Origin of the sequence: Enterococcus sp. DIV0421 (genome assembly GCF_051713745.1) — a bacterium.
In the GTDB taxonomy this organism is placed as follows: domain Bacteria; phylum Bacillota; class Bacilli; order Lactobacillales; family Enterococcaceae; genus Enterococcus_D; species Enterococcus_D casseliflavus.
This window is the reverse complement of sequence record NZ_JBIOQM010000002.1, coordinates 1,265,001-1,322,671: the sequence shown is the minus strand read 5'-3', so window position 1 is coordinate 1,322,671 and position 57,671 is coordinate 1,265,001. Positions and strand designations below refer to the sequence as shown.

The following is a 57,671-nucleotide window of genomic DNA, read 5'->3' as shown; positions in this document are numbered from 1 at the left end:
CCATCTGCAAAAAGGATCTGTCACTGTCTCCGTAGGACAAAACATCACCAAAGGGATGGTGATCGGAAACGTTGGCCATTCAGGAAATTCGACTTCGCCTCATCTGCATTTTCAAGTGATGGACACAAGTGATATCGCTCATGCGAAAGGTCTTCCTTGCCGCTTTGAAGAATATGAAGTGTACCAAGCAGGGGGATGGACAAAGGTGCAGAATCGGATACCAGGTAGTACGGATCGGATACGATTGTTGAAGGAAGACTAAGGACCAGATTTGAAACATTCGCATCAGGACTTGTAGGTCGCTCAAAAGAAAAAACGTTTAAAAGTCTTTGGACTTCTTTTAAGTACGTGAAATAATCTTAGGTTTTCAAAATTTGTGAAGAAAATGAAATGCAGGGAGAACAAATGAATCATTTACCCAATATCCTTACCACTTCTCGACTGATTCTCGCACCACTTTTACTATTCCTTCAGCCAATGTCTGGCTGGTTTTGGCTGCTCTATTCCTATTGTTTTTTAAGCGACCTCGTCGATGGGCTGCTTGCAAGAAGGATGAATCTTACGAGTGAGGTGGGTGCCTTACTAGATAGTTTCGCAGATGTAAGCTTTTTTCTCGCAGTTTTTCTTTCTTTTCTACCACAGCTGTTGGCGGTACATACGCTTTGGGTCTGGCTACTAGTGATTGCTATGATTCGTTTTGTCAGTTATCTGATTGGCTATGTAAAATATCGGTCTTTTAGTAGTCTGCATACATGGCTCAACAAAGCAGTCGGTTTTCTTTTAGGTATTTACCCATTGCTGCTCATGGTGAGTCCTGCAAAAATTGTTGTCTTAATTTTGGGGACCATCGCCACTGTTTCCGCATTAGAAGAATTGCTGATAACGATCCTCTCAAAAAATCTGGATAGAAATCAAAAATCGATATTCGAAAGTTTTAAGTAAGGCGCCTCTATCATTGAGGGCTTTTTTTTGCGTATTCATCGCTAATAGACTTTTAAAAGACCCTTCAAAAACGATTTTAAAAATAACATTGAAAACAATTTTTAATGGTATTATGCTTATCTTTGAAGGGAGACTTCACAAATGAATAGACAAGAACTGCATGCATGTATCAGTAAAAACCAGCCTAATATTTGCCAAATTGCTGCCTACCAAAATGGAAAGGAAGTTTACTCGGATGAATGGCATGAGTATAAGCCAGAGGATACTTGCCACCTTATGTCCGCTACGAAAAGTATCGTTTCTCTACTAGTTGGGATAGCGATCGATCAAGGCCTCATCAGGAATGTCAATGACAAAGTCCTCGATTATTTTCCAGACTATCAAGTAAAACGGGGCGAAAAAACGATTCAGGATATTACGATCAAACACCTATTAACGATGCGAGCCCCGTATAAATGCAAAGGTGATCCATGGACAAAGGTTTGTTCGAGTGACGACTGGACCAGCGCCTCGCTTGATTTATTGGGAGGAAGAAAAGGGGTGACAAATGAATTCAATTATCAAACCGTTTGTCTGCAGATCCTCACTGGTTTGTTAGCGAAAGCTTCTGGAATGACGACCGTTGATTATGCGAACCATTATTTATTTCGACCTCTTGGTGTAGCCGAACTGACCAATTATTATGCGGAAACGGCACAAGAGCATAAGCACTTTACGATGAGCAAGGCACCAAAAAAACCGGTTTGGTTTTGCGATCCTTTAAATATTGGCACTGCAGGTTACGGGCTTTGTCTTTCAGCAAAAGATTTAGCCAAAATCGGTGAGCTATGCTTGAACCAAGGCATCCATCAAGGACAACAAGTGATTTCTTCACAATGGCTCACTGAAATGGTCAATCCGCTAGAGACAAACATAGAGAAATTTCAAAATATGAGTTATGGGTATTTATGGTGGATCTTGGATGCTGAGAAAAGCACCTATGCCGCCATCGGCAATAGTGGAAATGTCCTTTATATTGATCCCGAATCAGAGACTGTTATCGCCATTACGGCGTATTTTAAGCCAACTGTCTTTGATCGCATCGACTTTATCGAGACAGAGCTAAAACCGTTCCTTTTGCACTAATGAGCGTTAAGAAAAAGCAGTCTGCTGTCAAAAGTTGATTGCTTTTTTTGTAGGCGAAAGCTTAATGATCCCTTTTGTGACTATGGCAGGCAGGTGACCTACTGATAAAGCTCGGCTACTAGCCTTTTATGAAATTATAATTTAGCAATTTGATCCCGCAGGTAGGAGGCTAAATCAATAATAAACGGAAGATAAATGAGAAATGAATAAAATGACCAAACTATCAACGACGTAAACTTGGTATACTATAATTGAGAAGAAAATCACAAGTGAAAGGAGCGGTCGGGGTGTTTTCAGAAATCAGTATCTATCAAGTGAAACCCAGTAGTGTTGAGACCTTTGAAGCAGTCATGCAGGAAGCAACAGAGGCAATGAAGGCCATGGAGGGGGTTTTGTTCTTTCGATTAATGAAACGAACCCATTACATCAAAGAAATGAGGACCATCAAGGAAGGTCGCCTGCCAGATCCATTGACGAGAGTCATAAAATGTGTGAAATATGCTCACTATTGGGAGTTTGATAGCGAAGAAAATTATGGCAAAGCTCAAAAAAAGTTGTATGAAAGTTACTGGAAAGCAATGGAGAAATGTTTGATCGTTCCCCACGACAAACTATTGGGGGAAGTTCTTGAGTGCTCGCTTTAGTACCAAATGCTCTCCTGCTGAACGGACTTTTTGTTGCAACTGTTAAGAAAGGACAGGGTAGAAATACAACGGACGTTAAAAAAGTCATTTGAACGGTTGAATGGAGAACTGTTAGTTTTTTTTTAACGCTCTATTACTTGATGGAATCTAAAAGGAGGAAGCCCCGATGGCACAGGTTGCTTTTCATAATTCGTACAAATTAAAAAAAGGCGTTTCAACAGCGGAATTTGTTCGTGTCGTTGAACAATTAAACCGAGAATACATTTCCAAACAAAGAGGATACCTTTCTTTTGAATTATTAGTAGATGGAGAAACTTGGGCGGACATCACCAAGTTCGAAACGAAAGAAGATGCGGAAACATTTGCCCGATGCGGCACGCCTAATGCCTTTGCAAAAAAGTTTTATTCATTCATCAATCTAAACAGTTGCACCTCTCACCTATACACCATTAAAAAAACGTTCCAATAACTAGCCACTATGGAATGAACAGCTCAAAAAACAATTCATATGAAAAGAGGAACTTCTTATGACAAAACCAGCAGAATGGTATCAAGGAAAAGCCGGTCGGGCAGAACATTTGGTCTATTTAAATAAGGAAGCCAAAGAGCTTGAGAAACTGATTCACGGTGACAAAACAATGATCATTCGGGGGGCAGCCGGCAGAAAATCACCTTTAGGAGGAAGAGCCAAAATCAACGATCTTGTGTATTTTGTGGAGACCGGCGGCGATTTGACCATCACTCATCGGGGCAGCATTGCCAACGTGATTGAATCTGAAAAGATGACGAAAGAAGAATCCATAGATTTTGTAAAACGCTATGAAAAAGAGTTGAATTTATCGAAAAAACAAGTCGATCGATGGGCAGGGAAAAAGTATCTAGCGGTCTATGAAATCGCTGAATTAGAAGAAATAACACCATTTCAGTACAATCGTGAAAAAAATATGGATGATTGGGTCATCACAGATGATATCAACAAAATCAAATTGTAACGTAGCGAAAACCTTAAAAAACGAAGCGCAAAGGAGTTGAGTGGAAGGATGGAAGGCAAAAAGCGATTGTTTCGAGACAAAAACGTGAAACCAACAGAGCAGCTGATTGCAGAATCTCTGGGTGAAGGATATGTCATTTATCAACGTTTTATCGAAACCCTTGAAAACGAGGGCATCTCTCTTATGGATTGGCGCTATTACCAAGATGGAAAAGCGTGGTTGTCAAAAGGCGAATACAAATGGACAACGACTCGTGGAACGAATAAAGTGAAACCAATTTTTTGGCTCTCGATGTGGGAGGACTTCTTCAAAGTCTCCTTTCACTTTAGCGAGAAAGTCCGAACACAGTTATTGTCTTTACCAGTCAGCGATGAGACAAAGGAAACCATTCTTAAGGCGCCAACTAATGGCACGAAAATGAAGTTTTTTTCTGTGATTTTTGATGTCGCTAATCCATCACTCTTTGAAGATATCACCGAATTGATCGTGTTCAAAAAAAGTAAATAAAGTAAGAGTATGATTTATTTAACTTGGATAGTCTGATTTTATTACATCTATCAAAAAGGAATCTTTGTTATAGTTTACCCATTTTTTAGGTTAAGAAAAGTAAAAGTCAATCAGAAGACTCTAAGTTTATCGCCTTTCCTCTGATTGGGTTTTAATATAAGTAACTCTTGGGAAAACCAACGCTAATTTTGATTAGATTATCGGATAAAATTCACAATGAAATAAATTTTACTCGCTAAATATGCTATTATGGGTAAAATATGCTTTAATTACTTTTGAATTGATGGAAGACACATTGGAAAAGGAGAAAAGACAAATGACTATTCAACGAATCACAGCTTGCGTTCAAGTCAAAGGAGACTATCAGAAGTGTTATCATTTTTATACGGAAAAAGTTGGTTTGGTACCAACTTATGGCGATGAGTCAGGTCCTTATACAAGCTTTGCATCGAAGAAAGAGGAGGCGCCTTTTTTTGGTATGTTCCAAGTGGATGCCGTGATCGATCAAATGGAGGGCTATCCGATTTCGGATAATCGGATTTCATCTGATACGCTTTCGGCAACGTTTCACACCACGGATTTTGAAGAAGATTATACGAGAATGAACAATGCTGGTGTAGTGTTTGAAGTGAGTAAAACCGTTTTGGGGGAAGGGGACCAAGCTTTTCATATTGCCTATTTCCGCGATCCAGAAGGAAATTTGCTAAGCTTGGAGGATGGCGGTGTCTAAAGAGTTCACATTCAAAAAGAATCAGAAAAAAACGTAAAGAAAGATTTATCTCATAATTGTTTTGAGATAAATCTTTTTTTATTTGAAATCATTCCTCTATAAAGCGTTCCTTCATCTGCTCCAAGAAAAGTCCAGAGGCTTTTGAAAAAACTTGGGTGTTTTTCCAAATGACTGCAAGATCTGATTCAAGAGTGGGACTCAATTTTCTAAAGCATAAAGGACTGTCAGGGGTGAAGTTGATTAATTTGTCGAGGGTCAATGCATAGCCGACGCCTTCTTCAACCAACTTTGACGCATTGTACACGAGATTATACGTGGCAACGACAGTCAATTTGTTCATGTCTTTTTTCAACCATTTAGAAAGCTCACTGCTGACCAGACTTTGTCGTGAAGTAATCAAGGGAACCTCCCAGAGATCCTTTGGTGTGATGACTTTGTTACTAGCAAGGGGACTGTCTTTTCGCATCAAGACGCCCCAGGTGTCTCTGGCAGGTAAGCGCAAGGAATGGTATTTTTTGACGTCGACGGGGCTGATCACGACGCCAAAATCCAACAATCCTTTGTCCAACCGTTCTTTGACCTCGTCAGCATTGCCGCTAAATAAATGAAATTTGACGTTAGGGTACTCAACTTGAATCTCCTTGATGATTTTTCCCAACATCTGGATCACGTAGGTTTCTCCAGCACCGATCGACACGTTACCGGTAATCGTATCTCGAGGCGACAAAAATTCAGAACGGGTCTTTTCTAACAATTCTACAATTTCTTCCGCCCGCTTACGAAACAAGAGGCCATCTTCCGTCAGCGTAATTTTGCGATTGCCTCTGGTGAACAGCGTGACACCTAATTCTTTTTCTAACTCCATTAACTGTCGTGACAGGGATGGTTGCGAGAGATGCAGATGTTTTGCGGCAGCTGAAATCGTTTCTTTTTCTGCAACTGTTAGAAAGGTGGTTAAACTTTTTAATTCCATAGGTCTATACTCCTTTTTCTATGCTATATATGAATAGTTGGGTATTTGATATTAGTATTTTACATAGAAAGATGCGGCAAGTACAATAGGTTTATCCAAAAATAGCTCAAGCGATCAAGAAAAAACGATCATCCACACCTTGATCAGTTGAGAAACATTGGAGAATCGCCCTAAGGTACAGGATAGTTGACCGAGAAAGAAGGCGAATGAAATGAAAAACTGGCAAAAGAAGGCCCTTGTGTCTTTAGTTGTGCTGGCACCGCTGGTTTTAGGTGCTTGTAGCAGCAATAATGAGGAGACGAATGAAGAGCCGCAAGCCAGCTCAGGAGGAGAAACGATGACAGAAAATGTTTCATTGACAGATGAATGGGATAAAGTTTTCCCAGAAAGTGACACGGTGAATCACCGAAAAGTGACTTTCCAGAATCGTTACGGGATCACTTTAGTTGCGGATCTTTATGAACCAATTGATGCGCAAGGACCACTTCCAGCAATCGCCGTTAGCGGACCTTTTGGAGCAGTCAAAGAGCAGACATCTGGTCTATATGCGCAAACGATGGCAGAGCGTGGTTTTGTTACGATCGCTTTTGATCCGTCCTATACAGGTGAAAGCGGTGGCGAACCACGCTATGTGGCTTCCCCAGACATTAATACAGAAGATTTTCAAGCAGCCGTCGATTTTCTATCTGTCCAAGAAAACGTAGATGAAGAAAGAATCGGTTTGATCGGGATTTGTGGCTGGGGTGGTCTAGCTTTGAATGCCGCAGCCATCGATACCCGTGTGAAAGCGACTGTTTCTGCCACCATGTATGACATGTCGCGAGTCAATGCTCAAGGGTATTTTGATGAAATGGGGGCTGAAGGACGCCATGAATTGCGCCAGCAGCTGAACGCCCAACGTACAGTTGATTTTGCCAATGGCAGCTACGAACGAGCAGGTGGGGTACCAGATACACTGCCAGAAGATGCGCCGGTCTTTATGCAGGATTACTTTGATTATTACAAAACAGAACGAGGCTACCACGAACGTTCCTTGAACTCTAATGATGGTTGGAATGTCACGTCTTCGCTGTCATTCTTAAATATGCCACTTTTGTCTTACATTGATGAGATCCAAAGCGCCGTTTTATTGCTTCATGGAGAAGAAGCCCACTCACTTTACTTCAGTCAAGACGCTTTTGAGCAATTGCAAGGTGATAACAAAGAGCTGACAATTATTCCTAATGCTTCGCATGTTGATCTATACGACCAAACAGAGGTGATTCCTTTTGACCAAATGACCGAATTCTTCCAAGAGCATTTGAATTAAACAGCAACAACCAGCTGCACGACTGTTCAGTCCCATATCTTCTGCTGAGCAGTCGTGTTTTAGAAAATAAGCATTCCGTTGCCCGCCGCTACATCGAATCATCAGCAGAAAGGAGCGAAGCCATGTTGATAAAACTCATCCCTGCTGTCTTGCTGTTCCTACTAAGTGCCTGTGGGACAAGTGGAACAGAGGAGAGGCATGCGCTGTCTGCCAGCGAAACTTCCTCTGAGGCAAGTCAGGATCATGATCAACCGACGATTGAATCAGCAACAGCTGTCGTCATTACGGTTGGTCAACAGGATTTTATAGCGAAGTTTTATGAAAATGAGGCGTCTGAATACCTAATGAATCAAATGCCCTTCACGTTGACAATGAGTGACTTGAACAACAACGAGAAATATTATCGTTTTTCTGAGAATTTGCCAGAAATGACTACAGAACGGCCGGAGATCATTCACGAAGGAGAAATCATGAGCTGGAATAGTCATACGTTGGTGCTGTTTTATCAGACCTTTACCAATTCTTATGGTGGCTATAGTCGTATCGGCGTTATTGAAGATCCAGCAGGATTAAGAGAAGCGTTGGGGGGAGAAGACGTGGAGGTTGTCTTTTCGCTAGAAAATACTCGTGAGTAACGAATGATTAGGAGAAAAACAAATGACGATCGATCAATTAAACAAACTTATGGCAAGTGGTGAACCCTTACTTGCCGGTTCGCAAGCTTCAAAACAAATGATGGCTTTGAGTGCTGAGGCGAGAAAATTGACCATGAAAATCAATACGGTTTATCATGAACCTCATGAATTACAAGAACTTTTTGCTCAATTGACTGGGAAAGCAGTTGAACCGACATTTTCGCTTTTTCCGCCTTTTTATACAGATTATGGCAAAAACATCCAAATTGGCAAAGGGGTGTTTCTTAACGCCGGTTGTCATTTTCAAGACCAAGGAGGGATCACGATCGGTGATGATACCCTAATTGGGCATAACGTTGTTCTAGCTACCTTGAATCATGGCCTTCACCCTGAAGATCGTAGCACGCTTTATCCAGCCCCCATTACGATTGGGAAGAATGTCTGGATTGGCTCAAATGCAACGATCGTGGCTGGTGTGAACATCGGTGACCATGCAATCATTGCTGCTGGGGCAGTGGTGACCAAAGATGTCGCTGAGCGCACGATCGTGGCTGGTGTACCTGCAAACTATGTCAAAGAGGTCACTGAGTAAGCACAATAGCAATGAGTAAGAAAAAAACTGCTGTTCGCCTTGTCGCTTTTGAAGCGATGAAGACGAACAGCGGTTTTCTTATTCTTGATGCGGCTCGCTCGTATTGGAACCGGCGAAGTTTTCGATTAACGATTTCACATCCAGACCGAGGGTTTCTTTCAAAGTTTCTTGTGTGGTCGATAAGAGATTGGTGGCGTAATTGGTGACACGATTGGCACCGCCGCCTTCACCTGATCCTGTATCAACGACCGAAATTTTATCGATATTGCCTAATGGGGCGGCAGCCTCTTTGACTAATTGCGGCATGATCTCAACGATCATGCTAAGGATCGCTGCTTCATCATATTTCTTGAAGGCTTCAGCGATTTTTTCCTTCGTTTCAGCTTCCGCCGTTCCTTTCGCCAAGGTCGTCTCGGCTTCTGCCAAACCAATCAGACGAATCTTATCGGCTTCAGCTTTTGCCAACGACTCTGTTCGAAACTGCTCAGCTTCAGTGGTTGCTAACGCAGACGCTTTTTTCGCTAATGCTTCTTGTTCAAGCGCATAACGATCGGCATCGGCTTTTTTCTTGATCTCAGAATCAAATTGGCGTTCACGACGCAAGATTTCTTTTTCTTCCAATTCGATTTGTTTTTGTCGTTCAACGACTTCAACTTCAATCTCTTGTTCTCGGACTTTTTGTTTCATGATGGCACTTTGCAGATGATAGGCTTGATCGGCATCGGCTTTGGCGATGTCTTGTTCTTTCTTATAAAGCGCCAACTTCAATTCTTTTTCCTTCAATGCTTCAGCGATTTCGGTCATGCGTTTTGATTCCGCTGTTTGCGATTCTTGTTCCGATTGGGCTTTTTTGATGCGGGTTTCTTTCAGCGCTTCAGCTTCCGCAATTTCAGCATCCCGTTTGACTTGAGCGATTCTAGGTTTTCCAAGAGAATCTAAATAGCCATTTTTGTCTCGTACTTCTTTGATCGTAAAGGAGACAATAATCAAGCCCATTTTCGCTAGATCGACAGAGGCCACTTCTTGCACGCTTTGGCTGAATTTGTCGCGATTTTGATAGATTTCTTCGACGGTCATCGAACCAAGGATCGAACGCAGGTGACCTTCCAAGACTTCTCGTGCCTCATTTTCTAATTCTTCACGGGTTTTTCCTAGAAACTGTTCCGCTGCCGTTGCGATTTCTTCTACGGATGAGCCGATCTTGATAATGGAAGTTCCATCACACATAACGGGAACTCCTTGTTCTGTATACACTTCTGGTGTTGAAACATCCAGCTTGCTGGAAAGTAAGCTGATTCGGTTTGATCGTTGGAACACTGGCAAAACAAAGGCTCCGCCACCACGCACGATTTTGATTTTGTTATTGCTCTCATCCGCATGAACATTTTTGTTGCCAAGGTAACTTCCGCTGATAATCAACGCTTCATCGGGCTTGGCTGTTTGATATTTCGTGACAAAGATGATCAAAAGCATCAGTAAAATGAACGCCACGATTGCGATCGGAAAGACAATTGGTGATAAGAAAATATCCATAGATGCACCTCTTTAGTGATTTATTTTAGTTGTCCAAAAATTTTTCTGTATAGGGAACGACATAGCAAATACGCTCTTTGACTTCAATAATCAACACTTTTGATCCTGCTGCTAATGGTTCATCGATTGGTTGAAAAGCCGAGGCTGGACGATTACTTGAACCAGTGACACTTGTGAGTTGAATTTCACCCATTCCTTCACAAGGAATCGGCGTCAGCACCGTTGCGATTCGACCTTCAAAGTCTTTCTCGGAACTCGAAAGCGTCGCTTCAGCATTCCTCATGGGAATCAGCACGTAAAAATTCAAGAGAAAAACGAGCCCTGTAGAAAGACAAGCGCTACCAATGAAAAGCATCATCGAATAGCCTGGGAAAATAGTTTCCCCTAAGTAACCGAAAAGACTCGTAAAGGCAAACCAGGGGATGATCAACATCGGATCAATTGGACCATCAAAATCGAAGATATCGCCAAACAGAAGCAGCAAAAAGGCTAAAATGGCACAGCCAATCAATACATACAAATAAATCTGATCAGGTGCGTAAGTGTGCAGCACGTATCCACCTCCTTTCAAATAGAGTGATTTGTAAGAACAATGAAAGCTAAGAAACAATCGAAAGAAGAACGAGGGAAGGAAAAGAACGGAATAGGTGTTCTGTTATAATTATACCAATAAATAATAAAAAAACTTAAATAAAATAGTAAAATTGAACAAATAGTACAACAAAGGGAGGTTTGTTTTTCTTGAAAGAGCCGATCAAAAATCAGCTTTTTTTCATCAGCCATTGACAAACCAGGAAAATCCAAGTAGATTAAATCAGGGTACTAGAAAAAGACAAAATCAGCTGCAGATGATTTGAATCGTAAGAGGCAGCTTTTATTTTCTATTACCATAGATCGAAGGTAGTTGTTCGCAAACATAAAAGAAGTCAGGAACACTTCTTTTCAACCGACAGTATTGCTAAGAAATAGAGGTGGAATCGATGGATCAAAAAGAAAAAATGTTAGAGCTAATCAAGAAAAAACAAGGCGGCGGCCGTTCAAAAAAAATGGAATCCCCAAAAAATGATCGAAAAAACATGCGTAAAGGCCCGAAAATCTATAATAAGTAAGGCGATGCATTAGAAACATGAAATGGTTGATGAAAAAAAAGAGAGAAGGACAGGATTTCTGTCTTTCTCTCTTTTTTATTTACTCTTGAGAATCCACGTACAACTCACTCAAAGCTGGCAGATCATGAACTTGGTATTTTGCTTTAAAAGCTGCGATTTCTTCAGCGCTGAAGCGGTTCGGATCAAGTTTCAGTTCTTCGACAGGAAGAGGTCGTTCGTTAGCAATCTTGACATCGATCACCACAGGTCCGTGGCTTTCTTTAGCTTGTGTAAAGACGGATGCTAATTCTTCTTCCTTCGTTACCGTAAAGCCTTTCGCACCTAATGCTTCCCCAACTTTACCAAAATCAGCACCGGCTAGTTGGACACCGAACTTGGTTTGCTCGGTATCTTCTTGCTCCGCTTCGATGAAGCCGAATGAGTCATTGGAAAAGACCACGTTGATGATTGGCAAATCATATTTCACTTGGGTGATGATGTCTTGCATTTGCATCGCAAAACCGCCATCCCCACTAAAGGTAAATACTTGGCGATTCGGATAGCTCAATTGAGCTGCGATCCCACCAGGTACACCATTACCCATTGTCGCAAACCAGCCAGACGTTGTAAAACGCTGTTCACCCGTCATTTCTAAATGACGGATACTGTGGATCGTCACATTACCGACATCCGTGACAAACAGAGCATCAGGAGCTGCAATCCGGTTGATTTCTCGATAGACAGGTTCAGGACGCAAAGGCTCTTGCGAATCATGGTAAAAACGATGGCGCCATTCATGCCAATTGCGACAGTTTTCTTGATTGGCTTTTAACCAAGCATCTGCAGGACGAGGGGCTGCCATCTCTGTCCATTTTCTAAGAGCAGTCGCACCATCTCCTAAAACGGAGACATCCGTCTGATGACGACGACCAAATTTCGAGGCGTCGATATCAACTTGGACAAAGTTGGCACCAGGATTGAAAAAGCGGCGGCCAAAAGGGAAGTCACTGCCGACAAAAACGATGAGATCGGCTTCTGCCAAAGCTTCATTGGCAGGTTTTGTCGCAACCCGTCCAGCAAATCCAAGAAAGTTTTCATAAAGATCAGGCACGATGCCTTTGGCTAAGACAGAAGCTGCGATAGGCATCGAGAAATGCTTAGAAAAAGCATCGATGGCATCAAAATGACCAAAGAGACCTTGTCCGATATAAAGGACGGGTTTTTTTGCTTGTTCAAAATAAGGAAGGGCAGCTTGTAAATCCTCTTCATCAGGCTGGAGAACACCTGTCTTATGATTTTTTGCGGTTGCAATCTCCTGTTCGTCGATTTCTGCAAACCCGTAATCGACCGGGATCGTTACCACAGCGACTCCTTTAAATTTGTAGGCTGCTTTAATGGCTTCGTCCACCACGTGGGGCAAACTTTCAGGGGACATGACCGTGCGATTGTAGATACTGACATCAGCGAACATCGGATTTTCATTCATTTCTTGAAAATCATTGTAGTTCATCGAGCTCGAAGCTACTTGTCCTAACAAGGCAACGACGGGCACGTTATCCATTTGAGCATCATATAAGCCATTGATCAAATGGGTGGCACCCGGACCAGCAGAACCAAAAACCGCACCGACTTTTCTCGTTAGCTTGGCATCAGCCGCTGCTGCCAGCGCACCTGCTTCTTCATGACGTACTTGAATATACTTGACCGATTGCCGTTCATGGTACAAAGCATCCATCGTTGAGTTGAAAGAGCCACCGGGGATTCCATAGATATGGTCGATGCCCCAAGCTTCAAAAACCTTGATCATTGCTGTACCAGCATTGATTTTTGTCATTTTCTTCACTCGCTTTCTCTGTTGTCATTCGTTCTCTTTTAAGTATAAACGTTTCTCAAAAAGTCAACAAAGAATGCGCCTTCTGTCACAAGGCGCAGTGAAAGACTTATTTTAGGAAATGAACGACTCAGTTGCGCAGCTCTTGCACGAATCGGCTGGCGATCTCTTTTGGTCGGGTGATGGCACCACCAACCACGATACCCGTCACACCCATATCTTGGATTTTCTTTGCTTGTTTCGGGGTGTGGATCTTGCCTTCGGCTATCACTGGAACCTTTGCCGCAACCAATTGCTGGATCAATTGATAATCTGGTTCGTCAATGGTGGGACTATTCGCCGTATAGCCGGACAAAGTTGTACCAACAAAATCGACGCCCGCTTCAAAGGCATTGATGCCTTCCTCATAGGTGGCGATATCTGCCATGAGTAGTTGATGGGGATAAAGAGTTTTGATTTGTTTGATAAAGGCATTGACCGTCAAGCCATCGTGACGTTTGCGCAAGGTGCAGTCCAAAGCGATCACCGCAATCTGTAAAGCTGCTAATTCGTGCACCTCTTTGATGGTCGCTGTGATAAATGGTTCTTCAGGTGGATAGTCTTTTTTGATGATTCCGATGATCGGCAGATCAACAGCGGCTTGGATTTCGCGAATATCGCGAACGGAATTGGCACGGATGCCAACAGCTCCAGCTTCTTGAGCTGCTTTTGCCAATAGGGGCATAACACCGCCGTTTTCGGTATACAAGGGTTCTCCAGGCAATGCTTGACAAGAAACAATCAACCCGCCCTTGATTTGTTGGGTAAAGACTTCTTTTTCCATTTATATGACACTTCCCATTCTACTAAAGGTTCGTTTCTCCCTTCGACTATATCATGAGGTTTTTTGCTTGTAAATGAATCAACACCTCTTTGAATCAAAGGCAAGACATTCAAAAAACGTGCAGCAAGCATCATTGTCATGGATACTTGCTGCACGTAACGAATAGGCTAGGCAGATTTTTTATTCTGCTTGTTTTGACGTGCATTGCTTGAACTTTTCAAAATCGATCGTTTGATTAGCAGGCAGCACTTCGTATTGCAATCGTTCTGTTTCTTCATCGTGAATGATATGGAGGATTTTTCCTTCGTCATCTACTGGTCCCAGACTGATGATCGTAAAGCGTTCATTGATGACTTCTAAATTTTGTAAAACCCCAGAAAACACTTTGCGAATATGATGGGCGGTTTTGATTTTTTTGTCCGCTTTTTCAACAGCCTTGGCCAACGTAAAGCCTTCATCTAAAAACGTTTTGATCATTTCCACTTTGACGACCGTGGGCAGTCGGTATTTTCGTGGGGCATTTTCTTCTTGTGGGACCGATTGAATAAATCCTTTTTGTTCCCAATAACGCAATTGGCGAGGGGAGATATCACACATTTGGCTAAGTTCGCTGATGCCGACCAACAAGTTTTCATTATCAACGAGTTTTCGAAAAAGATGAGACATACGGACTCCATTCTTGTAAAGGTATTTGTTAATATTGTAACTTGTTTTACTTTTATGTCAAGTAGGTTGACAAATGTTAGGGAAAGATTTAAAGTAAAGAAGGTTTTATGAAAAATATACTGAAAAGAGTGTGAAATATGTCAACGAGTCGTCCTTTAGATATCTACGGCAAACCTTATAACCGTTCTTTACTGGTCATGGTTTTGCTGATCGGTACGTTTTGTACTGTTTTGAACCAAACATTGTTAACAACGGCTTTTCCAACTTTGATGGATGCCTTTGACATCTCAGCATCTGATGTTCAATGGCTGACCACTGGTTTCTTGCTGGTCAATGGGATCATGATCCCGATCACCGCATGGCTGATCAACAAGTTCAGCTCGAGAAGTCTTTACTTAACGGCAATGAGCATCTTCCTTGCTGGAACGATCGCTTGTTTTGCTGCACCGAACTTTTCTACATTATTGATTGGCCGCTTAGTGCAAGCTGCCGGTGTAGGGATCTCGATGCCGCTTTTGCAAAATATCATGTTGTCGATCTTCCCACCAGAAAAACGCGGTTCAGCCATGGGCATGTCAGGAATCGTTATTGGGTTAGCACCAGCCTTAGGCCCAACGTTATCTGGTTGGATCATTGATCATTATGACTGGCGCTATTTGTTCGGAATGGTCATTCCGATCGTCGTTTTAGTCTTAGTCTTAGCGCTCTTTCTAATGAAGAGTGTGATTGAATTGTCGCATCCGAAAATCGATCTGTTCTCAGCGATTTTATCAACCCTTGGTTTTGGTACATTGCTCTATGGCTTTTCAAGCGTCGGCGACAAAGGGTGGGGCAGTATTGAAGTAATCGGTTTTCTAGCAGCCGGTGTCTTTTTCATTGCTTTCTTTGCATGGCGTCAATTGCACATTGAGCATCCGTTCTTAGAGTTGCGCGTGTTCAAATCAACGACCTTTACCTTGGCGTCGATCCTTTCAGGGGTCACGAATATGGCGATGATCGGTGCTGAAATGGTTCTCCCATTGTATATCCAAAACATTCGTGGTGAGTCAGCGTTTCATTCAGGATTGATGTTATTGCCAGGTGCGTTGATCATGGGGATCATGATGCCGATCACTGGTGCGATCTTTGATAAGTATGGTGCAAAACGTTTAGCTATCACCGGGATGTTTATCTTGACTGCCGCAACCTTACCATTTGCTTTCTTAACAAAAGATACACCGATTTTGCATATCATCATTCTTTATGGGATTCGGATGTTCGGGATCTCAATGGTGATGATGCCAGTAACGACTTCAGGAATGAATGCCTTACCTGGTCATTTGATCAGTCACGGTACCGCGGTAAACAATACGTTCCGTCAAGTAGCCAGCTCAATTGGTACGGCTATCTTGATCAGTGTCTTGACAAACGTCACCAAGGGCAACTTGCCAAGTGATTCTTTGCTGGATGCAACGCCTTTGGCATACAAAGAAAAAGCAATTGAAGCGACTTTATCTGGCTACCATGCCGCCTTTTATGTGGCAGCGGTCTTTAGCTTCTTAGGATTCTTGATCGCCTTCTCCTTAAAGAAAAAAGAACCACGATTGACGGTTCTTGAAGGAGGTGCGGACAAATGATCTTGCTTTTGATCGTTCTTAGCGTGTTAGGGTTTGCAGTACTGAATGTCTTTGCCAAAAACAAGCTGCAAACAGGTTTATCATTGGTCTTAGGTCTAGTCTTCGTGGCAAGTGTCGTCGCATTGATGGCCAATTTGACCTATCATTTTGGAATGGAAAAAGAAACGACTGCTAAAACAACCCCACTGGTTTCTAGTGCCGATAACGAGAATTTTGATTTGCTATTGTATCAGCCATTAGGAGATGGTACGGAAAAAATCTACCTGTATAAAACGGATGCTGATCAAGAGGAACCAAAACAAACTGGTACTGATAAAGTGACCAATGTCGTGGAAACAGGGGCTGATTCAGCTCAATTAGAAACAAAAACGACGCGCTGGGTTTATAAAAGTGACCTATCACGCTTCTTGTTCGGAATCGCTGATAACGATGGCCAATATGTCAGCCGTACCAATACGTTCTCATTACCAGATTCATGGGAAGTCTTGAGTGTGGATCAAGCAAAAAAACTGGCTTCTTTAGCGAAAGAACAAGCAGACACTATGAAAACACAAGGACAAGCCTATGTCCAAGAAAAAATGCAAGCTGCATTAATGGCTGATCCAACGATGGATGAGGCAGCCCAAAAAGCAAAAATCGCTGAATTGACAGAAGCTTATCAAAAAGAAGCGATGGCAAAACTGCTGGAAGAAGCAAAAAAGTAAAAACGAGCAGATAGTCAGGGGAGGGAAGAATCAAATCGGATTCTTCTGTCCCTTTTTATATGGAACGTGATACTTTTGAAAAACGGCTACCACCAAAAAAAATCCCACACACTAGAAGTGAGTGGGATTCTCTTTAATCAAATGAGCACGCGGCAATCCGGTCGAAAGCTTCTTTCAATAAGTCCAACGATTGGGTGGCAGCTAAGCGAACATAGCCATCGCCGGTCGTTTCTCCAAAGGCTTTCCCAGGAATCATCAGCACACTGGTTTCCTTTAATAATTTCTCGACAAAGCTGACAGAGTCCAACCCCGTTTGTTCAATGTTGATGAAGGCATACATGCTTCCTTTGACTGGGGATAGGGAAAGGAACGGGATCTCAGCAACCCGTTGTTCAATGTAAGTCAGTCGTTCCTTAAAGACAGCAACCACTTGCGGCACGAGGGTATCATAGTGATTCAATGCGTAAATACCTGCCCGTTGTGAAGGAGTTGGTGCCGAATAGGCGATCGCCTCATTTATCAGTTTTGCCGTAAGATTGATCGATTCAGGTGCGATCATGTAACCGATCCGCCAGCCTGTCATGGCAAAGGCTTTTGAGAAACTGCTGAATGTGATGGTGTTCTCAGGTGCGAAGGCTGCCATCGGTACAAAGGTGTCATCAAAGCAAAAGGCTTCATAGACTTCATCTGAGAGGATTAGTAAGTCATGGTCAATGGCAACTGCTGCGATTTTTTCAAAAGTTTCTGGAGAAAAAACAGCACCAGTAGGATTGTTGGGTGAATTGATAATGATTGCACGGGTTTTCTCAGTGATAGCGGCCTTTAAAACCTCGACGTCGATTTGAAAGCCATCTTTTTCAAAGGTCGGAATAAAGACTGGCACACCACCGACTAGTTCGACTTGTTGTTTGTAAGGCGAAAAGTACGGTTCGTGAATAATCACTTCATCACCGGGATCAATGATGGCAGCCAAAGCTAAGTACATGCCATGCAATGCACCGACAGTTCCTCGTACTTGGCTAGGAGAAAAAGTAAGCTGGTATTGCTTTTGATAAAAATCAACGACGGTTTGGATAAAATCAGCACTACCGTCTGAAGCGGTGTATTTTGTATGACCCGCTTTGACGTCAGCAAAAGCTGCATCAATGATTGTCGCATCTGTAATCAAATCAGGATCACCAATCGACAAATCAATCAAATTTGGGGTTTTCTTCGCAAGAGTGGCGATCTCCATTAAAAGATTTTCTTCTGGTTGTAAAAAACGTTCTGCAATCAACGGACGGTTCATTTTGTCATCTCCAATTTCTATAAAACTTTGCTTAAAAAATCCTGTGTCCGCGCATTTTGCGGATGCTCAAAGATTTGTTCTGGTGTTCCTTGTTCTTGAATGATACCGTCAGCCATAAAGATGACACGATCGGCAACTTCTTTAGCGAAGCCCATTTCGTGGGTAACGACGACCATCGTCATGCCTTTTTCTGCCAAAGCTTGCATGACCGTCAACACTTCTCCAACCATTTCTGGGTCCAATGCTGAGGTTGGTTCGTCAAAGAGCATTACATCAGGATCCATTGCCAATGCTCTAGCAATAGCCACCCGTTGCTGCTGCCCGCCAGAAAGGCTAGAGGGGTAACTATCCGCTTTTTCAGCTAAGCCAACCTGCTCCAGCAATCCTTTCGCTGTCTCTTCGGCAGCAGCTTGCTCTTGCTGTTTGACTTTGATCGGGCTGATAGTCAGATTTTCTAACACCGTTTTATGAGGGAATAAATTGAAGCTTTGAAAGACCATTCCCATTTTTTGACGAATCTGATCGATTTTCACCCCTTTTGCCAATAAATCATTGCCTTCGAAGGTAATTTTCCCGCCAGTCGGCTGTTCAAGAAGATTCAAGCAGCGTAAGAAAGTACTTTTCCCACTTCCTGAGGGTCCGATGATCACAACGACTTCACCAGGTGTCACTTCAAGATCGATTTCTTTTAAGACGGTATTCTCGCCAAATGTTTTCACTAATTTTTCAACTTTAATCACTAGTTTTCATTCTCCTTTCAGCAACACCCAATAGACGTGAGAGGGCGAAGGTCAATACAAAGTAGATCAATGATACGATAACGTATGGTAAAAATGGTTTGAAGCTGGCCCCTTGAACGTCGCCTGTTTGGAAAATCAGTTCAGACACACCGATTACCGATACGACCGAAGACTCTTTGATGACCGTGACAAATTCATTTCCTAAAGCAGGCAAGATGTTTTTGATGGCTTGCGGGAAAATGATGAAGCGCATCGCTTGGATCTGATTCATTCCTAATGAACGAGCGGCTTCCAGCTGTCCTTTATTGACGGCATTGATCCCAGCACGAATGATTTCTGCCACATAGGCGGCACTGTTTAGTGCTAAGGCAATACAGCCAGCAGCTAATTTCGAAAGCTCTAAGCCTAACACGCCTGTTCCAAAGTATACAATAAATATTTGTACTAACAAAGGTGTTCCCCGAACATATTCAATATAGACAGCGGCAATGACTTTCAGTGCTTTTGACTTAGAAAGCTTCATAAAGGCTAATAAGCTGCCACCGATAGAGCCGAATAATACCCCAACCAAGGCTAGGAAGATCGTATAGCCAGTTCCAGTGATGTAAAAAGGCAGATATTTTTCCCAAAAGCTTTGCTCTTCATCGATCGTGCCTTCTTCGGTAAACATCAATCGATAGGCATCTTCTTTGTATTGGCTTAAAAGATCATTACTAATGATAGTTTCAATGGAGGAATTGAGTTTTTCCAGTAAAACTGGCGCTTCTTTCGAGATGGCGATCGCGGTCTCCTTCACGCCGTTTTCAAACGTGACATTTTCGGCTAATGCCAAGGTATCATTCGCCGTCACATAAGCTTCGGCGACGGGACCTTCCATCACGATCGCATCGATCTTGCGTGATTTTAGATTGGTGATCAAATCAGGCACCCTTTGCAAAGAGGTGACGGTCGAGCCAGTCAATTCTGTATTTGCCAGCTCTTCTTGTGTGGTTTGTCGTTGTGCACCGACAGCTACACCATCAAAATCAGCCGTCGATTGGAAACGATCCGCGTCTTCTGCTCGAACCAGGACGGTCTGTTGGACTTCCATATAGGTGTCAGTGAAATTGACTTCTTTACGGCGCTCATCCGTAGCAGCCATCCCAGAGATGACGACATCGATTTTACCCGTTTTTAGAGCCCCTAACAGCGCGTCGAACCCAAGCTCCTCAATTTTCAGATCGACCCCTAAGTCATCTGCAATTTTTTGGGCAATCGAGATATCGATCCCCACGATTTCATTTTTTCCATCAACATTGGCACGGAATTCATATGGTGCATAATCGGCAGATAAACCCACGACCAATACACCATTTTCTTTGACTTTTTCATAGATTGGATCGGTTTCTTCTGCATGTGCTTGTCCGACAAAGAAAAACGGCAGCAACGCTGTGATGATCCCTAATAAAACAGTACCCTTACTAAACCTTTTCATGTAAACGCCCCTTTAACTTTTTCTGCGCATCTATTAAAAATGCAAATAATAACTAATAAATGTATAAAAATACATATAAGTGATAGAAACTATCATAGCATAACATCAGTTGAAGTCAATAAGTCAGAGAAAAAAAGTCAAAAATTGTTGTAGAGCGTAAAACCATTTATTCAAATTATTTGCAATCCAAGGAAGAAGAAAGTGGAAAAGGAGCAGCAGCCATTTTCTATACCCATCTATTTGAAAGGATGCTTAGAAAATAACGGATAATGAAGAAAGAAAGCAGCTTCGCTTAAACGAGAAACAGAATCTGCAATGACAAAATAAAAAGTTGTCTGAAAAAAAGCGGCAAAAACGAAACATAAGACATTTTTTGGATTTCTTGCGATAATAAAAGAGAAGAGGAGGCGATAGAATGAAGGTCGTATTGATTCGACATGGTGAAAGCGAAGCAAATTTTGAAAATTACTGGACAGGGTGGCTGGATGTTTCTCTGACCGAAAAAGGCCGACAACAAGCTTGGGCTGCGGGGGAACAGATCAAAGCATTGGGGATTTCCTTTGATTTTGCCTTTGCATCTGTGCTGCAGCGAACGATCATCACTTGCGATGCCGTTCTGGAAGCCAGCAATCAGCTTTGGGTTCCTGTGAAAAAAACATGGCGCCTAAATGAACGTCATTATGGCCAATTAGTAGGGGTCAATAAAGATGAGATGGTGGCAAAGTATGGAAAAGAACAGGTGCAAAAATGGCGACGTGGATATGATGAACCGCCTTTATATGTGGAGGAAAATGATTTAGACCGACGCTATGATTCTTTAGACCCTCGCTTGATACCTAAGGGAGAAAATCTGGGGATGGTGGTGGCGCGAGTAGTCCCATTTTGGCAAGACCAGGTGGTTCCGTTACTTAAAGATCATAAGAATATTCTCATTACTGGTCATGGGAACAGCTTGCGGGCGTTAGTCAAATACTTGGAAGACGTGCCAAAAGATGCCATGGATACGATCGATATTCCTAACGCACAGCCGATCATTTATGAGTTTGATAGCCAAGCAAACTTGATTGAACGGGCGTAATAACGAACATTTAAAGAATAAACCACATTTTCGTTTGATGTTACATCGAAAATGTGGTTTTGTTGTGCTATAATAAGAAAAATTTTATGAAAGGCGGGAGGATATGAAAGCCGTATTAACCGTTATTGGAAAAGACAAGGTTGGGATCATTGCTGGTGTTAGCCAGAAATTAGCAGAATTAGAAATCAATATTTTAGATGTGTCCCAAACGATCATGGAAGATTACTTCACGATGATGATGCTTTTAAACATGGATGCCAATCAAGATTTTGATGGTGTTCGTGAGGAGCTTCACCAAATTGGTCGTACATTAGGTGTAAAAATCAGTATTCAAAATCAAGAGATTTTTGATACCATGCACAAATTATAGGAGGCACTATGGAGACAAATCAAATACTTGAAACCATTCGCATGGTGGAAGAAGAAAACTTAGATATTCGTACCATCACAATGGGGATCTCATTATTGGATTGTATTGACGCCGACATTGATCGTACCTGTGAGAAAATTTTTCAAAAAATTACAACAAAAGCGAAAGATCTTGTCAAAGTCGGCGAAGAGATCGAAAGTGAATATGGCATTCCGATCATTAACAAGCGGATTTCGGTTACCCCTGTAGCGATTGTAGTGGCAGCTTGCCAGCCGACACCCGCAGACTGTATCAAAGTTGCGAAGACCTTGGATCGAGCGGCGCAAGAAGTCGGAGTCAATTTCATCGGCGGCTATAGCGCACTAGTAGAAAAAGGCTATCAAGGCGGCGACCTTGCATTGATCGAATCGATTCCAGAAGCCTTGGCTCAAACCAATTTTGTCTGTTCGTCGGTCAATATTGGATCAACGAAAGCTGGGATCAACATGGATGCAGTACGTCTGATGGGAGAAACAGTCAAGAAGACGGCTGAGGCATCAGATATGGGCTGTGCGAAGCTCGTCGTCTTTGCGAATGCAGTGGAAGACAATCCCTTTATGGCGGGGGCTTTTCATGGGGTCGGTGAAGCTGATGTGGAAATCAACGTTGGTGTCAGCGGACCTGGTGTCGTCAAACGTGCCTTGGAAAAAGTCAAAGGCGAGTCCTTTGATGTCGTGGCGGAAACAGTCAAAAAAACAGCTTTCAAGATCACGCGGATGGGGCAATTGGTCGGGCGCGTGGCTTCAGAGCGCTTGGGCGTTCCATTCGGGATCGTCGATCTTTCGCTGGCGCCAACTCCTGCAGTCGGCGATAGTGTGGCATTGATTTTAGAAGAAATGGGTCTAGAATCTGTCGGTACCCACGGAACGACAGCGGCTTTGGCCTTGTTAAATGATGCAGTAAAAAAAGGCGGCGTAATGGCATGTAATCATGTTGGGGGGCTGTCGGGTGCCTTTATCCCCGTTTCTGAAGACGCAGGGATGATCAAGGCTGTAGAAACTGGTTTATTGAATTTAGAAAAACTTGAAGCCATGACGGCGATCTGTTCTGTCGGTTTGGATATGATTGCGATTCCAGGAGATACTTCTGCTGAGACGATCGCCGCAATGATTGCGGATGAAGCAGCGATCGGCGTCATCAACCACAAGACGACAGCTGTCCGAATCATTCCAGCGAAAGACAAAAAAATCGGCGACCGCATTGAATTTGGTGGATTATTAGGGACGGCACCAGTGATGAAAACCAATCCTGCACAGTCTACTGATTTCATTTTACGTGGGGGACGTATTCCCGCTCCGATCCATTCATTCAAAAATTAATTTGTACTCCTTTACTAGGAAAATATGATAAAATGACCTTTAAAAGACCGACCAAAATGCTGTCTTTTAAAGGTTTTTTAGTCATCTAACTATTTTTTTCATGCTTAAGGCGGATGTTTTATCATTTGAAATCGAATACAATGAAAGATAACACGATGAAAAGGGGTGGTAAAATGAAGAAAATCTTCCAACTTGGGATGTTGGTTTTTGTTGGTTTGATGGGATTTTTTATCCTTCAACCATCAATTGCCTTTGGACAGACATTTGTTCGTGATGATGCCGGGGTCCTTTCACAAGAGACGATCAAACAGATCGATGCTTTGAATAAAGAGGGCTTCCAATCATTAACTGGAGCGCCAGAATATGCTGTGATCACGATCCCTTCTTTAGATGGGCAATCGATTGAAGAGCGTAATTTGGAACTGTTCAATGAGTATGGTTTAGGAAATCCAGAGGACAATAATGGACTATTGTTTCTCTTTGCCATTGACGATCGTGAATTTCGTCTGGGTTATGGCGATGGACTATCCTATGTCTTCAGTGAGCTATCGGAAGATGATTTAGTGGATGAAGATGCCAAAGACGCATTACGAGATGAAGATTATGATACAGCGATATTGGCAGCTTCTAATGAAGTCTATCAGCGAATGAAAGAAGCGGATGAAACGATTGGTTTAGGGACGATCTATCAAGATGGCAAGCAAATGTTAGCAGAAAAACAGGCACAAGAAGCAGAAGCCACTAAGCAGATGTGGTTCACTATTGGTAAAATCGTCAGTGGTGTCGTAGCGGCAGCAGCTGCAGGCCTTGTCGGGTTCATCAGTTTTCGCCATCTTAAAACCAAACGGCGTTTTGAAGAGCACCTGCCATTGCCGAAACATCTGTTAGAAGATAGTCACTTCCAACAGAAAGATTTCTTGAAATGGGCTAGCAATAGAAAGAACTATCAGCGTTACCATCAGTATCAGACAGCAAAAGATTGTCAACAAGCATTTACGCAGTATGTGACGAGGACTTATGTGCCAGCGAAATTGACTTCGGTCACTGGATTGTCGACAGCGGATAAACGAGTCATCCAACACGGCTTGACGAATCCAGCAATTGGCGCCTATTTTTCAAACTTGCTGATGAAGAAACAAACCACGGTCAAACATTTCGGTCAGGTGATCCTTACACAACATGACACCTTAAAAACCTATGAAGCCCAATTAGGCAGGGAAGTGTCTGAACGGATGGCAGACTACGATTTGACTGATGCGGTGTTACCCGAAAATCTGCCTTTAGCAGATGCTTATCGAGCAGAAATAGCCAAGCAAGCCAAAGAAGAGATCAGAAGACGCAATGAGCAAGGGCGATACTTAGCTCAACTTGTGACGGAAAAAGCGACCTATCCTGAGATGGTACAAGCCATTCCAAAAGAAGTTTCTAATGTTCTAGCGGAAGTGAAAACAGATGCTTTGTTCCAAGTTGACTTGAAACAGGTTTATCAAAATCACCCAGATTTAGCAAATAAATTATCCTCATTTGATGCTTCTGATCGAGCAGCCGTTTTGAATAATGCTCGCCAAGAGTATGACCCCCATGGTATGAATATGGCGTTGTTCTTTGTAATGATGAATAATCATGTGACCCATCAAGAACAAGTCATTGCCGATACGCAAAGTTCTTCGAATGATTTTGGCGGCTTCAGCGGAGGAAGCAGTAGCGGTGGCGGTGTTTCTGGTAGCTGGTAATTTTTCGTAGTGAGGAACGTTCATTGTTCTGCAATACATTCGCTTGCATGTAGTTTGTGCAAGCGGAAGGATTGTATGGTCAATGGCGTTTTTTCTTGTAGAGGAAATCCCTTGATAAATAAGACAAACCAAACAAAGTGTGGTAAACTTTTTAGAGTTACTGAAAATGAATGGAACTTTCATTCATTTGAAAAAGGGAGAAAACGAGGGATATCATGTACCAATCTTACATATGGGATTTTGACGGAACACTTTACGACAGCTACCCAATCATGTTAAAAGCTTTTATCAAGACATTGAAGGAGTATGGCTTCGATCCAGATCCAGCGGAGATTTATTATATATTGAAAGATTCATCTTCCAAAAAAGTTGCTGAAAAATACAACTTAGATTTTCAAGAGTTCACTAAAGCATTCAAAGCAAATGAAGCGCTGGATGATCGTTTGCCGCTTTCCTTTGCAGGAACCAAAGAAACATTAGAAGCCGTGGTTGCTGCTGGCGGAAAGAACTACATTTTGACCCACCGCGATGTCGTCTCAACGAAAGAACTGTTAGAAAAAGAACAGATGGCAGACCTGATCGTTGAGATCGTTGGCCCAGAAAACAACTTCCCCCGCAAACCGGATCCAACTTCCCTGATTTATCTTGTTGAAAAGTATCAACTAGACAAAGATCAGACTGTCATGATCGGTGATCGCACGATGGATGTTTTTGCAGGACAAGGAGCAGGTGTCAAGACGATATTTTATGATATAGAAGGTCTCTTAAAAGATGTATCTGCCGACCATACCGTCCAATCAATGGCTGAAATACAAGAAATCATTAAGTCTTGAGAAATCAAGGCTTTTTTTGTGCATAGAAAGTAAGTCATTCAGTACTCATGATGAACGGTATAAACGTAGTTCTCATTGATCTTCTAGTCTCGGCACAACAAACCAAAAACAAGTCACACCATTTTTCGACTCAGCACCATATTCGAAAGCATGAGAAGTCAAAATGGTTTTTACGATCGCTAAACCGATGCCGGTTCCTTCTTTATGTCCTGCTTGATGTTGGACGCGTTGGTATCTTTCCCAAATAAGTTCGAGTTGTTCTGGAGGGATATCTTTTCCAGTATTGATGACAGCAACTTTTGTTCCTGCAGATGTATTCGTTAATTTGATTAAGAGTCGTTCATTTTTAGGTGTATGGTTGATGCCGTTGTTTATTAAATTACGCAAAACTTGTTCCATTTTGATGCGATCAAAGAGAGCATTTCCATTCGTACGATCTGCTTCAAAATCGACAGTGATGTCATATTGATTGGCGATCCCTCTTGCGTAAGCAACGACGGAGGAAACGACCTCGTATGTATTCCAGATTTCATTTTTAAGTTGTGTGTAGCCTGCTTGCATGATAGAGAAATCCATGATGTCATCGACCATAGCACTCATGCGGTGGGCTTCGCTGATAATTAGGTCCATATGTTCTTTTCGAAGGCGTTCGTCGCTTCCAGATACATCACGTACCATCTCCCCATAGCCAGTGATCAACGCGAGGGGGGAGCGTAGTTCATGAGAAACATTGGCAATCACTTCTTTGCGCAAGACGTCTACTCGCTGAAGTTCTGTGCTTAAGTCCGCAACCGATTCAGAAAGTGTACCTAATTCATCACTACGGTTAAGTTTGGGTACGGAATAAAGCTCGCCGTTGGTTAAGCGGATGATGGCTTCTTTGATGGTTTTGATCGGGCGAATAAAATGCTGTGCTAAAAAAAAGGAGATCGTTGACGCAAAAATAGTTAATATGATGGTGAATAGAAAGAGTTGCTGTCGATTTAAGCTTTGAAGCGCTTCGATTTGAGTGATCGTATTGGAGAGCAAAAGGGCAGCTGGGCGTTGGAAAAGAGTGGTAGGAACGCCAATAAGAATGGCAGAAGACTTTTCAAAGTCTTCTACAGCACTCAGGCTCTCACCATCAAGGACAGTTGGTGCGTGAGATAACAACCAGTTGTATTCGTTGCTCAACCCATCTATGTTTAATTGTTGGCCATTGTTAAATGCCGCCAGAATTTCGCCATCCGCGTCGACTAAGAAAAGAGTCCCAACGATCGTTTTACTGAGGAAAAGTAATGGCTCTTCTGGTAAATCATCTGGATTTACTGCCATTTCTTCAATAGCGGCAGCTGTTTCCTGAACTGTTTCTAAAAGTGATTCTTTCGTTACATTGATATAATTTGGTTCAAAGAGCAAAATTTGAACAGTCCACAAAAAAGCGATGCCAATGATGACCAGCAGCATATTGGCGGACCAAAGCCGCACGAGTAATTTACTTTTGATGTAAGTAAAACCTAACCGACTAGTCTTCATAATCAAATTTATACCCAACTCCCCATACCGTTTGGATCAACTCACGGTAATCCCCTAGACGCTCTCGCAAGGACTTGATGTGTGTATCCACTGTTCTGGTATCTCCAAAATAATCAAAGCCCCAGACACCTTCTAAAATTGATTCTCGGCTCAAAGCGATATGATTATTTTTCGTCAAATAGACCAGCAGATCGAATTCTTTTGGCGTAAGCGGCAGAGGATTCCCATTGATCGTTACAGTATGAGAAAAAACATTGACTTCGAGATCACCAAAAACGATCTTTTCGAACTGAAACTGACTGCTTCGTTTCAACACAGCTTTGATGCGAGCCATCAGCTCTTTAGGGCTAAATGGCTTGGCAATATAATCATCGGCACCAAGATTGAAGCCAAAGAGTTTGTCATACTCTTCCTTTCGAGCGGTAATCATAATGACTGGCGTGTTACAGCTGCCTCTGATTTCCGAAAGCGTCTGAAAGCCATCTTTTCCCGGCATCATGACATCTAGGAGGATCAAATCGAATGAATGATTGGTTAATTTTTCCAAAGTTTCTTTTCCATCCGCTGCCTCAAAACATAGATACCCTTCGATCTCCGCATAAGTTTTCACTAAGGCACGCATATGAGTATCATCATCAACGATCAATATTTTTTGCAAATTTATTCACATCCTTAAAAATAATTTATATTTTTTAAAGTATATCACAGCATAATCGCTGATTTAATAGGAAAATGACTCTTTGAAAAATAATTGTTCTTTCCCTCACAAGATCATCACAAATACCCAATACTATAGAGGTATATTCAATCGAAAGGAGCGCTTTGGCGATGTATGACTATCATATGGTCAGAAAGAAAAAAGCAAAGAAAAATCGTAAGCTAGTCGGTCATTGGTTATACATAATCAGTCTTGCGCTTTTTATGGGGTTTTCTGCACGTTTGATTTACATTGTTCAAGTCGGCGTGATTGCAGGCGTCTCTTTGTCTGAAAGAATAGAAAATTTGTATTATAGTTCAAGATCGATCGAAACAAGTCGAGGGGCGATTTTTGATCGGCAGGGGACAGTGATCGCACAAGATATTCTTTCCTATACTGTTCGAGCGGTTCTTTCTGAAGATTACATTGACAATGGACGACCCATGTATCTAGACAGAGCGCGCTTTGAGGAGACCGCAACGATTCTTTTGGAGTATTTACCTATTTCTAACGAGCAAGTTTTGTCAATCTTGTCAGATGGTGCGAATCAAACAGATCCGCCTGTCTTTCAAGTGGAATTTGGCAATGTTGGCAGTGGTCTAAGTGTGACTACTCGAAATCAAATCGAAGCGGCGTTTGATGCAGCTGGAATCAACGGTATCTATTTCGATGCTCGTTCAAGTCGCAGTTATCCGAATGGTATCTTTTCTTCACATTTGATAGGGACAACGTCAGATGATGAAGAGATTCGAGTCGGTGTTTCTGGATTAGAATATGTACTGAACGACTTTTTGAAGAATCAAAATGGGCGAGAGTCCTTTCAAGTCAATGCTTCAGGGAATCCTGTTCCCGCAACCAATCAAACCGTAGAAGAAGGAGTAGATGGGAATGATGTTTGGACGACATTAGATGCTCATCTGCAGTTATTCACTGAATCAGTGATGGATGAAGTTATGGAACAAACACGACCAGAAAATCTAACGGCTTTATTGATGGATGCGAAAACTGGGGAGATTTTAACGATGGCTCAAAGACCTAGTTTTCATCCAGAGACCCAAGAAGGAATTGCGGATGAACACTTTATTTGGCGTAATCTTTTTACGGAAGAGATGTATGAACCTGGTTCGACCTTGAAGCTGGCAACCGTTGCGGCCGCTATTGATGAAGGCGTTTTTGATCCGACGGAACGCTACAATCCTGTGAGTATGCAGATTGAAGATCGAGTCATCAATGACCACGACTCAGGAGCAAATGGTGAGTTGACGATGCGGCAAGCGTTAGCTTGGTCAAGCAACACTGGGATGGTTCGACTTCAGCAACGGATCGGTTTTGATCATTGGGCACAGTATTTAACTGATTTTGGACTAGGGAAAGTTACAGGAAGTGAGCTTCCTGGGGAAGTGCCTGGGATCTTACCTTCAAGAAATCGGGTGGATTATGCCATGAGTTCCTATGGCCATGCGATCGGCGTCAATCAGATGCAGATGATGCAGCTATTTAGTGCATTTGCCAATGGTGGCGAGATGATACGTCCGCAATTGATTCGGCGAGTAGGGGAAGAGACCCAAGTTTTTCCAGAAGTCGTTTCCCAGCCTATTTCACAAGCAGCAGCTGATGCTGTTTTAGAATACATGACCGATGTAGTGACGGATGAACGTTATGGCACCGCTTATGATGTATACCAACTGACGAACCATGAGATTTCTGTCAAAACTGGGACTGCTCAGATCGCCAATGAGAATGGTCAAGGCTACATGACGGGAGAGTTTGATTATATTTATTCGGCGGTCTCCATCTACCCAACCGATGATCCACAGTTTATTCTTTACCTCACTATCAAGCGACCAGAAGAATACGATCGACATACATTAGCTAAAATCGCCAATCCCTTGATGGAGCGTTCGATGGCGCTGCAAAGTTTTCGTGAGTAAAAAAAGTTTCTTAACAGGAGCTTAAAAAGACCTAGATCATCTAAGAAATTTCATACTACAGCTGGTCAACTTCCCACAGGAATGATAGTCTTTAGAAAAGACAAGAAGGGTGCATCAGCGATCCAATCTAGGGATGAATGAATGGATAAACGATCGTGCTAAAGTTAACACATAAAGATTCATTGACGGAGGTGTCATATGAAAAAAATTAAATTTTTAATCAAAAGCATTTTTCTCATCGGGCTTCTTTATTTTGCAAGCCAGATGATCACATGGCAAGACGGGCGCTTGGCATTTCGTGATGCCCGACTCAACGAGATCACTCAATCTCTCTCGTCCCAATTTTCTCTTTCACAAGACACTTCAGCAAGGCCAGCGGCAGAAACGCCTGCCCAGACATATTTATATAATGAATCACGACAAGTGATCGAAGAAACCTTTGGGGAAGCGATCAATGAATCAGCGAATCGGTATGGACTGAACTGGACTTCCTATCACGATGATTTTCGTAACTTCATGATGGTGATGTACGATGAACATGATATTGCGCAAGGGATCTATACGAATCAAGATACGATTCTTATCGATGACACGCTAGGTATCGGGTCTTCAAAAGCAAATGTTCGTAATCAGATGGGGACGCGTCAAGAAAGTCTACAACGAGGATCACGACGGTATCGCATCGATTCGGATGCCGACTATGATCTGTTCTTGCAAGACGATCAATTGATTACTTTTTTCTATGATGTTCATGCCGAAGATACAGTGACTGCGATCCAAATCATCAATCGCTCCCTAGAAACACGCCATGCGAATGATTTTCGCCAAAATCAAACCGCCATTTTAAGCGGTTTACGAACACAGTTATTTGAATTAACGAATGCCACCCGAGTGAAATTTGGTTTGTCACCCCTTGGTTTCAGCGAAGCAACCAGTGAGACTGCCGTGAAGCATAGCCAAGACATGGCAGAACATCGATACTTTGACCATATCGGGTTAGATGGATCGACTCCATCTGATCGGATGCAAGAAGACGGGATCAGCTTCACTGCTGCAGGGGAGAATTTGGCATTTGGCCAGGCCAGCAGTATTTACGCCCATCAAGGTTTAATGAATTCAGAGGGACATCGTGCAACGATTCTAAACGATGAGTATCAATTTCTCGGGATCGGTATTGCGATCGATACCAGCGAACAGCCATATTATACAACGTTGTATCACCGAGGATCTGCGTCGTAAATTCCTGAATTGCGTGAAACTGATTAGTTAAAAAACTCTGCTCATTTGAGATTGCTGCGTTAGCAGCATCAAGTGAGCAGTGTTTTTTGTCGATAAAATGGTGTGCAGCAGTATTGTTTAGTTTTGACGGTAGGCATGAGGAGAGCACTGATACTTCTTTTGAAACAGCTTATAGAAGAATGAGACATTTTTATAGCCGACTTGGTGTGCGATTTGTTCCACAGGTAGGGAAGAGTTTCTCAACAATAAACTGGCTTGATTGAGTTTTAATTCTTGAAGGATCGTCACAAAGGATCGACCAAGCTGCTGACTGATACGGCGACTCAAATAGCTCGGGTTGTATCCAAATGTCTCCGCAACCGAAGCTAGTGTGCAAGTAGCGAAATGTTTCTCCAGATAGTCCAACACTTCTCCGAGGTACAATTGGTCACTGTTTTGCGACTCGATCCGTTGTTTTTCTTGGAAATTACGAACAAGTTCGGAAAAAATAATGATCATATAGGAATGGATGACCTCATGAGAACCGAAGGAGGGATTGAAGAACTGGGCCAAGACCCCGAAAATCGCATCAATCAAATAGTCGTTGTTACTCGTTTCAAACACTAAGTATTGATTGTGCTTTTGGCTTTCAGATAACGCATTGATGGCAAAATCGGCGATCATGCTATTGGAGGCCAACCGACTGAGCATCTGGGTGGAAAAGTACTCTTTGCTGATCAAAAAGTTAATAACAATGTCGTCTTGATTTGTTTCGATAATTTGGTGGATCACCCCAGTATCTAGTAAGCAAAAGTCACCTGCCTTTAGGATCACTTTTTTCTCATTGATCATGATCGTGACTGTTCCAGAAAAAACATAATTCATTTCGATAAAATCATGCTGATGTAGTGGCGTAGAAGAAAAGCGTGCATGTTTTAAAATCAAGAGCTGGCTTGTCTTAAGAAATCCGCTATCCTGCGGTCGTTTTCGTATGAGACGAGAAAGGTGTTTTTCGAAGGTATATTGGTAAATTGGCTCATTTTTCTCAGTGTAGACTTTCTTGAAATCCTCATAATTGTATGGAAGGGTTTGCGTCTTTTTAAGGGCTATTTCTTCAGTAGTCGTCAATTGTTGTAACTGCTGCAGAATGTTTTGTTTATCCATCGCTTTCTCCTTAGGTAAAAAATAGTCAATGAAATAGTAGAGTATCGTCATTGAAGACAGGTAGAGATAGTATATAATACTTGTATGGTAGCGTTATCAATTATCATAATCCGGATGATAATAATAGTCAATAGTACCAGCAAATTCGAAAGAAATGGGGAATCACCATGAACCACGACAAACCATCATTAGGGGATAAGATCCAAAGTACCCTTGGTCCATTTGCAAGTAAAGTCAATGGGAATATTTATATTACTTCAGTTAGGGATGCAATGTTAGCTTACATGCCATTCACCTTTATTGCGTCGATCTTTTTGATTATTGCTTTTTTTCCGATCCAACAAGTGACCGATTTTATTACTATTGTGTTGCGAACAGAAGATGCTAGTGTCTGGCAAGAGAAATTGCTCTATGTCAACAATGCCACACTCGCAATCGGTGGTTTGCTAGTTGTCATTTCCCTCGCAAAATCACTGGCAGAAAAACTTGAAACAAATGTTTTGCAATGTGTCTTAACTGCTTTTGTTTCCTTTTTACTATTAACACCGTTGGATGCAATGGAAGCAGGGACTTTTTTAGATATCACCCGCGTTAGCGCGCAATCGATGTTTTTAGCGATTATTGTCGGTATTTTTAGTACAGTTCTTTATAAAAAAATTGAGGGCAAAGGAATCAAAATCAAAATGCCAGCAGCGGTACCACCAGCTGTTTCTGGTCCATTCGAATCGGTGATTCCATCTTTTCTTGTCATCACGACGATTTGGGTCATCCGACTCATCATCGAAGCCTTATTTAACAGTGATGCCATGACGTTGATCAATGGGACCCTTGGGATTCCATTAACTATGTTAGGTGGCTCCCTAGTTGGAATGGTCGTTGTGAAAATTTTCGAGCAATTCTTGTGGTTTTTTGGCCTTCATGGAACTTCGATCATTCAAGCAGTGATGGACCCAATCCATCAAGTCCTTGAAGATCAAAATCGTGTGGCATCAGTGGCGGGAGAGATTCCAACGAATATTATCAGTATGAGCTTTCGGAATCATTTTGCCTCGATTGGGGTCGTCGGTGCGATCATTGCTATTTTGATCGTAGCAAAAAGCAAACAGTACAAAGAGGTTGGAAAAATTGCTAGTGTTCCTTATATTTTCAATATCGGTGAACCAGCGTTGTTCGGGATACCGTTAATGTTGAATTTCAGTTTTCTCATTCCCTTTGTTTTTGCGAATGCCGTCACAACGATCGTCGCTTACTTTGCCTTTTATTTCGGGTTAGTCCCGATCCCAACAGGGCTTGCACAAATTCCTTGGACGACTCCGCCGATCATTAGCGGCTATTTTGTCACTGGTAGTATCATGGGCGCATTGTTACAAATCGTCTTGATCGTGATCGCAACGATGATTTGGTTGCCATTTATCAAAGTTGCTGATAAGCAAATCTGTATTGAAGAAGCACAATAACCCACGAAAGGAGCAGCGTATGAAAGAAACGATAACCATCAACGGGAAGACAAAGCCATTAACAGTGGATTTAAATGATCCGGTCCTTATTGAGTGGTCAATGACCAATCACCAAGGCTATCGATTGCAACTCTTCAATGAACAGCAGCAAGCAGTGTATGACGTTTCCAACATAGCCGCTTCTGAGAATAAACTGGCGGTCCATTTACCACAGCATCCACAGCGAAAAAAATATCAAGTCAAATTGACAGCAGGAGCAGGAAACGATGTCACCATTTACAGCAGTGTGTTTTTCACGATAGAAAAGCGTGAGCAACCTAAAGAAACCATGGGCAAGTGGATCACTCGCTTAGATGATCCAATTAAAAAAGAACGGTTTTATTTTTCAGAAGAGAAAAATAGCTGCTTGTCCCGCTCCTTCACACTGGAAAAGTGTCCTTCCTATGCAGTGATCGATTGCTGCGGGCTTGGTTTTTATCGCTTGTCTGTTAATGGAAAAACGGTATCAGATGTTTATTTAAACAGTGATGTAACGAACTATGATCGAGTCGTCTATTATGATACTTATGAATTAACTGATTTTTTACAGGAGGGAGACAATCGGATCGAAGTTGAACTTGCGAATGGCTGGTACAACCCTGCTCCGATTGAAATTTTAGGTCGGTATAACATCCGCAAACAACTAGCGATCGGTAAACCCTGTTTCTGGGGGGAGCTTCAGTTAAATGACGGGGGAGAGAATCGCTACATTTACTCAGACAATCAGTGGCAAAGTAGTTTTGGGCCTTATTTGCAAAACAATCTTTATATAGGAGAAATCGTTACCGATGTACCTGATCCTCGACCAGAAGGAAAAACGGTACAAATTGCTGGTCCCGCGGGACGTTTTAAGCCAAGCTTTATTCCTAAAATCAAGCGCACACAATCGATCGTTCCCCAAAAAATGACCGAAACTGCAGCGGGACTGCTTATTGACTTCGGTCAAATCATCAGCGGTCAATTTGCTTGTACACTTGAGAAAGATTTCATTGGTCAGATCAGAATCAGCTATGCAGAAACATTAGATGAGCAAGGCAACCCAGATTATACGTCTACGATCAGTGGAACTTATGGCGTCTACGATCCCTATGAAGGGAAGCAGCCAGATGATCCCATCGTTCAACGAGACATCATTGAGAAAACGGCAGCGAGGACGTTCGTTTTTGAAAACCGCTACACGTATCATTCCTTTCGCTATGCGTTGATCGAGACGAAACCTGCTAACAACCTTCAAGCGATTGTGGGCGCAATCAAAGCCTATCGCCTGCATACGGATGTGAAATCGTTGGTAACCCTTGAAACCTCCGATCCCTTCTTGAATCAGTTATGGGCGGTTGGCCAAGCCACGCGGTTGAACAACATCCACTCGTATTTTGAGGACTGCACCCGTGAGCGGTTCGGATATGGCGGAGACATCGTCGCTTTATTGCCAACACAGATGGCAGATCTGGCGATTGAGCCGTTGTTGGAAAAAGTGTTGTGGGATTTTGCCAACGACCAACGACCGGATGGTGCAATGACTGCAACTGCGCCATTTGTAGGAATCATGACAAATGGTCCATCAAATGGTGGTGGTGCGTTAGGGTGGCAATTGGTAGTTCCAGAGCTTGCTTTGGCATTGGTGAAGACCTATGGGAAACAAGCAGTGGTTGCCAAGCTGCGTCCACACTTGGAACGGCATCTCAACTATTTACTCGCTTTTGATTTTGATTATATCGCCCAGTGCTGCCTCGGTGATTGGGGAGCAATTGATGAAACTCAGCAAAACGGGGTCATTACTTCGCCAGATCAGTCCTTTTGCTCTGCCTGCATGTATCTGCTTTTACTACAGCGTTACCAAGAATTGATCGACTTGAGGATCATTGGTAACGAGGACTATTGTCAGCGAGTGACAGCAGCGATCCAGTATACGACACAGCAAATCAAACAGCAGTTTTCTAAAGGAAATGAGCAATACGGTGCGGATACCTTGTCTAGCATGATCTTTGCAATGAAAACAGGACTCAGTGAGAAAAAACAAATCTTGCCAAAATTAGTACAAAGGATCAAGCAGCAAGAGGGTATTTTCTCTTTCGGCATCTTCGGGATGGCATGGAGTTATCAGTTGCTGGCTGAAGCTGGCTATAATGATATTATTTTTGATTGGTTAACGAGGAAATCTGCACCTAGTTATGCAGCAATGTTGGCAAGCGGAAACGGCACTTTGATGGAACATTTTCCAACGCCGCAACATTCAGCCACTTACGAGGGTTCGTTGAATCATGCCATGTTTGCTTCTTATGGGTATTGGTTTGTCCGTCATTTATTAGGCATTCAGATGACAAGCGCTGGGATACTGATACAACCAGCCTTCGATGTACCTGTAGCCCATGTCAAAGGCTCCTTACAAAGTACGTTTGGATTAGTAACTTTAAGCTGGGAAAAGACTGATCGTACCGTTCGCTTAACGGTGGAGTTGCCACGAACATGTGGTTATGAAATCAGTCAGATGAAAGGTTTTAGAAAAGCCAGCGAGAAAATAGAGGATGAGGGGAGCCAAAAGAAAGTTACCTGTCACTATACGATTACTTCTTAGCTAGTGAAAAAGTCGACACGTGGAAAGTGTTGACTTTTTTTCTGTCCTTGATTACTTTTTGCGTATTTCATCTATGAGGTGGTGAAAATGGATCAATGGAAGCTGCTCAAAGACTATTGGCGATTTGCAGTTGGTGGTGCTGTTTTGATGGTTTTGCTGATCATCTGGTTTGTACCGTTCTCGCAAAACAAAGAAACAAACTGGCAATCAATGGCAGATGCAGCAGGTCAATCGTCTGAAATGGGGGAAGGTGGAACCCTTCAAGAAGATGGTCTTCACGATGAAGAGTATGAGATCGTTATCGATGTCAAAGGAGAAGTGCACCAACCGGGCATTTATCGTTTAAAATCAGGTGCGCGGATGTATGAATTGATCGAACAAGCAGGTGGTCTGACAGAAGAGGCGTTAGAAACAGCCATAAACTTAGCAAAGGTGCTGCAAGATCAACAGATGGTGATCGTCCCGCATAAAGAGGATCAAGCGTTTACGGAGATGAATGCTTCAGGAGTAGGTGGCAGTCAGACAGCAGTGACACAAATCAATCTGAATCAAGCCAATGCGCAGCAACTGCAAGAACTGCCAGGTGTGGGTGCCAAAAAAGCAGAAGCAATCATCGCTTACCGCGAAGAATATGGCTTTTTTAAACAGATTGATGACCTAAAAAAGATCACAGGCATCGGAGAGAAGACCTTTGAGTCCTTGAAAGAGATGATTACAGTGACGGACTGAACCAAATAAAAGTAAGAAATACTAAGAAATGACGGTTGAAAATTCAAGAAATTCGATTAGAATAGAACTAATCAATCGCAAAGGAGCAAATGAATGAGCAATACGAGAATCCCTTGGGACCAGTATTTTATGGCGCAAGCTGTTTTACTTTCTTTACGCAGTACGTGTTCCCGACTTGAAGTCGGCGCTACATTAGTCAAAGATCGCCGAATCATCGCTGGAGGCTACAATGGGTCAGTCAGTGGCGATGTACACTGCATCGACGATGGCTGTTATGTTGTCGATGACCATTGTATTCGGACGATTCATGCAGAAATGAATGCCTTATTGCAATGTGCAAAATTAGGGGTGTCAACAGACAATGCGGAAATCTATGTGACGCATTTCCCTTGCCTTCCCTGTACGAAAGCAATTTTGCAAGCAGGGGTCAAAACGATCCATTATTTGAATGACTATCGTAACAATCAGTATGCAATGGAATTGATTCAACAAGTAGGTGCTTCCGTCCACCAAGTTGAACTTGATCCGGTGTATTTTGAAAAACTTTCATTTGGTGTGCTGAATGATGCACAACCAACAAAAGAGAACTGATTCATTTTTATTTCTTAGTATTATTTTTGCTTGTTCGGTGACTGCTTACTATGTGCAGTCCATCTTACTGGGACTCATTGCACTTTATTATTTTGGGATGCTTGTCTTAAGACGACAAGCATTTTTGTGCATGATTTGTTTTGTCGGACTGTTGCTGTTAAGTGTCCGCGTCTGTCTTTCTCGGACTGGAAACATACAAGAAGGTGAGTATGAAGGGGTAGTCAATGTGTTGCCAGACACGATCAAAATCAATGGCGATCTGCTTACGTTTGAAGCAAAATCTTCCACAGGTAAAGTGATTGGTCGTTACACGATTTCTTCAGAGACTGAAAAACAGCAATGGCAGGATCGATCCGATTGGGGAAGAAAGCTGCTGGTGAAAGGATTTTTCTCTCTTCCTGAAAAACCACGAAACCGCCACGGGTTTGACTATTCTGCCTATCTAGCCAGTCGATCAATAATTGGCACAGTCCATATCGAGCAAGTTGTAGGAATGGAAGCAGCAGACTCAGGCTTTTCGCTTGCAAAAATTCGAGCAGAGGTTATTTCTTCTGTGCAACGAATCTTTCCTGAACGCTCAGCAGCCTATATCAATGCGTTGCTCTTTGGTTTTAAAGACCATGACTTTCAAGAAGTACGTCAAATGTATCGTGCTAGTGGCTTATTGCATTTCTTTACGATCTCAGGAATGCATGTCGTCTTATTTTTCAAGTGGTTTCGCGGATGCTTCTGCCGATTGGGGTTTACGCAAAAAGAAATGCTGTTGCCAATGGGGGTCTTTTTCTTGGTCGTAATTGGGATTTGTGGCGGCGGCATTAGTGTCTGGCGTGCTGTCTTGGCATTGTCGGTTACTCAAGTGACCACTCTTTATCAACAACGGCTATCCGCAAGTGATCATTATGGGATCGTCTTAACGGCTCTTTTATTCGTTGATCCCAAAGTATTGCTTCAAACATCGGGGCAACTAAGTCTTTTGATGACCTTCCTGATAGTGATGCAGCGACCGATCAAATTGACGTGGTTTTGGCGCAGTCAGTTCCTCACGGTGTTGGCTGCGCCTGTCATTGTCTCGCTCTTTTATGAATTTCCATTATTTGGGGGCTTTTTGACGTTTGTCTTTTTACCGTTTTTTCAATTGGTTTTGCTGCCAGCCTGTTTCTTAATGTTCATTGCTGGGACGCTTTTCCCAACAATCAGTGGGCTGATTGCCCTTTTTGAAGAGCTTTTATTACTTATGGAAGTTGCCGTGGGCGCTGTAGGAGGCGTATCGATAACGGTGGGTGCCCTTCCTGCAGGATTGGCAGCTAGTTGTTGTTTGCTTGGCCTGCTCTGTTACCAAAAGAAACGGTGGCTGTTGGTGATCTGTTTTTCGCTTGTTGTACCAATCGTCTTTCAACAGAATCACGTTTTACCCACCATTAGTTATGTCGACGTTGGTCAAGGCGATAGTATCGTTTTACAGGCAGAAAAAAATCGCGAAGTTTATGTGATCGATACTGGAGGTTCTCTATCTTTTCCGAAAGAAAACTGGCAAGAGCGCAAACGACAAGCTGCCGCGGAATCTACATTGATTCCTTTTTTGAAAGGGGAGGGAGTCAGGAAGATTACTGGTTTGTTTCTAACTCACGGGGACACGGACCATATGGGAGATGCGCTAGCATTGATGAAGGCGATCCCTGTTGAAACGTTATATCTTGTACCAGGAAGTGAACAAGATCACCGCATCGCCAAGCTTTTAAACGAACTGCCTAATCAGACAAGCGTTGTTTGGACGACGGTTGGCCAAGTGGTGGGTGATTTCCTTCAGTTGCAAGTATTGGCACCAGAATCAGGTGCAGGACAAAACGAAGATTCGATGGTGATTAAAACCAAGGTAGGGGATAAAACATTTTTGTTTACTGGCGATCTCGAACAAGCAGGGGAAAAAAAGTTGATTCATGATTATCCGAATTTAAAAGTTGATGTTTTGAAACTAGGGCATCATGGCAGTCGCACCTCGACGGCACCTGAGTTTGTTGCGGCAATCGATCCCCAATTCGGGATCGTTTCAAGTGGACGGAACAATCGGTACGGGCATCCTCATGAAGAGGTGCTTGAAACATTGGCAAATCAGACCGTTTTGCGAACCGATCAGCAGGGCATGATCCAATTTATTTGGTCTGAAAAACAACAATCATTTTTGATAAAAACGCTGCTAGACTATCCGATTGACTAATGGTAGGATAAGAATGAAAGCGGGGGGAACGATGGAATTACAAAAAGCGTTGCAAGCAATTCGAACCAAGGAGTTGCAATCGATTTATCTGGTCATCGGCAGTGAAATGTTTTTACAAGAGCAAGTTCGCACGGCCTTTTTGGAGCGTTTTTCCGTTGGGAAAGATGATCTGAATTTTGCTTCCTTTGACATGGAGAAAGATCCCCTTGATATGGTGATCCAAGAAGCCCAATCGTTGCCTTTTTTTGGCGATCAGCGATTACTGTTCGTTGAGCGGCCATTTTTCTTAACGGCTGACAAAAAGAGCAATGCACCTGAGCATGACCTAGATGATTTTTTGAATTATATCAAAGACCCATTGGAATCATCGGTAATGGTGATTTTTGCAGATGTCGATAAATTAGATGAACGGAAAAAAATTACTAAGCAGTTGAAGAAAGCCGCAGTTGTGATTGATGTCGCACCTATGAAAGAAGCCGACGTGCGTCAGTATCTCCAACAGTCGTTGGCCAATGATGGCATCGAAATGAGCCGAGAGGCGTTTGATTTGTTTTTACGGTTAACGGATCTGCACCTATCAAAAGCGATGCAGGAGTTACAGAAACTACGGCTGTATGCAGGAAATGGCAATAAAATTACGAAAGAGATCGTCTTGCAGTTGATCCCTAAGACGTTGGAACACAATGTCTTTGAATTAACCAGCGATGTCTTAAAGGGGAACGTATCGGATGCGTTGCGCTTGTATGACGATCTATTATTGCAAGGGGAAGAGACGATCAAGATCAATGCTATCTTGATCAGCCAAGTCCGTCTGCTGTTACAGGCGGCGATTTTGATGAAAATTGGCTACCAGCAAGCCAATATCGCAGAAACGTTGGGGATTCATCCGTACCGAGTGAAGTTAGCGATGCAGCAAGCTCGGGGGTTTGGAGAAAAGCAATTAGCGGCACTATATAGTGAATTGATCGAAAATGATTACTTAGTGAAAAGTGGTCAGATGGACAAAGAGTATTTGTTCCAGCTATTTGTTTTAAAACATGGCAAACAGTAAGACAAAAAGAAAGGCGCAGCAATCGATGATTGCTGCGCCTTTCTTAATTTGCTTATTTTGCAATTTTTTTACTTAAACGAGATTTGTCGCGACTAGCTTTGTTCTTGTGGATCAATCCTTTAGTCTCAGCCATATCGATTGCTTTAACAGCATCTTTATATAACGCATCTACGTTATCAGCACCAGCTTCAACAGCTTGATCAAATTTTTTGATTGCTGTACGCATTGTGCTTACTTGAGATGAATTCTTAGCATTAGCCGCTTCGCTTGTGCGAACACGTTTGATTGCAGATTCAATGTTTGGCATGTATTTCACCTCCGAAAAAAAAGTTCAATTACGTTTAGAAAACGTATAAATCAACACTAGTCATTATACCTAATGCCAAGAGTGATTGCAATAAAAGTTGTAAAGAAATTTTACTTAACACAAAAATTTGTTTTTTGGCCGTGCTATTTTTTGCTTTATGGATTTTAAAAATGCTTCTTTACACATTTTTTACTGAATAGTTATAAAAAGTTTACACAGAAACAGCTTTCTATGCTATGATTACTTCGGAATTTTTAAATGGGGGAATCTATGTGAATATCGCTTTGTTTCTAACGATTGTGTTGTCATTAGGGGTGATTTTCGTCAACGGCTGGACGGATGCGCCGAATGCTATTGCAACCGCTGTCTCCACGAGAGTCTTACGCCCGAATATCGCCATTGGCATGGCAGTCGTCATGAATTTCTTAGGTGTGCTAGTGATGACGTATTTTAATGCACAAGTTGCAGAAACCATCAGCAACATTGTGACTTTTGATTCAGGCGGGAGTTTTCGAGTCTCACAGATCGCATTGGCCGCTGCCTTGTTTTCAATTGTTGTTTGGACGGTCGCAGCTTGGTATTTTGGGATCCCAACCAGTGAATCCCACGCGTTGATCGCAGGACTGACTGGTGCAGCCATGGCCCTTGGTGGGTTACATGCAGTCAATGGCGAGGAGTGGCTGAAAGTTTTGATCGGTCTTGTCGTTTCTACGTTGATGGGTTTCATTGGTGGCTTTCTGATCACGAAACTGATCGTATGGCTCTTTCGCGATACCCAACGGCGAAAAGCCAACAAAATTTTTACAGTTGGTCAAGCCATTGCGGCTGGTGCCAATGCGTTCTTACATGGTGCACAAGATGGCCAAAAATTTATGGGTGTCTTCATGTTAGGGCTTTTCTACAACAATCTTGCTGAAAAGACCGGCAATGGCTTTTCGATCCCACTCTGGGTGATGGTTCTTTGTTCCTTGACCATGGGGATCGGTACTTCTGTCGGTGGGATGAAAATCATCAAATCAGTAGGGATGGATATGGTAAAACTGGAAAAATACCAGGGCTTTTCTGCAGATGTTACCGCTGCGATCTGTTTGTTCTTGTCTTCCGTATTTGGTATCCCAGTTTCAACGACCCATACAAAAACGACTGCCATCATGGGGGTAGGGGCTTCTCGACGTTTTTCTAGCGTTGATTGGCGCATCGTGAAAGAAATGATCTATGCTTGGATTTTAACGTTTCCTGGTTGTGGGTTGATTGCGTTTCTAATGGTGAAAATTTTATTGCTAATTTTGTGAGGAGAGAAAGTAATGGCACGAAAAAAAGGATTTGATTATTTTGCGGCAATGGAGCAGTTGGCAACAAATGGCCATCTAGCTGCGAAACGTTTTTCGCTGTTGATCAATGATTACTCTGAAACAGCGTTAAGTGAAGCGGCAGCTGAGATTCATGGATTAGAAAAGGAAGGCGATCAGGTGATCGCTGAGCTAACGAATGAGTTGTACGACTCATTTATCACACCGATCGATCGCGAAGACATCCTGGTCATCTCTGAGCGCTTAGATGATATTTTGGATGGCATTATGGGATTGACTTATTTATTTGAGAATTTGGTCATTACGAAGATCCGCCCCGAGACGAACTTATTTGCTGAAATGATCGTTCAAGCGACACAGGGGGTCGAAACAGCATTAAAAGAGTTTCCGAAGTTCAAAAATTCAAAAACATTGCGTCAAATGATCAACGATGTAAATACGATTGAATCAGAAGCAGATCTTTTGTATTCAAAAATGAAAAAAGCGTTGTTTACGGATGAAAAAGAAGTGCTGGAAATCATTAAATGGAAAGATATTTATGATCGCTTTGAATCGATTATCAACGACACCGAAAGTGCGGTTGATATCATTGATGGTATGGTGATCAAAAACACGTGAGGAACTAGAGAGCATTCAAACGAAAAAAAAGAGCAACTATTGCGGCAGTTATCTGCCCAAGAGTTGCTCTTTTTGCTTATAATTGGATCAGCCAATAGCCGATCAAAATGATTCCTAAAACGATGCGATACCATCCAAATACGGTAAAATCATTCCGTTTGATGTAGTTCATCAAGAAACGGATCGCGATGATCGAAACGATGAATGACACGATGGTTCCTGTCAATAAGATGACGGTTCCTTGGAAATCAAAGGCATTGCCATCTTTCAAAAACTTGAAGATTTTCCAGGCACTGGCACCAAACATGGTGGGAATACCTAAGAAAAATGAAAATTCAGCAGCAACATAACGAGAAGCGCCGATCATGATAGCACCTAAGATAGTAGCACCAGAACGAGAAGTTCCTGGGATCAATGCCAATACTTGGAACATTCCTACGATCAATGCCGCTTTGTAGGTGAACTTGTTCAAATCGGTACATTTTGGTGCTTTATTTTTGTTGCGTTTTTCTACCACGATAAAGCCGATCCCATAAACGATCAAGACGATCGAAACGGAGAAAAAGTTGTAGAAGTGCGCATCTAACCAATCATCTAACGGTAATCCGATAATAACCGATGGCAAGACCGCCACGACGACTTTAAACCATAACGTCCATGTATCTTTTTTCTCTAACTCATTTTTCTGCGGTGAAAAAGGGTTTAGTTTATGGAAATATAAGTAGACGACTGCTAAAATCGCACCCAGTTGTATGACAACATTGAACATCGTCATAAACTCGGGAGTTACATTCAATCCGATAAATTCGTCGGCTAGAATCAAGTGACCCGTGCTGCTGATTGGCAGCCATTCCGTGATCCCTTCAATGATCCCAAATAAAATCGCTTTTATGAAATTTGTAAAAAACATTGGTTCAGTCCTTTCTATGACAAAATACAACTCTTAGTATACCGTTTCCTGATTCGAATACCAATCTTTTTCCTAAAAAAAGGGGGCAGTTTTTAAAACAAAAACTGCTCCTTTCTTAAAGAAATTGATCAACTGCCAAAGGTTTCTCTTAGGATAAAAGTTCTTGAGAGAGTGCTAAGCCTTTTTTGATGTAATCGGTATTGCCCACTTCAGCAATCGTAAAGCTGCCATCTTCGTAGATCAGTCGAGTGACCGAGCCATTTTCAATATCCATGCGAACATTGTTCTCATCATTGATCAGATGCAAAAGAAAAGCGATCGTTAAGCCGTGAGACACAACTAGCGCATTGCCGCCGCCTTTTTTCTCAACGCGGTAGGCGATATCTTCAAACCCTGTTTTGACACGTTCGGTCAACACATCAAAGGTTTCCGCCCAATTGGCTGTATCTGCGTGGTAGATCGCATTGGCGATCGCCTCAAACGAGACATGATTGGCAATCATATCATCGTAATCAGGAAAGTCAAGAATCCGTGGCAGAACGCCCCACATTTCTGCATCATAGGCACCTTCAAGTGAGCCAAAGCACCATTCACGAATCCGTTTGTCGATATGATAAGGGATCTCTGGTCCTCTGACATGTTCACCCAGTATCAGACGCATCGTTTCGATCGCGCGGCCGCTGTCACTGGATACTGCTTCCACAAAATCCACATCTCGTAACCCGAGTCCTAAATAATGGATGCCTTGTTCACCAGTACGAGTCAATGGGGTGTCGCACCAGCCTTGCACACGCTGCAATGTGTTGAACATGGTTTTCCCGTGACGCACGACATACAATTCCGTTTTTGCCATAAGTAGTAATTCCTCCTTTGGTTCGTAATTCGTTTATGCGTTAAAAAACGGATTGGTCCGTTTCTCAATCTCGATTGTTGTTGGTTCCCCGTGGCCAGGATAAACGGCCATCTGATTCGGTAAAACAAAAAGTTGCGTTTGGATGCTGGTCAGCAATTGCTCAAGGTTGCCAGTTGGTAGATCGGTCCGACCGATGCTGCCTTTAAATAAGGCGTCTCCAGAAACGACAAACTTGTCAAAAATAAAACTGACGCTGCCGATGGAATGACCTGGGGTTGCAACAACCTTAAAGGACATGCCAGCTATCTCGTACTCTTTCAATTCTAGCTCGAATTCTGCTGGACGTGCGGTGATGGTTCCTAATTCAGGATGACGACCAGAAAGGTTTTTCATAGGATCACTTAGCCATTCTTGCTCAAGTGGACTAACGTAAACGGGGATCTGATAATAATCCCGCAAATGGTCAACTGCGCCGATATGGTCATAATGAGTGTGGGTCAATAAAATCGCTGCTGGTTTTGCGCCTGTTTTTTCGATCTCAGCGATCAATCTCGCTGCTTCTGCTCCAGGATCAATAATCAACAAAAAATCTTCTTTCCAAATAAGGTAACAATTTTCTTGAACGGGTCCTGTCACTAAACCAATGATTTTCATGCTAAAACCTCCTAGGATCACAAATACTTGTGTCTGACTATAAGTATAGCTTAAAGTATAAGAGGAAACAAAGAAAGGTTTTTAGGAGTGAAAAATTAATGATAGAAACGATTAACACAGAAGACAATCGTCAGGCGATCTGTCAATGGCTCAATTATTCAACGAAAAAAACAGAGGCAGTGAGTGCCTTTTCCGATCAAGAGCAGCTTTCATTTGCATTTTTTGACAATCACGATCAACTTGGTGGGTTGATTGGGAAACGGACAGGTAATACGATTCATATTCAATTGTTTGCAGTTGATCCAAACCATCAGAATCAAGGGGTGGGGAAACAATTGATGGCAGCACTTTTCGATCACGGTAAAAAAGCGGGGTGTCGTTCCGTGACAGTTACCACCCAAGACTACCAAGCGCCACAGTTCTATCAAGCAGTCGGCTTCGAACAATTTGCTGTGCTTTCTGACACGCCTGTACTTGGCACGGATAGGCTTTATTTCGTGAAGATGCTGTGACCACCCTATGGCAGGCAGGTGATAAGGCTAACCAATAGTTTGATGAGAGAAAAGCTCAGAATTATTGTGGGAATTCGAAAATTTTTCTAAGAAACCGCATTAGCAAAAAACTGCTGTTATACTAATTAAAATAAGAAAGTGCGTGTTTCGTTTGAAACTGGTCTAATTTTTTCCTGCAGCAGAAACATTCGTCGTGACTAAGTTCGGGGAAAGTAAGTGTTCAGGACCTTGTGTTCGTTTTGATTGGTATACATCAACTTTTTGTAAGAAGGTGTTTTTTATGAAAAAATCGCTCCAATTCTTTTTCACTGTATGCTTTGCTGTGCTTCTTTTAGCGAGCTGTGGTGAGGAAGAGCTATCCATCGATGATTCGAAAGAAGTTTCTGAAACCGTTACTTCCGCCTCAAAAGCGGTTGAAAATGGCGACCTTGATTTGATGTTGATCCAAGATGAGAGTGTCATCTTTCCGCAAAGCCAAGGGGTTTATGATTTCCATGAGAATGAGTTGACGATCGTTAAGCAGTATTTGCCGATGGCAGACTTAGAAGATAGTTCAGCCAGCTCTAGTGATGTTGCCTTGTATAAAGGACAAATCGAAAGTGATTTTCAGCGCCATTTTTCCCATTCAGAGGTACAGTTGTCCAACGATCCTTATCAAATTTATGAGATCACCTATCAAGATGCCTCATACATCGTCGAAGGAAAACGTTTGACGATCATGGCAGATGGGCGAACCTTTGAGTTCACCTTAGATCCCAATAATCAGAAGGCCTATGATCAAAATGGCGTTAGCTATGACATTCAGGTCGATCAATAAATTTTCTTAAAAAATATTCCTGCTTTACTTGCTTAGGTGAGTAGAGTAGTTTTTTTTGGTAACCTTTCGTCAAACCCATTTTCTGGCAGTGGAAATGGCGTTGATTACCTGATGAGAAGGCATTTTGCCGCAAGTGATTTTTTTAGAGATCAAACCTGTTTGGATAGGATACTCTCCGCAGAGGATGAAAAGCTGTTTCTGTTCGCTTTTCCAAAAGTGATCTATCCGCTATAATGGCAAACGAGAAGGTGAACACGTGTATAAAGGAAAAGTTGCGGTTAGAAAAATCGTAGAATTTATTTTGCGCAGAGGCGATATTGATAGCCGCAAAGTCAGTAATCATACCGCACAAGAAGGCGCCCGTATCCATCGCCAACTACAAAAAGAGGCTGGGGATGCGTATCAAAAAGAAGTCTTTTTCAAACGAGAAAGCCAAATTGAGAAAGATTCGATCACTGTCGAAGGACGTGCCGATGGTCTCTTTTTTGATGCAGCTGTTAATTCTTGGGTGATCGATGAGATCAAAACTTCAGAACCAGCTTTCGAAGATATCCCTGAAGATCAAATCGATTTGTTTTTTGCCCAGGGAATGGTTTATGCTTATTTGTTTTTACTACAAGAAAATGAACAAGCAGCGCTTAATGACAGTGAGAAACAAGAGAAACCAGAAGCAGAAGCTACTGCTGATGGAGAAAATGATCCGCGAGGAGACCCATCGATCGGATCGCCGTACAATTGACTTATTATCAAACCACTGAAAAGCTGACCACCCGTACGAGAAGAACATTTCAGTTCTCAGAATTAGCTGTTTTTTATGAAGAATTACTTCAGGAATATCATAAATGGTTAGTTTTTCAAGAGAATTGGCGCCGTGTCCGCAATACGTCTTTGCAGCTGCTGTCTTTTCCCTTTGAAACCTTTCGCAAAGGGCAGCGAGAGTTAGCAGCAGCGGCGTATAAAACACTAAAAAATGACAAGCGACTTTTTGCGGAAGCGCCAACGGGAACTGGAAAAACCATGTCAACGCTGTTTCCCGCATTAAAAGTTCTCGGGGAAGAAGGGGCAGATCGGGTCTTTTATCTGACGGCGAAGACGATCACCAGACAAGTGGCTGAAGATGCGTTGAGCAAGTTAGCAGACAACGGTAGTGAAACCAAGAGTGTCACGATCACTGCCAAAGATAAAATTTGCTTTCTGGATGAAAGAAACTGTACGCCAGAGCATTGTCCTTATGCACAAGGTTATTACAATCGAATCAACGAAGCTTTGTGGGATCTGTTGCATCACGAAAACCAAATAACTCGAGAAGTGATCGAGACTTATGGAATGAAGCATACGGTTTGTCCCTTTGAGCTTTCACTGGATGTCAGTGTCTTTTGCGATGTCATTATTGGTGATTATAATTATTTGTTTGATCCAACCGTTTATTTACGGAGATTTTTTGAAGAGCCAGACGAAGAGTATTTCTTTTTAGTGGATGAAGCCCATAACTTAGTTAACCGTTCGAAAGAAATGTATTCCGCAACGATCTCCCGTCAGCCATTTAAGGAATTAAAGAAGAAGCTGCCGAAGGATCAACAGAAATTAAAACGCGCACTAAACAGAGTTGATAAAGAATTTGCGGCTTTAGCCCAATTAGCAAAAGAGGAAGGATGGTCATACCACCATCAAGCAGCTCCCCATGAAACAATGGTCAATCAGCTATACAAATTAGCTGAATTGATGAAGGAATGGTTGCCGGCAAATCCTGAGCATGAATTGCAAGAAGAAGTGCTGCAAGTGTATTTTGAAGCCAACCATTATTTGAAGATCAGTGAATTTTATGATGATCACTACGAAACGACGGTGGAGATCGACCGCTATGATATCAAACTACGGCAATTTTGCATCGAACCAGCGCCGTTTTTGGAATCCGTGTTAGATAAGGGCAAGGCCAGCCTGTTGTTTTCTGCGAGCTTTACCCCTTTGTCGTATTATCAAGAAGTATTAGGTGGCGGCGATGAAGCTTTGCGCTATCGCTTGCCAAGTCCTTTTGATCCGAAAAATCAGGGGATTTTTATTGCGGACTATATTCAAACGACGTATCGCCAACGTGAAGCCAGCATTCCTGCGATCGTTGATGCGATCCAGCAAATGACGGCAGCGAAAGCGGGAAACTATATGGTCTTTTTCCCATCTTATCGTTACTTGGATGATGTGGCGGCAGCATTTTCTCAACAGGCGCCAGAGGTGGAGGTCTTGATTCAGGGGACTGCTATGAACGAAGCAGAGCGCGAGGCGTTTCTTGCGCAGTTTCAATCTTTTGACTCGCAACAATCATCCTTGCTGGATAAAAGTCAAGACGAACCAAAGAGTCAACCAAAAACTTTGGTGGCATTTTGTGTCCTTGGAGGAATTTTTTCTGAAGGGATCGACCTAAAAGGCGATCGCTTGATCGGTGCAGCAGTGGTAGGAGTCGGACTGCCGCAAATCAATCACGAGCAAGAATTGATTCGGGAATATTACGATGAGAAAAAGGCCGCTGGCTTTGCGTATGCCTATCAGCTGCCAGGGATGAATAAAGTCCTGCAAGCAGCCGGTCGAGTGATTCGGGATGTCAGCGATCGTGGCGTGGTGTTATTGCTGGATCAGCGCTTTCGGACACCGCGTTACCAAGAACTTTTCCCACTACATTGGCAGCATGCCTTGCAGATTCGTCGGCCGCAAGAGTTATCAAAGGCATTGACTCATTTTTGGCAAGAAAAAAACTAGAAGCAGAGCTTTCAAGAGCGGTTGCGCAAAATCAGTAGATAAAGCTGATTTTGCCTAACCATCACGTTAGACTCTGTTCTAGTTTTTTTGATTAGCGATAATTTGTAAATTGTAAATCGATCGTCAGGGGCAGTTTACGCAACAATTGGATCACCTCTTGCAGATCGTCACGACTTTTGCCTGTTACCCGAATTTGATTGTCTTGAATTTGGGTTTTAACTTTTAGCTTGGCGTTTTTGATCGCTGTCGTTATTTTTTTGGCGTTTTCTTTATCGATGCCATTGATCAATTCTGCCGTTTGACGAGCTTTTGCCCCCAAGGCATGCTCCGTTTCGCCAAATTGAATATTTTTCGTTGGTACATTCCGTTTGATCAGCTTCGCAAAGAGCACATCTTTGATTTGCTCCAACTTAAATTCGTCATCTCCAACGATCGTCAGTTTGCCCTCAGTCATCTTGATTTCTACCGTGGAGCCTTTAAAATCAAATCGGTTTTTCAATTCTTTTTCCGCCTGTTGAATGGCGTTTTTCACTTCTTCTGTGTTGATCTCAGATACGACATCAAAACTTGCTTCTTTTGCCAAAATCAATCACTCCTCTCATCTCTTACCTATGATTTTAACATGGAGGCGAACGATGCGGGAATGAAAAGTAAATTTTTGCAAATAATTGTTTCATTTTTTCACACAAACTGCTATTCTTTGGAAGGAGATTTTTAGTGAAGGAGCTAGATCATTGTGAGTAAGTTATTAACGAAGCACGAACAATCAGAACGATTGAAAAAAATAGGGGTTATTTTGCTGTCAGGTATTACTGCAGCCATTGCTTTAAATTTCTTTTTGATTCCCGCAAACGTTCTTTCTGCTGGGATGAACGGGGTCGCCCAATTGATCGTGGCACTTGCCTTGGAACATTTTGGCGTTCACCTTAGTACAGGGCTGTTTATTTTCCTCTTAAACTTGCCTATCTTTGTTCTCGGGTTCATCAAACTCGGGAAATCATCGACACTATTGAGCTTTATCAATGTCGTTGTCGTTTCCGTCTTAACGATGATCCTTCCGCAAGGAGCGATCACTGACAATATTTTGGTTAACGCTTTGCTAGGTGGCGTACTGTTGGGCGTCGGCGTTGCGTTTTCACTGAAAATGGGTTTTACCACCGGCGGAATGGATATCCTTTCGTTGATATTATCAAAAACGACTGGAAAAACAGTCGGTAAATATATGTTTATTTTAAACGGCATCATTGTCATGGTCTCAGGTTTCGTCTTTTCTTGGGAAAGTGCCTTGTACACGATCATTTCGATTTTCGCGATGAGCTACGTTGTGGACATGCTGCACACAAGTCATCAAAAGGTAACGGCAATGATTATTACGACCAATGCGGAAGCTGTTGGGAAAAATATTTCTAAGCATGTGTTTCGCGGCATGACTTTGTTCCCCTCAGTCGGAGGGTATTCAGGCGTACCTGGCAATATGATCATGATGGTCGTGACGCGCTACGAGATCTACGATTTAGAACAAGCCGTTTTAGAAGCTGACGGCAATGCGTTTATTAATTTTGTGCCGACCCAATCGATTACAGGCCGTTTTGCGACAGATGATGAACAACGGACCTTTAAAACGACAGGGGTCTTCCCAGAACTGAAAATACACAAGAAAAGCCGGCCATAATCAAGGATCGTCCATTTACAAATCTTGCAAAAGAAGGTATTATTTGAAACAAGAATTAAAGGAGGTCTTCAACCGTGGCATATACTGAAGTAGAAGCAGAAGCAATCAAAGAGCGTGTCTTGGCTGCCTTGGAAACCGTGATTGACCCTGAGTTGGGGATTGATATAGTGAATCTAGGCTTAGTTTATGAAGTCGAATTTGATGCAGAAACAGGCAATACCGTAATCAAAATGACCTTAACAACAATGGGCTGTCCCTTAGCCGACGTATTGACTGAATCGATACACGAAGCACTAAGCGATATTCCAGAAGTCAAAAATCCAGAGGTAAAATTAGTCTGGTATCCCGCTTGGACGACCGATAAAATGAGTCGTTACGCACGGATTGCTTTGGGGATTCGTTAAGGATTTTCAATCATAGAAAGTTGTTTCATATTTGTTAACTAGATGGAACAAGCTGTTTTCTTAGGTGTCGGACAGTTGGCAAAATGAGGATATAAACACAGAACTCTTTTATTAACTTTGAAAAAGTTGGTAGAAGAGTTTTTTTATAGAATACTTTCTTAAATAAACAGTTACTTGGTGAAAAAGTTATACTTTTTTACTAAAAGCATTAAAGAAAATCATATATTTTTAAACCTGAAAGCTCAACATATTTTCCATTCATATGACAACTCAAAGTGAGTTAGTATTTAACTTTGCCGAAATAGTAATACTTTCTATAAACCTTCGATCATTTTGACAAAAAAAGAGCACAGAATAAATTCTTATTCATCCACATTGATAACCTTAAGGTGCATCCCAGAAAACATGTCTAAATAAACGTTACTGAATTTAGTCAGAGACTTTGGGATACGATGAATTTTCCTTAAGAAGTCAATGTAGAATGAAGAAGGATGATTCTAGGAATGTTTTTTCAAAGGTCATGTGATTTCATCCTATCAACTGACTCTTGGTTAACAAATATACAAATGTGTTCTATGCAACCATACATATAGGAAAACGATAGCCAAACTACAGTTTCGGTCAATCATTTAGCGAGTTACATATTTTTATTAGAGATTCGAGATTAATTAATTGAATTAATGTATAATTATAGTTAAGTTGTAAAAATGATTTGGTTGATTCCCTTGATCATAAAAACAAAAAGGAGTGTGTTTTGTGGATTTTCTATTTACTTTATTTGCTTTTATTTTCGTCGCAGTTATCTTATATCATATTGTCGAATTCTTAAAGGATCAATCTACGCCAGAAGTGGCAGTACTTGCCACGCTAGTAGACAAACGAATGACTAGTAGCACGAATATTGCTGCAAACGGCTTTACGAATCAATCCATTACCTATTATCTTTTATTTGAAATCGCAAGTGGCGAAAGATTAGAATTTAAAGTAGGGTATGGAAAATACAAATTATATGTCATCGGAGATACTGGAGTGTTGAGGTATCAAAGAAAAAGGTTTAATTCACTTGATAGGTAAAAAATTTGTATGTATATAGTATGTGTTTATTCGTTTTCAATTTCAAAAAAAGTTGAACAGTCAATTAAAAAACTCCTATTCAAGTGTCTTATCATTTGAAATGATTTGAATTGTACGCTTTCGATGGAAAACGCAAGTATCATCGAGTAACACTTGAGAATTTCTACTTATGAGGTCGCATAAATAAAACCAAAACTGAAGGAAATTTCCTGCGAGGAATGGCTTAATTTAGTTCACTCATTCGTTTTATTGGCGGAAGTGATGAGCTACGGATAGTTTTTAAATACTCATAAATAGAATAGATTGCTTCACCAAAACCTCGTGACTCATTGTTACGAGGTTTTTTGTTTTTTACGTGACTTCAGAAATAATTGCGAAAAGGAAAAATCGTTCTTGGTTTTTCACAAACATTTTCTCTTTCAAGTGACAAAGTCGTTGCCGTTTTGGGTTAGGAACGATTGGGTTGCTGACGATCCAATGGTTAAAAATTGCGGGTGTGAAAACGATTATTGGCATTGATATTCAATCAGAGAAACTGAAACAAGCATTAGATTTAGGTGTCGCCGATACGATCGATCCTAGTGTTCAAGACCTTGAAAAGAGATTTCTCGGATAACGGATGGTTTAGGCGTAGATATTGCAATGGAATGTGCAGGTACTAAAACAACCGAAGAACAATGTCTCTTAGTGACAAAAAAAGGCGGGAAAATTGGATTTCAAGGGATCACTTATTCTGATGTTTTGATTAAGCAACGGGCATTTGAAAAAATTTTTCGCAGTGAATTAACCATTAAGGGGTTTTGGAATAGCTATTCTGCGCCTTTCCCAGGCAAAGAATGGTTTGATTCAATCACCTTTTTAGAAAGCGGACGCTTGAGTGCCAGTCATATGATTTCCCATCGCTTTCCGTTAGAATATCTTCAAAGAGCATTTGATTTAGCGGTAAATAGAAGTGAAAGCTTTAATAAAATCATGATCATGCTCTAAAAACTAAACATTTGATTACAGCACAAACAGATTGTTTTCAAAAACCATTTTTATTCAGCAAGCTTTAACAAGCTGCTATGGATATGGTTTTTTTGATTTGCTACAGTGATTAAATAGGTTGCTCCTTCTAAAACCTGTCCCAATCAAAGACACCGTTGCATTTTCAGAAATGAAACGGTAAACTAGTTGAAAAGATTGGAGGAATGAATCAATGTTAGCTACGAATTTTGGGAAATATACATACGAAAATCCGTTTATGAACGCCTCAGGGGTCCATTGTATGACGATCGAGGAATTAGATGAATTAGCGGTATCAGCAGCTGGATCATTTGTCACGAAGAGTGCAACGCTAGAAGCACGTGCCGGAAATCCAGAACCACGTTATACCGATTTACCCTTAGGAAGCATCAATTCGATGGGATTACCAAATCTAGGGGTGGACTACTACTTAGATTATGCCATCAAAAAACAGCAGGAAATGACTCAGCAAGTGCCTTTCTTTTTCTCTGTCGCTGGTATGAGTGTGGCTGAAAACATTGAGTTATTGAAGAAGATCCAAGAAAGTGATTTTGAAGGAATCACTGAGTTGAATCTTTCTTGTCCAAACGTGCCAGGAAAACCACAAGTTGCCTATGATTTTCCTTTGACCGATCAAATTCTTGAAACAGTCTTTGGTTTTTTCACAAAACCTTTAGGTGTCAAATTGCCGCCATACTTTGATTTGGCTCACTTTGATGAGATGGCTAAGATATTAAACAAGTATCCGTTAACCTACATCAATTCAATCAATAGTATTGGGAATGCTTTATTCATCGATCCTGCTACTGACTCGGTAGTCATCAAACCAAAAGGTGGTTTTGGTGGTCTCGGAGGCGAATATGTGAAACCAACGGCATTAGCCAATGTGCGGGCTTTCTATACACGTCTCAAGCCAGAAATCAAAATTATTGGTACAGGTGGGATTCGTAATGGTCAAGATGCGTATGAGCATTTGTTGTGTGGTGCCTCTATATTGCAGATCGGCACAGAGTTGCAAAAAGAAGGGCCGGCGATCTTTGAACGATTGACGAAAGAATTAGAAACGATCATGAAAGAAAAAGGATATCAATCAATCAGTGAATTTCAAGGCAAACTAAAAACGATTGATTAAAGCGACTATTGACGACTTTCTATCATCATCTGTTTCTTTTTATAGAAGAAAGTGATAGAAGAAAGGTGGGGTTAAATGGAGAAATTTCGTAAAACAACTGAGGACGATTTAACGGAGTTAATGGCGCTGATTGAGGAAGGAATTGCTTTTTTAAAAGCTCAAGGATCACCACAATGGCAAAATGGCTATGGCCCAAAAGAAACTCAAATCAAAGAAGATATTGCAAAAGGCGAAAGCTATGTGTTAGTGAAAGATGGGAAAATCGCAGCGTCTGCGGCACTGGTTTCTGGTGATGATCCTGTCTACAACGCAATTACCGGCGCAGGGTGGGATGGAAATGGTCCGTATCTATCCATTCATCGCGTCGTTGTCAGTTCTCATTTTAAAGGGCAAAAGTTAAGTGCCAAATTGCTGCAAGCTCTTGAAGTGGTTGCATTAGAGCAAGGAATCGTTGATTTGCGTATCGATACGTATAAAGCCAATATTGGGATGCAAAAGAATATCCAAGCAGCTGGCTATCAATATAAAGGAGAGGTAACATTTCCTTTTCCGAATGGAGAGCGATTGGCTTTTCAAAAACGTTTGATCACAAACTAAACATTCTTTTTCTATTCTTGTCACTTGGCCGAAAGAATGGAAAAAGTGTGTCAAAGTGAATTTTTGGTATGAAAATGTGGATAATGGTTGTCAGAATCCTTTCGGCTTGCTAAGATAAGCACGTAAAGGACGGTGCCAAATGAAGAAAAGAATCAAAAAGAAAAAAGCTTATAAAAAATACATCCATGATATTTTTGCAGGGTATGAAGAAATGCTTGAAAATCCAGCGATCGATGAGAAGAAGTTCTCTTATTTGAAAGAAGAAACAACCTTAAAACGAGACGATCAAAATCAAATCCGTTTCCGTACGATCGATATTGATTAAACTACCTTTTGGTAGTTTTTTTCTTTATTTTTGTTAATTGGAAAAATTTCAGAAAAAAAGCTTGCTCTTTCATTCATAGAATGATAAAGTATTCAACGTTGGCAATTGAGCCAGCGGGTCAAAACAACAGTTGAAAAATCTTCAAAAAAAGACTTGACCAAAAATAAAACAGATGATATTATAACGAAGTCGCAATAATAAAACAGTTAATTGATGTTGATAAATCAACAAAATTAATTAAAAAAAGTTGTTGACAAATAACAAATCATTTGTTATTCTAATTAAGTCGCTGAGGCAGCCGCTACGAAGTTGAAAAACAACGAGCGAAAAAAACTTTTAAAAAGAGTTGACAATCAAATGTCACTCTGATATGATATAAAAGTTGCTAACACAGCACGGTAGACCTTTGAAAACTGAACAAAGCAAGCAAACGAACCAATGTGTAGGACGTTTCAATTTATTGAAACAAATACATGCAAGCAATAGCTAGCAAAGTTAATTTTTATGAGCTTAATGACCGTATGGTCATTCAAACAAATCATTATGAGAGTTTGATCCTGGCTCAGGACGAACGCTGGCGGCGTGCCTAATACATGCAAGTCGAACGCTTTTTCTTTCACCGGAGCTTGCTCCACCGAAAGAAAAAGAGTGGCGAACGGGTGAGTAACACGTGGGTAACCTGCCCATCAGAAGGGGATAACACTTGGAAACAGGTGCTAATACCGTATAACACTATTTTCCGCATGGAAGAAAGTTGAAAGGCGCTTTTGCGTCACTGATGGATGGACCCGCGGTGCATTAGCTAGTTGGTGAGGTAACGGCTCACCAAGGCAACGATGCATAGCCGACCTGAGAGGGTGATCGGCCACACTGGGACTGAGACACGGCCCAGACTCCTACGGGAGGCAGCAGTAGGGAATCTTCGGCAATGGACGAAAGTCTGACCGAGCAACGCCGCGTGAGTGAAGAAGGTTTTCGGATCGTAAAACTCTGTTGTTAGAGAAGAACAAGGATGAGAGTAAAATGTTCATCCCTTGACGGTATCTAACCAGAAAGCCACGGCTAACTACGTGCCAGCAGCCGCGGTAATACGTAGGTGGCAAGCGTTGTCCGGATTTATTGGGCGTAAAGCGAGCGCAGGCGGTTTCTTAAGTCTGATGTGAAAGCCCCCGGCTCAACCGGGGAGGGTCATTGGAAACTGGGAGACTTGAGTGCAGAAGAGGAGAGTGGAATTCCATGTGTAGCGGTGAAATGCGTAGATATATGGAGGAACACCAGTGGCGAAGGCGGCTCTCTGGTCTGTAACTGACGCTGAGGCTCGAAAGCGTGGGGAGCGAACAGGATTAGATACCCTGGTAGTCCACGCCGTAAACGATGAGTGCTAAGTGTTGGAGGGTTTCCGCCCTTCAGTGCTGCAGCAAACGCATTAAGCACTCCGCCTGGGGAGTACGACCGCAAGGTTGAAACTCAAAGGAATTGACGGGGGCCCGCACAAGCGGTGGAGCATGTGGTTTAATTCGAAGCAACGCGAAGAACCTTACCAGGTCTTGACATCCTTTGACCACTCTAGAGATAGAGCTTCCCCTTCGGGGGCAAAGTGACAGGTGGTGCATGGTTGTCGTCAGCTCGTGTCGTGAGATGTTGGGTTAAGTCCCGCAACGAGCGCAACCCTTATTGTTAGTTGCCATCATTTAGTTGGGCACTCTAGCGAGACTGCCGGTGACAAACCGGAGGAAGGTGGGGATGACGTCAAATCATCATGCCCCTTATGACCTGGGCTACACACGTGCTACAATGGGAAGTACAACGAGTTGCGAAGTCGCGAGGCTAAGCTAATCTCTTAAAGCTTCTCTCAGTTCGGATTGTAGGCTGCAACTCGCCTACATGAAGCCGGAATCGCTAGTAATCGCGGATCAGCACGCCGCGGTGAATACGTTCCCGGGCCTTGTACACACCGCCCGTCA

Annotated in this window: 54 protein-coding genes, 1 rRNA gene and 2 pseudogenes (2 of these 57 cut by a window edge); 40 read left to right on the top strand and 17 right to left on the bottom strand. The window is 42.2% G+C overall.

Annotated features, from left to right (window positions below; genetic code table 11):
* From IGI96_RS17425 to IGI96_RS17390, 8 genes are all read left to right on the top strand, one after another.
* Positions 1-262 carry the 3' end of a M23 family metallopeptidase gene (locus IGI96_RS17425; protein ID WP_034858573.1) on the top strand. It extends 431 nt beyond the left edge of the window, so 262 of the gene's 693 nt are visible here — the last part of the coding sequence; the start codon falls outside the window, past its left edge; it ends in the stop codon at positions 260-262.
* 128 nt (positions 263-390) lie between these two features.
* On the top strand, positions 391-942 hold the full coding sequence (locus IGI96_RS17420) for a CDP-alcohol phosphatidyltransferase family protein (RefSeq protein WP_123833709.1): 552 nt from the start codon (positions 391-393) through the stop codon (positions 940-942).
* A 141-nt stretch (positions 943-1,083) separates the two neighbouring features.
* A complete protein-coding gene (locus tag IGI96_RS17415) occupies positions 1,084-2,067 on the top strand; it encodes a serine hydrolase domain-containing protein (RefSeq protein WP_016611093.1) in 984 nt (327 codons plus the stop codon).
* A 269-nt stretch (positions 2,068-2,336) separates the two neighbouring features.
* A complete protein-coding gene (locus IGI96_RS17410; protein ID WP_016611094.1) occupies positions 2,337-2,711 on the top strand; it encodes a hypothetical protein in 375 nt (124 codons plus the stop codon).
* A gap of 166 nt (positions 2,712-2,877) precedes the next feature.
* Positions 2,878-3,180 (top strand): antibiotic biosynthesis monooxygenase family protein, encoded by a 303-nt coding sequence (locus IGI96_RS17405; RefSeq protein WP_438785392.1) that lies wholly within the window; start codon positions 2,878-2,880, stop codon positions 3,178-3,180.
* A gap of 58 nt (positions 3,181-3,238) precedes the next feature.
* Positions 3,239-3,703 carry a hypothetical protein gene (locus IGI96_RS17400; RefSeq protein ID WP_270288028.1) on the top strand — a complete coding sequence of 155 codons (465 nt, stop codon included), beginning with the start codon at positions 3,239-3,241 and terminating at the stop codon, positions 3,701-3,703.
* 48 nt (positions 3,704-3,751) lie between these two features.
* Positions 3,752-4,210, top strand: a complete 459-nt coding sequence (locus IGI96_RS17395) for a DUF3788 family protein (RefSeq protein WP_270288027.1) — start codon at positions 3,752-3,754, stop codon at positions 4,208-4,210.
* A 316-nt stretch (positions 4,211-4,526) separates the two neighbouring features.
* Positions 4,527-4,940, top strand: coding sequence for a VOC family protein (locus IGI96_RS17390; protein WP_034858575.1), 414 nt, complete (start codon positions 4,527-4,529; stop codon positions 4,938-4,940).
* Between the two features lie 88 nt (positions 4,941-5,028).
* Here IGI96_RS17390 and IGI96_RS17385 read toward each other — a convergent pair whose 3' ends face one another.
* Positions 5,029-5,913: a LysR family transcriptional regulator gene (locus IGI96_RS17385; RefSeq protein ID WP_375838682.1), complete on the bottom strand. Its 885-nt coding sequence runs from the start codon at positions 5,911-5,913 to the stop codon at positions 5,029-5,031.
* 337 nt (positions 5,914-6,250) lie between these two features.
* Between IGI96_RS17385 and IGI96_RS17380 the strand changes: the two genes are divergently transcribed.
* From IGI96_RS17380 to IGI96_RS17370, 3 genes are all read left to right on the top strand, one after another.
* A complete protein-coding gene (locus tag IGI96_RS17380) occupies positions 6,251-7,222 on the top strand; it encodes an alpha/beta hydrolase (RefSeq protein WP_213357375.1) in 972 nt (323 codons plus the stop codon).
* A gap of 122 nt (positions 7,223-7,344) precedes the next feature.
* Positions 7,345-7,857, top strand: coding sequence for a cyclophilin-like fold protein (locus IGI96_RS17375; protein WP_087627590.1), 513 nt, complete (start codon positions 7,345-7,347; stop codon positions 7,855-7,857).
* Positions 7,858-7,879: 22 nt separating this feature from the next.
* The gene (locus tag IGI96_RS17370; RefSeq protein WP_074932619.1) at positions 7,880-8,449 is read left to right on the top strand and encodes a sugar O-acetyltransferase; all 570 of its coding nucleotides are present in this window, start codon (positions 7,880-7,882) and stop codon (positions 8,447-8,449) included.
* A gap of 78 nt (positions 8,450-8,527) precedes the next feature.
* Here the strand turns inward: IGI96_RS17370 and IGI96_RS17365 are convergent, their stop codons facing one another.
* The gene (locus tag IGI96_RS17365) at positions 8,528-9,982 is read right to left on the bottom strand and encodes a flotillin family protein (RefSeq protein WP_270288026.1); all 1,455 of its coding nucleotides are present in this window, start codon (positions 9,980-9,982) and stop codon (positions 8,528-8,530) included.
* A gap of 25 nt (positions 9,983-10,007) precedes the next feature.
* A complete protein-coding gene (locus IGI96_RS17360) occupies positions 10,008-10,553 on the bottom strand; it encodes an NfeD family protein (protein WP_016611105.1) in 546 nt (181 codons plus the stop codon).
* 409 nt (positions 10,554-10,962) lie between these two features.
* Between IGI96_RS17360 and IGI96_RS17355 the strand changes: the two genes are divergently transcribed.
* Positions 10,963-11,091: a hypothetical protein gene (locus IGI96_RS17355; protein WP_005236316.1), complete on the top strand. Its 129-nt coding sequence runs from the start codon at positions 10,963-10,965 to the stop codon at positions 11,089-11,091.
* A 79-nt stretch (positions 11,092-11,170) separates the two neighbouring features.
* Here IGI96_RS17355 and spxB read toward each other — a convergent pair whose 3' ends face one another.
* The 3 genes from spxB to IGI96_RS17340 form a co-directional block, all read right to left on the bottom strand.
* Positions 11,171-12,904 carry a pyruvate oxidase gene (gene spxB / locus IGI96_RS17350; RefSeq protein ID WP_270288025.1) on the bottom strand — a complete coding sequence of 578 codons (1,734 nt, stop codon included), beginning with the start codon at positions 12,902-12,904 and terminating at the stop codon, positions 11,171-11,173.
* Between the two features lie 127 nt (positions 12,905-13,031).
* Positions 13,032-13,724, bottom strand: a complete 693-nt coding sequence (locus IGI96_RS17345) for an N-acetylmannosamine-6-phosphate 2-epimerase (RefSeq protein WP_015509858.1) — start codon at positions 13,722-13,724, stop codon at positions 13,032-13,034.
* 180 nt (positions 13,725-13,904) lie between these two features.
* The gene (locus IGI96_RS17340) at positions 13,905-14,390 is read right to left on the bottom strand and encodes a MerR family transcriptional regulator (protein ID WP_005230125.1); all 486 of its coding nucleotides are present in this window, start codon (positions 14,388-14,390) and stop codon (positions 13,905-13,907) included.
* Positions 14,391-14,527: 137 nt separating this feature from the next.
* Here IGI96_RS17340 and IGI96_RS17335 point away from each other — a divergent pair, with 137 nt between their 5' ends.
* Positions 14,528-16,006: an MDR family MFS transporter gene (locus IGI96_RS17335; protein WP_015509856.1), complete on the top strand. Its 1,479-nt coding sequence runs from the start codon at positions 14,528-14,530 to the stop codon at positions 16,004-16,006.
* Positions 16,003-16,710, top strand: coding sequence for a DUF4811 domain-containing protein (locus IGI96_RS17330; RefSeq protein ID WP_005230129.1), 708 nt, complete (start codon positions 16,003-16,005; stop codon positions 16,708-16,710). The genes IGI96_RS17335 and IGI96_RS17330 overlap by 4 nt, the downstream gene beginning before the upstream one ends.
* Before the next feature lie 133 nt (positions 16,711-16,843).
* Here the strand turns inward: IGI96_RS17330 and IGI96_RS17325 are convergent, their stop codons facing one another.
* From IGI96_RS17325 to IGI96_RS17315, 3 genes are read right to left on the bottom strand one after another with little or no spacing between them, the layout of a single operon-like run.
* Positions 16,844-17,998 (bottom strand): pyridoxal phosphate-dependent aminotransferase, encoded by a 1,155-nt coding sequence (locus IGI96_RS17325; protein ID WP_115232426.1) that lies wholly within the window; start codon positions 17,996-17,998, stop codon positions 16,844-16,846.
* Positions 17,999-18,015: 17 nt separating this feature from the next.
* Positions 18,016-18,738, bottom strand: a complete 723-nt coding sequence (locus tag IGI96_RS17320) for an amino acid ABC transporter ATP-binding protein (protein ID WP_005230134.1) — start codon at positions 18,736-18,738, stop codon at positions 18,016-18,018.
* Positions 18,731-20,212, bottom strand: coding sequence for an ABC transporter substrate-binding protein/permease (locus IGI96_RS17315; protein ID WP_438785391.1), 1,482 nt, complete (start codon positions 20,210-20,212; stop codon positions 18,731-18,733). The genes IGI96_RS17320 and IGI96_RS17315 overlap by 8 nt, the downstream gene beginning before the upstream one ends.
* Positions 20,213-20,627: 415 nt before the next feature.
* On the opposite strand from IGI96_RS17315, the gene IGI96_RS17310 reads away from it, so the two are divergent.
* From IGI96_RS17310 to IGI96_RS17290, 5 genes are all read left to right on the top strand, one after another.
* Positions 20,628-21,290 carry a 2,3-bisphosphoglycerate-dependent phosphoglycerate mutase gene (locus tag IGI96_RS17310; protein ID WP_270288024.1) on the top strand — a complete coding sequence of 221 codons (663 nt, stop codon included), beginning with the start codon at positions 20,628-20,630 and terminating at the stop codon, positions 21,288-21,290.
* A gap of 103 nt (positions 21,291-21,393) precedes the next feature.
* Positions 21,394-21,660: an ACT domain-containing protein gene (locus IGI96_RS17305; RefSeq protein WP_005230142.1), complete on the top strand. Its 267-nt coding sequence runs from the start codon at positions 21,394-21,396 to the stop codon at positions 21,658-21,660.
* Between the two features lie 8 nt (positions 21,661-21,668).
* A complete protein-coding gene (locus IGI96_RS17300) occupies positions 21,669-23,018 on the top strand; it encodes a PFL family protein (protein ID WP_270288023.1) in 1,350 nt (449 codons plus the stop codon).
* Positions 23,019-23,158: 140 nt separating this feature from the next.
* Positions 23,159-24,751: a TPM domain-containing protein gene (locus IGI96_RS17295; protein WP_333493927.1), complete on the top strand. Its 1,593-nt coding sequence runs from the start codon at positions 23,159-23,161 to the stop codon at positions 24,749-24,751.
* Positions 24,752-24,966: 215 nt separating this feature from the next.
* Positions 24,967-25,584, top strand: a complete 618-nt coding sequence (locus tag IGI96_RS17290; RefSeq protein ID WP_005230151.1) for an HAD-IA family hydrolase — start codon at positions 24,967-24,969, stop codon at positions 25,582-25,584.
* Between the two features lie 72 nt (positions 25,585-25,656).
* Here the strand turns inward: IGI96_RS17290 and IGI96_RS17285 are convergent, their stop codons facing one another.
* Both IGI96_RS17285 and IGI96_RS17280 read right to left on the bottom strand, forming a co-directional pair.
* The gene (locus tag IGI96_RS17285) at positions 25,657-27,099 is read right to left on the bottom strand and encodes a sensor histidine kinase (RefSeq protein WP_016611114.1); all 1,443 of its coding nucleotides are present in this window, start codon (positions 27,097-27,099) and stop codon (positions 25,657-25,659) included.
* On the bottom strand, positions 27,089-27,757 hold the full coding sequence (locus tag IGI96_RS17280; RefSeq protein WP_005230154.1) for a response regulator transcription factor: 669 nt from the start codon (positions 27,755-27,757) through the stop codon (positions 27,089-27,091). Before IGI96_RS17280 ends, IGI96_RS17285 begins: the two co-directional genes overlap by 11 nt.
* A gap of 170 nt (positions 27,758-27,927) precedes the next feature.
* Between IGI96_RS17280 and IGI96_RS17275 the strand changes: the two genes are divergently transcribed.
* On the top strand, positions 27,928-29,727 hold the full coding sequence (locus IGI96_RS17275) for a penicillin-binding transpeptidase domain-containing protein (RefSeq protein WP_270288021.1): 1,800 nt from the start codon (positions 27,928-27,930) through the stop codon (positions 29,725-29,727).
* A 198-nt stretch (positions 29,728-29,925) separates the two neighbouring features.
* Positions 29,926-30,966, top strand: coding sequence for a CAP-associated domain-containing protein (locus IGI96_RS17270; protein ID WP_270288020.1), 1,041 nt, complete (start codon positions 29,926-29,928; stop codon positions 30,964-30,966).
* A 117-nt stretch (positions 30,967-31,083) separates the two neighbouring features.
* Here IGI96_RS17270 and IGI96_RS17265 read toward each other — a convergent pair whose 3' ends face one another.
* On the bottom strand, positions 31,084-32,109 hold the full coding sequence (locus tag IGI96_RS17265; protein ID WP_010749643.1) for an AraC family transcriptional regulator: 1,026 nt from the start codon (positions 32,107-32,109) through the stop codon (positions 31,084-31,086).
* 167 nt (positions 32,110-32,276) lie between these two features.
* Here IGI96_RS17265 and IGI96_RS17260 point away from each other — a divergent pair, with 167 nt between their 5' ends.
* The 6 genes from IGI96_RS17260 to holA all read left to right on the top strand — a co-directional run bounded on the left by IGI96_RS17260 (position 32,277) and on the right by holA (position 40,766).
* Entirely contained in the window at positions 32,277-33,566 is a 1,290-nt protein-coding gene (locus IGI96_RS17260; RefSeq protein ID WP_128432641.1) for a PTS sugar transporter subunit IIC, read from the top strand.
* Positions 33,567-33,585: 19 nt separating this feature from the next.
* Positions 33,586-36,180, top strand: coding sequence for a family 78 glycoside hydrolase catalytic domain (locus IGI96_RS17255; RefSeq protein ID WP_270288019.1), 2,595 nt, complete (start codon positions 33,586-33,588; stop codon positions 36,178-36,180).
* Between the two features lie 87 nt (positions 36,181-36,267).
* Positions 36,268-36,909, top strand: coding sequence for a helix-hairpin-helix domain-containing protein (locus tag IGI96_RS17250; protein WP_270288018.1), 642 nt, complete (start codon positions 36,268-36,270; stop codon positions 36,907-36,909).
* 93 nt (positions 36,910-37,002) lie between these two features.
* Positions 37,003-37,500: a ComE operon protein 2 gene (locus IGI96_RS17245; protein ID WP_005230159.1), complete on the top strand. Its 498-nt coding sequence runs from the start codon at positions 37,003-37,005 to the stop codon at positions 37,498-37,500.
* Entirely contained in the window at positions 37,472-39,715 is a 2,244-nt protein-coding gene (locus tag IGI96_RS17240; RefSeq protein ID WP_270306501.1) for a DNA internalization-related competence protein ComEC/Rec2, read from the top strand. The genes IGI96_RS17245 and IGI96_RS17240 overlap by 29 nt, the downstream gene beginning before the upstream one ends.
* A 31-nt stretch (positions 39,716-39,746) precedes the next feature.
* The gene (gene holA / locus IGI96_RS17235; protein ID WP_034858605.1) at positions 39,747-40,766 is read left to right on the top strand and encodes a DNA polymerase III subunit delta; all 1,020 of its coding nucleotides are present in this window, start codon (positions 39,747-39,749) and stop codon (positions 40,764-40,766) included.
* 52 nt (positions 40,767-40,818) lie between these two features.
* Here holA and rpsT read toward each other — a convergent pair whose 3' ends face one another.
* The gene (rpsT, locus tag IGI96_RS17230; RefSeq protein WP_005230162.1) at positions 40,819-41,073 is read right to left on the bottom strand and encodes a 30S ribosomal protein S20; all 255 of its coding nucleotides are present in this window, start codon (positions 41,071-41,073) and stop codon (positions 40,819-40,821) included.
* A 236-nt stretch (positions 41,074-41,309) separates the two neighbouring features.
* Here rpsT and IGI96_RS17225 point away from each other — a divergent pair, with 236 nt between their 5' ends.
* Complete coding sequence (locus IGI96_RS17225) at positions 41,310-42,365, top strand: inorganic phosphate transporter (RefSeq protein WP_005230169.1); 1,056 nt, start codon at positions 41,310-41,312, stop codon at positions 42,363-42,365.
* Positions 42,366-42,377: 12 nt separating this feature from the next.
* Positions 42,378-43,001 (top strand): DUF47 domain-containing protein, encoded by a 624-nt coding sequence (locus IGI96_RS17220; protein WP_005230171.1) that lies wholly within the window; start codon positions 42,378-42,380, stop codon positions 42,999-43,001.
* Positions 43,002-43,077: 76 nt separating this feature from the next.
* Here the strand turns inward: IGI96_RS17220 and IGI96_RS17215 are convergent, their stop codons facing one another.
* The 3 genes from IGI96_RS17215 to IGI96_RS17205 form a co-directional block, all read right to left on the bottom strand.
* Entirely contained in the window at positions 43,078-43,911 is an 834-nt protein-coding gene (locus IGI96_RS17215) for an undecaprenyl-diphosphate phosphatase (RefSeq protein ID WP_115232404.1), read from the bottom strand.
* A gap of 148 nt (positions 43,912-44,059) precedes the next feature.
* Positions 44,060-44,764, bottom strand: a complete 705-nt coding sequence (locus IGI96_RS17210; protein WP_005230175.1) for a histidine phosphatase family protein — start codon at positions 44,762-44,764, stop codon at positions 44,060-44,062.
* 33 nt (positions 44,765-44,797) lie between these two features.
* Positions 44,798-45,418 carry an MBL fold metallo-hydrolase gene (locus IGI96_RS17205; protein WP_005230178.1) on the bottom strand — a complete coding sequence of 207 codons (621 nt, stop codon included), beginning with the start codon at positions 45,416-45,418 and terminating at the stop codon, positions 44,798-44,800.
* A gap of 98 nt (positions 45,419-45,516) precedes the next feature.
* Between IGI96_RS17205 and IGI96_RS17200 the strand changes: the two genes are divergently transcribed.
* The 3 genes and pseudogenes from IGI96_RS17200 to IGI96_RS17190 all read left to right on the top strand — a co-directional run bounded on the left by IGI96_RS17200 (position 45,517) and on the right by IGI96_RS17190 (position 49,498).
* On the top strand, positions 45,517-45,930 hold the full coding sequence (locus IGI96_RS17200; protein ID WP_153884065.1) for a GNAT family N-acetyltransferase: 414 nt from the start codon (positions 45,517-45,519) through the stop codon (positions 45,928-45,930).
* Positions 45,931-46,210: 280 nt separating this feature from the next.
* The gene (locus IGI96_RS17195; RefSeq protein ID WP_016611127.1) at positions 46,211-46,747 is read left to right on the top strand and encodes a hypothetical protein; all 537 of its coding nucleotides are present in this window, start codon (positions 46,211-46,213) and stop codon (positions 46,745-46,747) included.
* Positions 46,748-47,003: 256 nt separating this feature from the next.
* A pseudogene (locus IGI96_RS17190) lies at positions 47,004-49,498 on the top strand (ATP-dependent DNA helicase).
* Between the two features lie 91 nt (positions 49,499-49,589).
* On the opposite strand, the gene IGI96_RS17185 reads toward IGI96_RS17190, so the two are convergent.
* A complete protein-coding gene (locus tag IGI96_RS17185) occupies positions 49,590-50,081 on the bottom strand; it encodes a YajQ family cyclic di-GMP-binding protein (RefSeq protein WP_005230187.1) in 492 nt (163 codons plus the stop codon).
* Positions 50,082-50,234: 153 nt separating this feature from the next.
* Here IGI96_RS17185 and IGI96_RS17180 point away from each other — a divergent pair, with 153 nt between their 5' ends.
* From IGI96_RS17180 to IGI96_RS17145, 8 genes and pseudogenes are all read left to right on the top strand, one after another.
* A complete protein-coding gene (locus tag IGI96_RS17180; RefSeq protein WP_005230189.1) occupies positions 50,235-51,170 on the top strand; it encodes a YitT family protein in 936 nt (311 codons plus the stop codon).
* A gap of 74 nt (positions 51,171-51,244) precedes the next feature.
* A complete protein-coding gene (locus IGI96_RS17175; protein WP_005231940.1) occupies positions 51,245-51,574 on the top strand; it encodes a metal-sulfur cluster assembly factor in 330 nt (109 codons plus the stop codon).
* Between the two features lie 756 nt (positions 51,575-52,330).
* A complete protein-coding gene (locus tag IGI96_RS17170; RefSeq protein WP_015509816.1) occupies positions 52,331-52,648 on the top strand; it encodes a DUF2500 domain-containing protein in 318 nt (105 codons plus the stop codon).
* Between the two features lie 442 nt (positions 52,649-53,090).
* A pseudogene (locus tag IGI96_RS17165) lies at positions 53,091-53,635 on the top strand (zinc-binding dehydrogenase); the annotation flags it as partial.
* 211 nt (positions 53,636-53,846) lie between these two features.
* On the top strand, positions 53,847-54,785 hold the full coding sequence (locus tag IGI96_RS17160) for a dihydroorotate oxidase (protein ID WP_270288013.1): 939 nt from the start codon (positions 53,847-53,849) through the stop codon (positions 54,783-54,785).
* Positions 54,786-54,860: 75 nt separating this feature from the next.
* A complete protein-coding gene (locus IGI96_RS17155) occupies positions 54,861-55,382 on the top strand; it encodes a GNAT family N-acetyltransferase (RefSeq protein ID WP_016611135.1) in 522 nt (173 codons plus the stop codon).
* A 139-nt stretch (positions 55,383-55,521) separates the two neighbouring features.
* On the top strand, positions 55,522-55,707 hold the full coding sequence (locus tag IGI96_RS17150; RefSeq protein WP_005230211.1) for a hypothetical protein: 186 nt from the start codon (positions 55,522-55,524) through the stop codon (positions 55,705-55,707).
* Between the two features lie 539 nt (positions 55,708-56,246).
* Positions 56,247-57,671 (top strand): 16S ribosomal RNA (locus IGI96_RS17145); it runs 134 nt beyond the window's last position.

Coding starts and splice junctions, on each gene's coding strand:
- IGI96_RS17420 (WP_123833709.1), top strand. CDS start 391: ATGCAGGGAGAACAAATGAATCATTTACCCAATATCCTTACCACTTCT.
- IGI96_RS17415 (WP_016611093.1), top strand. CDS start 1,084: ATGAATAGACAAGAACTGCATGCATGTATCAGTAAAAACCAGCCTAAT.
- IGI96_RS17405 (WP_438785392.1), top strand. CDS start 2,878: ATGGCACAGGTTGCTTTTCATAATTCGTACAAATTAAAAAAAGGCGTT.
- IGI96_RS17400 (WP_270288028.1), top strand. CDS start 3,239: ATGACAAAACCAGCAGAATGGTATCAAGGAAAAGCCGGTCGGGCAGAA.
- IGI96_RS17395 (WP_270288027.1), top strand. CDS start 3,752: ATGGAAGGCAAAAAGCGATTGTTTCGAGACAAAAACGTGAAACCAACA.
- IGI96_RS17390 (WP_034858575.1), top strand. CDS start 4,527: ATGACTATTCAACGAATCACAGCTTGCGTTCAAGTCAAAGGAGACTAT.
- IGI96_RS17385 (WP_375838682.1), bottom strand. CDS start 5,913: ATGGAATTAAAAAGTTTAACCACCTTTCTAACAGTTGCAGAAAAAGAA.
- IGI96_RS17380 (WP_213357375.1), top strand. CDS start 6,251: ATGACAGAAAATGTTTCATTGACAGATGAATGGGATAAAGTTTTCCCA.
- IGI96_RS17375 (WP_087627590.1), top strand. CDS start 7,345: ATGTTGATAAAACTCATCCCTGCTGTCTTGCTGTTCCTACTAAGTGCC.
- IGI96_RS17370 (WP_074932619.1), top strand. CDS start 7,880: ATGACGATCGATCAATTAAACAAACTTATGGCAAGTGGTGAACCCTTA.
- IGI96_RS17365 (WP_270288026.1), bottom strand. CDS start 9,982: ATGGATATTTTCTTATCACCAATTGTCTTTCCGATCGCAATCGTGGCG.
- IGI96_RS17355 (WP_005236316.1), top strand. CDS start 10,963: ATGGATCAAAAAGAAAAAATGTTAGAGCTAATCAAGAAAAAACAAGGC.
- spxB (WP_270288025.1), bottom strand. CDS start 12,904: ATGACAAAAATCAATGCTGGTACAGCAATGATCAAGGTTTTTGAAGCT.
- IGI96_RS17345 (WP_015509858.1), bottom strand. CDS start 13,724: ATGGAAAAAGAAGTCTTTACCCAACAAATCAAGGGCGGGTTGATTGTT.
- IGI96_RS17340 (WP_005230125.1), bottom strand. CDS start 14,390: ATGTCTCATCTTTTTCGAAAACTCGTTGATAATGAAAACTTGTTGGTC.
- IGI96_RS17335 (WP_015509856.1), top strand. CDS start 14,528: ATGTCAACGAGTCGTCCTTTAGATATCTACGGCAAACCTTATAACCGT.
- IGI96_RS17330 (WP_005230129.1), top strand. CDS start 16,003: ATGATCTTGCTTTTGATCGTTCTTAGCGTGTTAGGGTTTGCAGTACTG.
- IGI96_RS17325 (WP_115232426.1), bottom strand. CDS start 17,998: ATGAACCGTCCGTTGATTGCAGAACGTTTTTTACAACCAGAAGAAAAT.
- IGI96_RS17315 (WP_438785391.1), bottom strand. CDS start 20,212: ATGAAAAGGTTTAGTAAGGGTACTGTTTTATTAGGGATCATCACAGCG.
- IGI96_RS17310 (WP_270288024.1), top strand. CDS start 20,628: ATGAAGGTCGTATTGATTCGACATGGTGAAAGCGAAGCAAATTTTGAA.
- IGI96_RS17305 (WP_005230142.1), top strand. CDS start 21,394: ATGAAAGCCGTATTAACCGTTATTGGAAAAGACAAGGTTGGGATCATT.
- IGI96_RS17300 (WP_270288023.1), top strand. CDS start 21,669: ATGGAGACAAATCAAATACTTGAAACCATTCGCATGGTGGAAGAAGAA.
- IGI96_RS17295 (WP_333493927.1), top strand. CDS start 23,159: ATGAAAGATAACACGATGAAAAGGGGTGGTAAAATGAAGAAAATCTTC.
- IGI96_RS17290 (WP_005230151.1), top strand. CDS start 24,967: ATGTACCAATCTTACATATGGGATTTTGACGGAACACTTTACGACAGC.
- IGI96_RS17285 (WP_016611114.1), bottom strand. CDS start 27,099: ATGAAGACTAGTCGGTTAGGTTTTACTTACATCAAAAGTAAATTACTC.
- IGI96_RS17275 (WP_270288021.1), top strand. CDS start 27,928: ATGTATGACTATCATATGGTCAGAAAGAAAAAAGCAAAGAAAAATCGT.
- IGI96_RS17270 (WP_270288020.1), top strand. CDS start 29,926: ATGAAAAAAATTAAATTTTTAATCAAAAGCATTTTTCTCATCGGGCTT.
- IGI96_RS17265 (WP_010749643.1), bottom strand. CDS start 32,109: ATGGATAAACAAAACATTCTGCAGCAGTTACAACAATTGACGACTACT.
- IGI96_RS17260 (WP_128432641.1), top strand. CDS start 32,277: ATGAACCACGACAAACCATCATTAGGGGATAAGATCCAAAGTACCCTT.
- IGI96_RS17255 (WP_270288019.1), top strand. CDS start 33,586: ATGAAAGAAACGATAACCATCAACGGGAAGACAAAGCCATTAACAGTG.
- IGI96_RS17250 (WP_270288018.1), top strand. CDS start 36,268: ATGGATCAATGGAAGCTGCTCAAAGACTATTGGCGATTTGCAGTTGGT.
- IGI96_RS17245 (WP_005230159.1), top strand. CDS start 37,003: ATGAGCAATACGAGAATCCCTTGGGACCAGTATTTTATGGCGCAAGCT.
- IGI96_RS17240 (WP_270306501.1), top strand. CDS start 37,472: ATGATGCACAACCAACAAAAGAGAACTGATTCATTTTTATTTCTTAGT.
- holA (WP_034858605.1), top strand. CDS start 39,747: ATGGAATTACAAAAAGCGTTGCAAGCAATTCGAACCAAGGAGTTGCAA.
- rpsT (WP_005230162.1), bottom strand. CDS start 41,073: ATGCCAAACATTGAATCTGCAATCAAACGTGTTCGCACAAGCGAAGCG.
- IGI96_RS17225 (WP_005230169.1), top strand. CDS start 41,310: ATGATTACTTCGGAATTTTTAAATGGGGGAATCTATGTGAATATCGCT.
- IGI96_RS17220 (WP_005230171.1), top strand. CDS start 42,378: ATGGCACGAAAAAAAGGATTTGATTATTTTGCGGCAATGGAGCAGTTG.
- IGI96_RS17215 (WP_115232404.1), bottom strand. CDS start 43,911: ATGTTTTTTACAAATTTCATAAAAGCGATTTTATTTGGGATCATTGAA.
- IGI96_RS17210 (WP_005230175.1), bottom strand. CDS start 44,764: ATGGCAAAAACGGAATTGTATGTCGTGCGTCACGGGAAAACCATGTTC.
- IGI96_RS17205 (WP_005230178.1), bottom strand. CDS start 45,418: ATGAAAATCATTGGTTTAGTGACAGGACCCGTTCAAGAAAATTGTTAC.
- IGI96_RS17200 (WP_153884065.1), top strand. CDS start 45,517: ATGATAGAAACGATTAACACAGAAGACAATCGTCAGGCGATCTGTCAA.
- IGI96_RS17195 (WP_016611127.1), top strand. CDS start 46,211: ATGAAAAAATCGCTCCAATTCTTTTTCACTGTATGCTTTGCTGTGCTT.
- IGI96_RS17160 (WP_270288013.1), top strand. CDS start 53,847: ATGTTAGCTACGAATTTTGGGAAATATACATACGAAAATCCGTTTATG.
- IGI96_RS17155 (WP_016611135.1), top strand. CDS start 54,861: ATGGAGAAATTTCGTAAAACAACTGAGGACGATTTAACGGAGTTAATG.
- IGI96_RS17150 (WP_005230211.1), top strand. CDS start 55,522: ATGAAGAAAAGAATCAAAAAGAAAAAAGCTTATAAAAAATACATCCAT.